Annotated in this window: 58 protein-coding genes (1 of these 58 only partly in view); 34 read left to right on the top strand and 24 right to left on the bottom strand. The window is 62.3% G+C overall.

What is annotated here, in order from left to right:
• Window positions 1-1,433, top strand: partial view of a YifB family Mg chelatase-like AAA ATPase gene (locus CWE17_RS09670; RefSeq protein WP_131456673.1) — the 3' portion only. It extends 130 nt beyond the left edge of the window; the window shows 1,433 of its 1,563 coding nt (coding positions 131-1,563); its start codon lies off the left edge, out of view; its stop codon occupies window positions 1,431-1,433.
• A gap of 346 nt (window positions 1,434-1,779) precedes the next feature.
• Here the strand turns inward: CWE17_RS09670 and rpsU are convergent, their stop codons facing one another.
• The 4 genes from rpsU to def all read right to left on the bottom strand — a co-directional run bounded on the left by rpsU (window position 1,780) and on the right by def (window position 3,467).
• Window positions 1,780-1,950 carry a 30S ribosomal protein S21 gene (gene rpsU / locus CWE17_RS09665; protein ID WP_006043142.1) on the bottom strand — a complete coding sequence of 57 codons (171 nt, stop codon included), beginning with the start codon at window positions 1,948-1,950 and terminating at the stop codon, window positions 1,780-1,782.
• A gap of 49 nt (window positions 1,951-1,999) precedes the next feature.
• A complete protein-coding gene (locus CWE17_RS09660; protein ID WP_131456671.1) occupies window positions 2,000-2,599 on the bottom strand; it encodes a DUF3747 domain-containing protein in 600 nt (199 codons plus the stop codon).
• 61 nt (window positions 2,600-2,660) lie between these two features.
• Window positions 2,661-2,858, bottom strand: a complete 198-nt coding sequence (locus CWE17_RS09655; protein ID WP_131456669.1) for a hypothetical protein — start codon at window positions 2,856-2,858, stop codon at window positions 2,661-2,663.
• A gap of 3 nt (window positions 2,859-2,861) precedes the next feature.
• Window positions 2,862-3,467, bottom strand: coding sequence for a peptide deformylase (gene def / locus CWE17_RS09650; protein ID WP_131456667.1), 606 nt, complete (start codon window positions 3,465-3,467; stop codon window positions 2,862-2,864).
• 109 nt (window positions 3,468-3,576) lie between these two features.
• Between def and CWE17_RS09645 the strand changes: the two genes are divergently transcribed.
• Window positions 3,577-5,502, top strand: a complete 1,926-nt coding sequence (locus CWE17_RS09645) for a prolyl oligopeptidase family serine peptidase (RefSeq protein WP_131456665.1) — start codon at window positions 3,577-3,579, stop codon at window positions 5,500-5,502.
• Here the strand turns inward: CWE17_RS09645 and CWE17_RS09640 are convergent.
• Window positions 5,489-6,217 (bottom strand): class II aldolase/adducin family protein, encoded by a 729-nt coding sequence (locus CWE17_RS09640; protein ID WP_255417778.1) that lies wholly within the window; start codon window positions 6,215-6,217, stop codon window positions 5,489-5,491. The genes CWE17_RS09645 and CWE17_RS09640 overlap by 14 nt on opposite strands.
• A gap of 4 nt (window positions 6,218-6,221) precedes the next feature.
• Window positions 6,222-7,334 carry an S-methyl-5-thioribose-1-phosphate isomerase gene (gene mtnA / locus CWE17_RS09635; protein ID WP_131456662.1) on the bottom strand — a complete coding sequence of 371 codons (1,113 nt, stop codon included), beginning with the start codon at window positions 7,332-7,334 and terminating at the stop codon, window positions 6,222-6,224.
• Between the two features lie 54 nt (window positions 7,335-7,388).
• On the opposite strand from mtnA, the gene CWE17_RS09630 reads away from it, so the two are divergent.
• On the top strand, window positions 7,389-8,420 hold the full coding sequence (locus tag CWE17_RS09630; RefSeq protein ID WP_131456660.1) for a metallophosphoesterase: 1,032 nt from the start codon (window positions 7,389-7,391) through the stop codon (window positions 8,418-8,420).
• 68 nt (window positions 8,421-8,488) lie between these two features.
• Here the strand turns inward: CWE17_RS09630 and CWE17_RS09625 are convergent, their stop codons facing one another.
• From CWE17_RS09625 to CWE17_RS09605, 5 genes are read right to left on the bottom strand one after another with little or no spacing between them, the layout of a single operon-like run.
• Entirely contained in the window at window positions 8,489-9,775 is a 1,287-nt protein-coding gene (locus tag CWE17_RS09625) for a SufS family cysteine desulfurase (protein WP_131456658.1), read from the bottom strand.
• Window positions 9,772-10,977 carry a SufD family Fe-S cluster assembly protein gene (locus CWE17_RS09620; RefSeq protein ID WP_131456656.1) on the bottom strand — a complete coding sequence of 402 codons (1,206 nt, stop codon included), beginning with the start codon at window positions 10,975-10,977 and terminating at the stop codon, window positions 9,772-9,774. The genes CWE17_RS09625 and CWE17_RS09620 overlap by 4 nt, the downstream gene beginning before the upstream one ends.
• Window positions 10,978-10,979: 2 nt before the next feature.
• A complete protein-coding gene (gene sufC, locus CWE17_RS09615; RefSeq protein ID WP_131457080.1) occupies window positions 10,980-11,768 on the bottom strand; it encodes a Fe-S cluster assembly ATPase SufC in 789 nt (262 codons plus the stop codon).
• Between the two features lie 52 nt (window positions 11,769-11,820).
• On the bottom strand, window positions 11,821-13,260 hold the full coding sequence (gene sufB / locus CWE17_RS09610; RefSeq protein ID WP_131456654.1) for a Fe-S cluster assembly protein SufB: 1,440 nt from the start codon (window positions 13,258-13,260) through the stop codon (window positions 11,821-11,823).
• 5 nt (window positions 13,261-13,265) lie between these two features.
• Window positions 13,266-13,625, bottom strand: coding sequence for a ferredoxin-thioredoxin reductase catalytic domain-containing protein (locus tag CWE17_RS09605; RefSeq protein ID WP_007101519.1), 360 nt, complete (start codon window positions 13,623-13,625; stop codon window positions 13,266-13,268).
• A gap of 231 nt (window positions 13,626-13,856) precedes the next feature.
• On the opposite strand from CWE17_RS09605, the gene CWE17_RS09600 reads away from it, so the two are divergent.
• From CWE17_RS09600 to CWE17_RS09555, 10 genes are all read left to right on the top strand, one after another.
• A complete protein-coding gene (locus CWE17_RS09600) occupies window positions 13,857-14,930 on the top strand; it encodes a class I fructose-bisphosphate aldolase (RefSeq protein ID WP_131456651.1) in 1,074 nt (357 codons plus the stop codon).
• A 66-nt stretch (window positions 14,931-14,996) separates the two neighbouring features.
• Window positions 14,997-15,638 carry an iron-sulfur cluster biosynthesis transcriptional regulator SufR gene (gene sufR, locus CWE17_RS09595; RefSeq protein ID WP_131456649.1) on the top strand — a complete coding sequence of 214 codons (642 nt, stop codon included), beginning with the start codon at window positions 14,997-14,999 and terminating at the stop codon, window positions 15,636-15,638.
• On the top strand, window positions 15,631-16,005 hold the full coding sequence (locus tag CWE17_RS09590) for a hypothetical protein (protein WP_131456647.1): 375 nt from the start codon (window positions 15,631-15,633) through the stop codon (window positions 16,003-16,005). The genes sufR and CWE17_RS09590 overlap by 8 nt, the downstream gene beginning before the upstream one ends.
• 31 nt (window positions 16,006-16,036) lie before the next feature.
• Window positions 16,037-16,642, top strand: a complete 606-nt coding sequence (locus CWE17_RS09585) for a phycobiliprotein lyase (protein WP_131456645.1) — start codon at window positions 16,037-16,039, stop codon at window positions 16,640-16,642.
• 104 nt (window positions 16,643-16,746) lie between these two features.
• Window positions 16,747-17,508, top strand: a complete 762-nt coding sequence (locus CWE17_RS09580) for a phycobilisome rod-core linker polypeptide (protein ID WP_131456643.1) — start codon at window positions 16,747-16,749, stop codon at window positions 17,506-17,508.
• A gap of 181 nt (window positions 17,509-17,689) precedes the next feature.
• Window positions 17,690-18,757, top strand: a complete 1,068-nt coding sequence (locus CWE17_RS09575) for a DUF4912 domain-containing protein (protein ID WP_131456641.1) — start codon at window positions 17,690-17,692, stop codon at window positions 18,755-18,757.
• Window positions 18,758-18,767: 10 nt separating this feature from the next.
• On the top strand, window positions 18,768-18,953 hold the full coding sequence (locus tag CWE17_RS09570; protein WP_131456639.1) for a hypothetical protein: 186 nt from the start codon (window positions 18,768-18,770) through the stop codon (window positions 18,951-18,953).
• A gap of 82 nt (window positions 18,954-19,035) precedes the next feature.
• Window positions 19,036-20,424 (top strand): phosphatidylserine/phosphatidylglycerophosphate/cardiolipin synthase family protein, encoded by a 1,389-nt coding sequence (locus tag CWE17_RS09565; protein ID WP_131456637.1) that lies wholly within the window; start codon window positions 19,036-19,038, stop codon window positions 20,422-20,424.
• Between the two features lie 458 nt (window positions 20,425-20,882).
• Window positions 20,883-22,703 carry a sulfotransferase gene (locus tag CWE17_RS09560; protein ID WP_161971429.1) on the top strand — a complete coding sequence of 607 codons (1,821 nt, stop codon included), beginning with the start codon at window positions 20,883-20,885 and terminating at the stop codon, window positions 22,701-22,703.
• Between the two features lie 20 nt (window positions 22,704-22,723).
• On the top strand, window positions 22,724-23,131 hold the full coding sequence (locus CWE17_RS09555; RefSeq protein ID WP_370318301.1) for a hypothetical protein: 408 nt from the start codon (window positions 22,724-22,726) through the stop codon (window positions 23,129-23,131).
• Here CWE17_RS09555 and CWE17_RS09550 read toward each other — a convergent pair.
• Entirely contained in the window at window positions 23,112-23,456 is a 345-nt protein-coding gene (locus CWE17_RS09550; protein WP_240789359.1) for a hypothetical protein, read from the bottom strand. The genes CWE17_RS09555 and CWE17_RS09550 overlap by 20 nt on opposite strands.
• Before the next feature lie 18 nt (window positions 23,457-23,474).
• On the opposite strand from CWE17_RS09550, the gene CWE17_RS09545 reads away from it, so the two are divergent.
• On the top strand, window positions 23,475-25,133 hold the full coding sequence (locus CWE17_RS09545) for an alpha-D-glucose phosphate-specific phosphoglucomutase (protein ID WP_131456631.1): 1,659 nt from the start codon (window positions 23,475-23,477) through the stop codon (window positions 25,131-25,133).
• Between the two features lie 38 nt (window positions 25,134-25,171).
• Here the strand turns inward: CWE17_RS09545 and CWE17_RS09540 are convergent, their stop codons facing one another.
• The 3 genes from CWE17_RS09540 to CWE17_RS09530 are packed head-to-tail and all read right to left on the bottom strand — an operon-like array spanning window position 25,172 to window position 29,975.
• Window positions 25,172-25,459 carry a hypothetical protein gene (locus CWE17_RS09540; RefSeq protein WP_131456629.1) on the bottom strand — a complete coding sequence of 96 codons (288 nt, stop codon included), beginning with the start codon at window positions 25,457-25,459 and terminating at the stop codon, window positions 25,172-25,174.
• Complete coding sequence (locus CWE17_RS09535) at window positions 25,456-28,875, bottom strand: efflux RND transporter permease subunit (protein WP_131456627.1); 3,420 nt, start codon at window positions 28,873-28,875, stop codon at window positions 25,456-25,458. The genes CWE17_RS09540 and CWE17_RS09535 overlap by 4 nt, the downstream gene beginning before the upstream one ends.
• An 8-nt stretch (window positions 28,876-28,883) precedes the next feature.
• The gene (locus tag CWE17_RS09530; protein ID WP_131457076.1) at window positions 28,884-29,975 is read right to left on the bottom strand and encodes an efflux RND transporter periplasmic adaptor subunit; all 1,092 of its coding nucleotides are present in this window, start codon (window positions 29,973-29,975) and stop codon (window positions 28,884-28,886) included.
• Between the two features lie 134 nt (window positions 29,976-30,109).
• On the opposite strand from CWE17_RS09530, the gene CWE17_RS09525 reads away from it, so the two are divergent.
• Window positions 30,110-32,344 (top strand): AAA family ATPase, encoded by a 2,235-nt coding sequence (locus CWE17_RS09525; RefSeq protein ID WP_131456625.1) that lies wholly within the window; start codon window positions 30,110-30,112, stop codon window positions 32,342-32,344.
• A gap of 63 nt (window positions 32,345-32,407) precedes the next feature.
• Here CWE17_RS09525 and CWE17_RS09520 read toward each other — a convergent pair whose 3' ends face one another.
• From CWE17_RS09520 to CWE17_RS09510, 3 genes are all read right to left on the bottom strand, one after another.
• Window positions 32,408-33,037 carry an alpha/beta hydrolase gene (locus tag CWE17_RS09520; protein WP_131456623.1) on the bottom strand — a complete coding sequence of 210 codons (630 nt, stop codon included), beginning with the start codon at window positions 33,035-33,037 and terminating at the stop codon, window positions 32,408-32,410.
• A 141-nt stretch (window positions 33,038-33,178) separates the two neighbouring features.
• Window positions 33,179-33,700, bottom strand: coding sequence for a thymidylate synthase (locus CWE17_RS09515; RefSeq protein WP_240789358.1), 522 nt, complete (start codon window positions 33,698-33,700; stop codon window positions 33,179-33,181).
• 22 nt (window positions 33,701-33,722) lie between these two features.
• Complete coding sequence (locus tag CWE17_RS09510) at window positions 33,723-34,391, bottom strand: 4'-phosphopantetheinyl transferase superfamily protein (RefSeq protein WP_240789357.1); 669 nt, start codon at window positions 34,389-34,391, stop codon at window positions 33,723-33,725.
• Window positions 34,392-34,408: 17 nt separating this feature from the next.
• Between CWE17_RS09510 and bcp the strand changes: the two genes are divergently transcribed.
• Window positions 34,409-34,876, top strand: coding sequence for a thioredoxin-dependent thiol peroxidase (gene bcp / locus CWE17_RS09505; RefSeq protein ID WP_131456621.1), 468 nt, complete (start codon window positions 34,409-34,411; stop codon window positions 34,874-34,876).
• Here bcp and CWE17_RS09500 read toward each other — a convergent pair.
• Window positions 34,863-35,591 carry a type III pantothenate kinase gene (locus CWE17_RS09500; RefSeq protein WP_131456619.1) on the bottom strand — a complete coding sequence of 243 codons (729 nt, stop codon included), beginning with the start codon at window positions 35,589-35,591 and terminating at the stop codon, window positions 34,863-34,865. The two genes, bcp and CWE17_RS09500, sit on opposite strands and share 14 nt — an antisense overlap.
• A gap of 2 nt (window positions 35,592-35,593) precedes the next feature.
• Complete coding sequence (locus CWE17_RS09495) at window positions 35,594-36,367, bottom strand: phosphoadenylyl-sulfate reductase (protein ID WP_131456617.1); 774 nt, start codon at window positions 36,365-36,367, stop codon at window positions 35,594-35,596.
• A 68-nt stretch (window positions 36,368-36,435) separates the two neighbouring features.
• On the opposite strand from CWE17_RS09495, the gene CWE17_RS09490 reads away from it, so the two are divergent.
• From CWE17_RS09490 to CWE17_RS09465, 6 genes are read left to right on the top strand one after another with little or no spacing between them, the layout of a single operon-like run.
• Window positions 36,436-37,623, top strand: coding sequence for an NAD(P)/FAD-dependent oxidoreductase (locus CWE17_RS09490; protein WP_131456615.1), 1,188 nt, complete (start codon window positions 36,436-36,438; stop codon window positions 37,621-37,623).
• The gene (hflX, locus tag CWE17_RS09485) at window positions 37,620-39,332 is read left to right on the top strand and encodes a GTPase HflX (protein WP_131456613.1); all 1,713 of its coding nucleotides are present in this window, start codon (window positions 37,620-37,622) and stop codon (window positions 39,330-39,332) included. The genes CWE17_RS09490 and hflX overlap by 4 nt, the downstream gene beginning before the upstream one ends.
• A complete protein-coding gene (locus CWE17_RS09480; protein ID WP_131456611.1) occupies window positions 39,320-41,167 on the top strand; it encodes an SLC13 family permease in 1,848 nt (615 codons plus the stop codon). Before hflX ends, CWE17_RS09480 begins: the two co-directional genes overlap by 13 nt.
• Before the next feature lie 2 nt (window positions 41,168-41,169).
• On the top strand, window positions 41,170-42,573 hold the full coding sequence (locus CWE17_RS09475; RefSeq protein ID WP_131456609.1) for a TrkH family potassium uptake protein: 1,404 nt from the start codon (window positions 41,170-41,172) through the stop codon (window positions 42,571-42,573).
• Window positions 42,566-43,273, top strand: coding sequence for a TrkA family potassium uptake protein (locus CWE17_RS09470; protein WP_131456607.1), 708 nt, complete (start codon window positions 42,566-42,568; stop codon window positions 43,271-43,273). The genes CWE17_RS09475 and CWE17_RS09470 overlap by 8 nt, the downstream gene beginning before the upstream one ends.
• 4 nt (window positions 43,274-43,277) lie before the next feature.
• On the top strand, window positions 43,278-44,432 hold the full coding sequence (locus CWE17_RS09465) for an anhydro-N-acetylmuramic acid kinase (RefSeq protein WP_131456605.1): 1,155 nt from the start codon (window positions 43,278-43,280) through the stop codon (window positions 44,430-44,432).
• Window positions 44,433-44,481: 49 nt separating this feature from the next.
• Here the strand turns inward: CWE17_RS09465 and CWE17_RS09460 are convergent, their stop codons facing one another.
• Complete coding sequence (locus tag CWE17_RS09460) at window positions 44,482-44,763, bottom strand: hypothetical protein (RefSeq protein WP_131456603.1); 282 nt, start codon at window positions 44,761-44,763, stop codon at window positions 44,482-44,484.
• A gap of 155 nt (window positions 44,764-44,918) precedes the next feature.
• On the opposite strand from CWE17_RS09460, the gene CWE17_RS09455 reads away from it, so the two are divergent.
• The 4 genes from CWE17_RS09455 to CWE17_RS09440 all read left to right on the top strand — a co-directional run bounded on the left by CWE17_RS09455 (window position 44,919) and on the right by CWE17_RS09440 (window position 47,784).
• Window positions 44,919-45,215 carry a hypothetical protein gene (locus CWE17_RS09455; protein ID WP_236629671.1) on the top strand — a complete coding sequence of 99 codons (297 nt, stop codon included), beginning with the start codon at window positions 44,919-44,921 and terminating at the stop codon, window positions 45,213-45,215.
• A gap of 79 nt (window positions 45,216-45,294) precedes the next feature.
• Window positions 45,295-45,522, top strand: coding sequence for a hypothetical protein (locus CWE17_RS09450; protein WP_131456601.1), 228 nt, complete (start codon window positions 45,295-45,297; stop codon window positions 45,520-45,522).
• Between the two features lie 235 nt (window positions 45,523-45,757).
• Entirely contained in the window at window positions 45,758-47,482 is a 1,725-nt protein-coding gene (locus CWE17_RS09445) for an ATP-binding cassette domain-containing protein (protein WP_131456599.1), read from the top strand.
• A 116-nt stretch (window positions 47,483-47,598) separates the two neighbouring features.
• The gene (locus CWE17_RS09440) at window positions 47,599-47,784 is read left to right on the top strand and encodes a hypothetical protein (RefSeq protein WP_131456597.1); all 186 of its coding nucleotides are present in this window, start codon (window positions 47,599-47,601) and stop codon (window positions 47,782-47,784) included.
• Here the strand turns inward: CWE17_RS09440 and CWE17_RS09435 are convergent.
• Window positions 47,781-48,890 carry a trypsin-like peptidase domain-containing protein gene (locus CWE17_RS09435; RefSeq protein WP_131456595.1) on the bottom strand — a complete coding sequence of 370 codons (1,110 nt, stop codon included), beginning with the start codon at window positions 48,888-48,890 and terminating at the stop codon, window positions 47,781-47,783. The two genes, CWE17_RS09440 and CWE17_RS09435, sit on opposite strands and share 4 nt — an antisense overlap.
• 187 nt (window positions 48,891-49,077) lie before the next feature.
• On the opposite strand from CWE17_RS09435, the gene CWE17_RS09430 reads away from it, so the two are divergent.
• The 8 genes from CWE17_RS09430 (at window position 49,078) to CWE17_RS09400 (ending at window position 54,931) form a co-directional block, all read left to right on the top strand.
• Complete coding sequence (locus CWE17_RS09430) at window positions 49,078-49,326, top strand: DUF2973 domain-containing protein (RefSeq protein WP_131456593.1); 249 nt, start codon at window positions 49,078-49,080, stop codon at window positions 49,324-49,326.
• A gap of 61 nt (window positions 49,327-49,387) precedes the next feature.
• Entirely contained in the window at window positions 49,388-49,771 is a 384-nt protein-coding gene (locus CWE17_RS09425) for a hypothetical protein (RefSeq protein ID WP_131457070.1), read from the top strand.
• Between the two features lie 212 nt (window positions 49,772-49,983).
• Window positions 49,984-52,545 carry an ATP-dependent helicase HrpB gene (gene hrpB / locus CWE17_RS09420; protein WP_131456591.1) on the top strand — a complete coding sequence of 854 codons (2,562 nt, stop codon included), beginning with the start codon at window positions 49,984-49,986 and terminating at the stop codon, window positions 52,543-52,545.
• Between the two features lie 113 nt (window positions 52,546-52,658).
• Window positions 52,659-52,805: a chlorophyll a/b-binding protein gene (locus tag CWE17_RS09415; RefSeq protein ID WP_131456589.1), complete on the top strand. Its 147-nt coding sequence runs from the start codon at window positions 52,659-52,661 to the stop codon at window positions 52,803-52,805.
• 116 nt (window positions 52,806-52,921) lie between these two features.
• On the top strand, window positions 52,922-53,098 hold the full coding sequence (locus tag CWE17_RS12255) for a hypothetical protein (RefSeq protein ID WP_164498756.1): 177 nt from the start codon (window positions 52,922-52,924) through the stop codon (window positions 53,096-53,098).
• The gene (gene xseA / locus CWE17_RS09410; protein ID WP_131456587.1) at window positions 53,088-54,242 is read left to right on the top strand and encodes an exodeoxyribonuclease VII large subunit; all 1,155 of its coding nucleotides are present in this window, start codon (window positions 53,088-53,090) and stop codon (window positions 54,240-54,242) included. Before CWE17_RS12255 ends, xseA begins: the two co-directional genes overlap by 11 nt.
• 37 nt (window positions 54,243-54,279) lie before the next feature.
• The gene (xseB, locus tag CWE17_RS09405) at window positions 54,280-54,594 is read left to right on the top strand and encodes an exodeoxyribonuclease VII small subunit (protein WP_131456585.1); all 315 of its coding nucleotides are present in this window, start codon (window positions 54,280-54,282) and stop codon (window positions 54,592-54,594) included.
• Complete coding sequence (locus tag CWE17_RS09400; RefSeq protein WP_131456583.1) at window positions 54,581-54,931, top strand: DUF2834 domain-containing protein; 351 nt, start codon at window positions 54,581-54,583, stop codon at window positions 54,929-54,931. The genes xseB and CWE17_RS09400 overlap by 14 nt, the downstream gene beginning before the upstream one ends.
• A 29-nt stretch (window positions 54,932-54,960) precedes the next feature.
• On the opposite strand, the gene CWE17_RS09395 is transcribed toward CWE17_RS09400, so the two are convergent.
• Window positions 54,961-55,290 (bottom strand): hypothetical protein, encoded by a 330-nt coding sequence (locus CWE17_RS09395; protein ID WP_131456581.1) that lies wholly within the window; start codon window positions 55,288-55,290, stop codon window positions 54,961-54,963.
• A gap of 24 nt (window positions 55,291-55,314) precedes the next feature.
• On the bottom strand, window positions 55,315-56,235 hold the full coding sequence (locus tag CWE17_RS09390) for a YihY/virulence factor BrkB family protein (protein WP_164498762.1): 921 nt from the start codon (window positions 56,233-56,235) through the stop codon (window positions 55,315-55,317).
• Window positions 56,236-56,313: the final 78 nt, after the last annotated feature.

Raw genomic sequence — 56,313 nt, 5'->3', positions numbered from 1 at the left:
CCCGGGAACGGGTGAGGGCAGCCCTTCGCAACAGCGGCTTTCGTGGTCCACTGGTGAGGGTGGTGGTGAACCTGGCCCCGGCGGATCTGCGCAAGGAAGGACCGGCCTTTGACCTGCCGATTGCCCTCGGGCTTCTGGTGTCCAGCGGCCAGCTGGATGCACCTCTGCTGAAGGATCTCTGGTGTGCCGGTGAACTGGGCCTCGATGGAAGCCTGAGGCCCTGCCGAGGCATCCTTGCTGTGGCCCGTCTGGCCGCCGCGGCAGGAGCCCGAGCGCTGGTGGTGCCTGTGGCGAATGCCGCTGAAGCCAGCCTGGTGCCCGACCTAAAGCTGCTGGCCGCCACCTCACTCCGGGAGGTCGTGCAGACGCTCCGGGGAACCCAGCCCTGGCCATGCCTTGACGTGGCGAACGCGATCACCGCGACGGCCGACGACTCCTTTGACACGAGGGATGGAGTGATCGGACAAACCGTGGCGCAACAGGCTCTGGCGCTGGCGGCTGCCGGTGGCCATCACCTCCTGATGGTTGGCCCTCCGGGCTGCGGCAAAACCCTGCTGGCCCGTCAGCTCCCGAGGCTGTTGCCCCCGCTCAGCCAGGGAGAAGCGCTGGAGATCACACAGCTGCATTCGATCGCCGGCTCTCTCCCCCAACCGGCGAGCCTGGTTCAACGCCGCCCGTTTCGATCCCCCCATCACAGTTGTTCGCCGGCAGCCCTGCTGGGGGGAGGCGCTAATCCCAGACCCGGGGAACTGAGCCTGGCCCATGGCGGAGTGCTGTTTCTTGATGAGCTAGCGGAATTTCCACGCTCCCTGCTCGACCAGTTGCGCCAACCGATCGAAGAAGGCTGCCTCTGGCTCAGTCGAGCCAAGGTCAAATGCGCCTTCCCTTGCCAGGTCACCCTGGTGGCAGCAACGAATCCCTGCCCCTGTGGTTGGTTTGGCGAGCCGGGAGGCCAATGCCGGTGCCGAGAAACGGAACGCCAGCGCTACTGGAACCGTCTGTCGGGGCCCATGCTGGATCGCCTCGATCTGCAACTCCGGCTGCACAGGCTGCCGCCGGAGCAGCTCCGCCGCAGCGTGGAGACCCCAACCCCAGAGCAGGAGCCGACACCACTGTTGTGTCCAGAACGAATCCAGCAGGCACGCCTAAGAATGGTTCGGCGCAATCCCTCGGGGTGCCTGAACAGCGCTCTCAGTGCTGCAGCCCTGGGGCGAAGCGGGAGCTTGAGTGCTCCAGCCTTAGAACGATGGGAAAGGATTGTTGAGCACCGTCAACTGAGTGCCCGCAGTGGCCTGAGGCTGCTCCGGGTTGCTCGCACCTTGGCCGACCTGGATGACCGCGAGCATGTCCTGAACACCGACCTCAGCGAAGCACTGTGCTTTCGCAGCTTCGACACCCCCCCGACCGATGGGGTGAACACACAGGAGGATTGACAGGGCTGGAAGCACAGCCCCAGCCCAATGGTCGTGTCAGTACCGGAACTTCACCCTTTCCGGTGCATCGCGATAGGGCTGTGGCCCGATCGGAGGTGGCTGGTGCAGCTTCTCCTCTCTGGGGTTCCCAAGTGCATGGGAGAGGGTGTCTCCGAACCAATGTCTGATGCTTTTAAACCTGAAATCCATCACCGACTCCCAGCTGATCTGCCATCAGTCTGGTGCTGGAATTCAGGGGTCGCCAACCAGTGCAAATACGGATTTCTAACCAGCAAAACAGGCCCTGAGTGGGAAAAGCTCTTCTCTCCCAGGGCCTTGGCAATGGATCAGAAGCCAGAGCTTCGGATCAGCGACGACGACGACGCTGCTGAGCCTTGCGCTTGTACTTCTCGATGGGTGTCTCGTGGTGACGCAGGCGCTTGAGGTCTGCAAAGATCCCGGCCTTGGAGACCTGACGCTTGAAGCGACGTAGGGCTGATTCGATGCCTTCGTTTTCTCCGACCGTGACCTGAGTCATGCAGCAAGCAAGGTTGTCCAGCCCGTCAATGTAGCAACTCGCCCGCAGCTCAAGGCTGGGTCGATGCCTCACCGGCATCAGGCCAGGACTCCCGGAAGACATACAAGTGACCGAGGGTCTTCTTGCCGTATTGACGGCGCATCAGTTGCCAGCCGGGCTCCATGACCAACTGCAGAAAGTCCTGTCCCGGCCCACCGGTACGAGCGATCAGCAGGGTGGGCTTAGAGGTATCACGGGTCGGCACCGCCAGCAGCTCCACGTCAGAACCGGTCTTCACCACAGACAGGCGGTAACGGGTGCCCAGGTCGTCAGCACCAATGCGGAGGGAATAACCATTGCCATCGATGTAGCGGTTGCAAATCCCGGTGAAATCAAAGGTGGCCAACAGAGGATTGACGACCGCTGGGGCGGAGCCCGACACGGAGTAACAGGGGCGCTTGCTGCTGCGCTGCTCGTAGATGTTGAGCTGCGCTGACTCCCCTTTACCGATCGGTGCTGCCACCAGGATGAATCGGCTCTGTTCCACCGGCGCTGCCGTGAACAGAGAACCCTGCGCCCTCAGCGGGAGAGGACTGACGGCGGCCGTGATGGCGGCCGTGGCGGCGGCCGTCAGAGCGGTCACAACGGCGAGAGGCAGGAAGCGGACCATCCGGTGGAGGGAAGGAACTAGTCCGGATCGTAAAAGTCGAAACGGGAAAGGGCGATCCGATTCAGACCGGTTTGTTGAGACGAATCGCGACCAGAAGAGTGACGACCGTGGCGGGTGCAGTGAGAGCCAGGATCCAGCCGGTGACGGTGCCACCAAGATCGGGATCGCCGTAGGCAAGCTCAAACACCGAACCGGTGGCGGCGATACCGAGCACGCAGGCCAGAGCCAGAAAGAGGCCGGCAAGAGGTTTCATCGGCATCGCTCAGACCAGGGGGCGAACATCAGCAGCCAGAAAACCATGGTCCTTGAGCTCACGGTTGCGATTGCCTTCATCACTCACCCGATCGACAAAGAGGACTCCCTTGAGGTGATCCATCTCGTGCTGGATGCAGCGGGCCATGAGCCCATCGGCCTTCATGGTGCGAGGACGTCCCATCTCGTCGCGGTAGCTGAGCTGAATCGCGCTAGGTCGCACCACATCGAGATAGACACCGGGGATGCTGAGGCAGCCCTCCTCGTAGGTGTCTAATGATCCGCTCGTGGTCGTGATCTCCGGGTTGATCAACACCAGGGGTGGAGCCGCGGCGTTCTCGATATCGAGATCGATCACGAGCAATTGCTGATGCACTCCCACCTGCGGAGCCGCGAGCCCGATCCCGCGGGCGGTGTACATGCTGCGCAACATGTCGCGGGCGAGATCCCGCACCGCTTCATCCACCCGACTGATGCGCCGTGCCTCCTGGCGCAACACCTCATTCCCCAGCGTGTGAATCTCGAGCGGGGCAACCTCCAGAGGCTCCTTCGCCACCGCCACGGCGCCGCCGCTGCGTTCGGCCGACCGTGCCAGTTGAGCGAAACTTCGAGCCAAGCGTCCTGTCTCCGCGAAGGATTGCAATGGCTTGATCTTAGGCAGCCTGACCCGCCAGCCTCCCGATCAGCACCAGCTGCCCCACCCACACGCCTCAGACCTCGTCCCCATGCACACTCCCCTGGCCGCACGGATTGCTCTCGGCCGCATGCCGACGCTGCGGGAACCGAGGTTGGTCGGCGACTCGGGCGACTGGGTTCTCTGGCTGGAACAGCGCCCCCAAGAGAAGGGACGCACCACCGCCCTGATCCGTCGCTGGGGAGCTGGGGCCACTGCGGTTCAGGAGCTGACCCCCGCTCCCATCAACCTGCGCAGCAGGGTGCACGACTACGGCGGTGGCGTGTTGGCCCAGGCCACTGACGGCCAGGAGCTGATGCTGGCCTGGATCGACGATCGCGATGGCTGCGTCTGGTTTCAGACCTGGCAAGGCCTGGACCAGAGCGAAGCAAATCCTCTGCTCGCCCATGGCCCCGCCCGCCGCCTCAGTCGGCCTGGAGCTCCCCTCGCGGACGGCCAGCTCGATCCCTTCAGGCGCCGCTGGCTCGGCGTCATGGAAGACGACGGCCGCGACTGGTTGGTGAGCCTGCAGCTGGACCAGGAGGATCAGACCCCAGACCGCTTGCATCAACCGGCTGATTTTGCTGGGTACATCGCCCTCAGTCCAAGGGGGGACAGGCTCGCCTGGGTGGAATGGCAGCAGCCGAACATGCCCTGGGACAACAGCCAGCTCTGGGGCGCTGACCTGGATTCTGAGGGGCGGATCATCACTCCAATAGCCCTGGCGGGAAGCGAGGGGACAACCGGCGCAGAGATCTCCGTGTTCCAACCCCTTTGGTTGCCAGACGGTCGCCTGGTGGTGGCCGAAGATGGCAGCGGTTGGTGGAACCTGCTGCGCAGCACAGGAGGCACCACTCTGGACAGTCTCCAGTGGGAGCGTCCTTGGCCCATGGAGGCGGAAACCGCCATGCCCCAGTGGGTGTATGGCATGCGCACCTCCGCCTGGGATGGCAGGCAGCTGTTGGCAGCCGTCTGCCGAGAGGGGTGCTGGCAACTGAACCGTCTCAGCGAGCAAGGCACGGTTCAGACGCTTGACCAACCCTTTGATGATCTAGCGGGCCTGCATGCGCAGGGGGAAAGAGCCGTGGCCATCGCGAGCAACAGCACCACTGGCCAGGGGCTGCTGGAGATCGATCTCAGCGATGGACATTGGCACCACCACCCGGCGGCCGAGCCCGCACTGAGCGCGGAGTGCATCAGCGTGGCGGAGCCCCTTTGGTTTGAGGGATCCCAGGGACGCCGCACCCATGCCTGGTACTACCCACCGAGCGCTGGCTCAGCAGAGAGGCCCCCGCTGTTGGTGAAGAGCCACAGCGGTCCCACCGCCATGGCCCGACGGGGCCTCAGCCTCGGCATCCAGTACTGGACATCCCGCGGCTGGGGCGTGGTCGATGTGAACTACGGCGGCTCCACCGGTTTCGGGCGGGCCTACAGGGAGCGGCTCAACGGGGGCTGGGGAATCGTCGACGTGGAGGACTGCGCCGCGGCCGCCCACGCCCTGATCGCAGCCGGTCGCGCCCATCCCGACCAGATCGCGATCGAAGGGGGCAGCGCCGGTGGCTTCACCACCCTGGCCTGCCTTTGCTTCACCGACACGTTCCGTGTGGGCGCCTGCCGCTACGCCGTGAGTGATCTCACCGCCATGGCCACGGACACCCACCGTTTCGAGGCCCGCTACGCGGACCGTCTTGTGGGGACATGGCCGCAGGAGCGCGAGCGCTATGAAGCGCGCTCTCCCCTGCTCCATGCCGAGCGGATCCACTGCCCGGTGATTTTCTTCCAGGGCGACAAAGACAAGGTGGTGCCACCGGAGCAGACCGAACGGATGGCGACGGCACTCAGGGCTAACGGGCTGCCAGTGGAGGTTCACAGCTTCCCGAACGAAGGCCACGGCTTCCGCGACAGCCAAGTGCAGATCAGCGTGCTTGAAGCCACCGAACGCTTCTTCCGCACACATCTGGGCCTCAACGAAGGTTGAGCTGAGAAACGGACCGCTCTTTTTGGTCCGGATCCGCCTGACCGTAATGAAGCCCACGGAACTGGGCGTGAACAGCCTCCATTTGTGCTGGCGAGAGCAGGGGCGGTTCGCCGATCTGCAGAGCCTGGAGATACATCCGTGCCAGGGTCTCCACCTCCACCGCAATCCGCAGCGCATGATCAAGATCCGATCCCAGGGTCACCAGCCCATGACGGGCCAGCAGACAAGCCTGCCGATCCCGGAGCGCTTCAACGGCATAGGCCGAGAGCTCGGCCGTTCCGAACGTTGCATAGGGCGCACAGCGAACGTCATCACCGCCGGCGACGGCCACCATGTAATGAAAGGCGGGAATCGATCGGTCATGGCAGGCCAGGGCAGTGGCATGCACCGGATGGCAATGGAGCACCGCCTGTGCTTCCGCACGCCCTGCCAGCACATCGGCATGCAAACGCCACTCCGAAGAGGGACGGCGCTGAGCCGAGCTCAAGGGGTGACCCTCCAGATCAAGCGCCACCAGATCGCCCGGCTCCATCTGCTCATAGGGCAGGGAGCTCGGGGTGACCAGCATGCCGCCAGGGATGCGCACCGACAGGTTGCCCGAGGTGCCCTGATTGAGACCCGTGCCATTCATACGCCGGGCCACCGCCACCAGCTCCTCTCGCAAACCGGGCGGTTCGGGAACCCCATGCCCGGAGAAAACTTGCTCAGACCCCACTGTTTCAGCCATTGCCGTAGAGGCCACGCAAACCGGCTTCGCTTGCCGGCGCCACACCGCGCTCGGTGATCAAACCGCTCACCAGCCGGGCGGGGGTGACATCGAAGGCAGGGTTGAAGCCAGCGCTGCCATCGGGGGTGAGCTGCACCTGAACCAGCTCCCCTGCGCTGGCGCCGCTGATCACCCGCCCCTGAATCGCCGTCACCTCATCGGCAGAGCGGGCTTCGATCGGGATTTCCGCCACTCCATCCTCGAGCGACCAGTCAATCGTCGACGCAGGAAGCGCCACATAAAAAGGAACCTGATTGTCGTGGGCAGCTAGCGCCTTGAGATAGGTGCCGATCTTGTTGCAGACGTCGCCCCGACGGGTGGTGCGATCAGTACCAACGATCACTGCATCCACTTGGCCGTGCTGCATGAGGTGCCCACCGGCGTTGTCGACAATCACCGTGTGGGGAACCCCCTCCCGTCCCAGCTCATAGGCCGTGAGGGAAGCGCCCTGATTGCGGGGGCGGGTCTCATCGACCCACACGTGGATGTTGATCCCGGCGCGGTGGGCCTTGTAGATCGGAGCCAAGGCTGTTCCCCAGTCGACGGTGGCCAACCAACCCGCATTGCAATGGGTCAGCACGCGGAAAGGCTCAGCCCGTCGCCCAGGCGGACGCGCAGCCGCCAGCTCCTGAAAAATCTTCAGCCCGTGGTCGCCAATCGCCTCACACATGGCCACATCCTCATCAGCGATCGCTGCCGCCTCCTGGCGGGCCGCTGCGGCGCGCTCGGCCTCCGGCAGGGGCCGCACCCGATCGCGGACCCGCTCGAGGGCCCAGCGCAGATTCACCGCCGTCGGCCGGGTGGCATTCAGTTGATCAAACGCGAGATCAAGGGCCCGATCACTGGCATCCACCTGGAGAGCAAGCATCAGGCCGTAGGCACCGGTGACGCCGATCAGCGGTGCTCCCCGCACCACCATCGTGCGGATCGCTTCAGCGGCCTGATCACAGCTATGAAGCGTGCGGGTGCTGAAGCGATGCGGCAGCTGGGTCTGATCGATCACCCCGACCGAGCAACCATCCAGCTCGAGCCAGATCGTGCGCCAGGCTTTGCCGTCGATGTTCATCCGCTGCGCCAGCACTGAGTTGGATCCATGCTGCCTGGTGACTGTCCCGCTCGGATGTCTCTTCGCCGTCGCCAGTTCCTGCAGCTCGCCCTCGGGACGGGCCTGAGCGCAGCTGGGCTCGACATCAGCCGTGCGGCTGGCCGAGCAGCGTCTCGCGGTGATCTACGCATCGGCCTGATCAGTGATCTCAACAGCAGCTACGGCTCAACCGCCTACATCCCCCAGGTCAGCCAGGGACTGCAGCAGCTCCTCGCTCTCAAACCAGCCCTGTTGGTGTGTGCCGGCGACATGGTGGCCGGCCAGAAACGTGACCTCACCTCCAATCAGCTGGATGCGATGTGGGAGAGCTTCGCCCGCACGGTGTTAACACCAGTACGCCGAGCCGGGCTGCCCTTCCTACCAGCTATCGGCAACCACGACGGATCACCGGGTTTTGAAGCCGATCGGGCCGCGCTGCGCCGCTTCTGGACGCCACGCCGTCAGGCCCTGGGCCTGACATTCGAGGATGCGGGCGACTTCCCCTTTCACTACAGCGTCCTGCAAAACGACGTGTTCTGGTTGGTATGGGATGCCAGCTCGAGTCGAATCCCCCCTGCCCAGATCCAGTGGGCCCGCCGGCAACTGGGCAGTGCCGCCGCGCGAAGAGCCCAGATCCGCATGGTCGTGGGCCATCTCCCCCTGTTCGGGGTCAGCCAGGGACGGGATCGACCGGGGGAGAGGCTCGAGCAGAGAGCAGCGATTCTGGCGCTCCTGGCGGAGGGCAACGTGCAGGCCTACATCAGTGGACACCAGCACGCCTGGTATCCGGCCAAGCTTGGGCCACTCGACCTAATCCAACTGGGGGCCCTTGGCAGCGGCCCGCGGCGTCTCCTCCAGGGCAAGATCTCCCCGCAGCAGACCTTCACCACGCTGGACATCGATTGGCAGAGGTCATGGCTTCGTGAGACCACCTATGCCGCTGCCACCGGCCAGGCAGTGAACTGGGAGCGGCTCCCTGCGCAGCTGAACGGTCAGGCGGGCCAGCTGCAACGCAATGTTCAGAGGCGATGGATTCGGTCACAACGCTCCCTCAAAGGCCAGCCATGAGCGAACGCACTGACCTGCGTGTCCAGTGGAGACGGCGGCCCTGCAGATCCCCTGCTGAGGCTGAGGCCTTAGCTGTTCTCGCGCAGGAAGTTGATCGTGCCCTGCAGCTCATCGGCAAAGCGGTCGATCTCCTCGAAGGTGGTGGTGAAACTGAGGCTGGCCCGGGCTGATGCCGTGACGCCGTAATGGCGATGAAGAGGCTGACAGCAGTGGTGACCACTGCGAATGCAGATCCCACTGAGATCAAGCAAAGCGGCGATGTCATTGGCATGAACCCCATCCACCAGGAACGTGGCCAGGGCGCCGCGACCCGCCTGCTGCTCTGGGGTGGGGCCGAGAATGCGCAGGCCTTCAATCCCCTGCAGGCGCAGGAAGAGATGGCGGGTGAGCTGAGCCTCCCAGGCCTGAATTTGATCAAGACCAAGGGCCTGGAGATAACGGATCGCTGCCCCCATACCGATCGCCTCGCCAATCGCCGGGGTCCCTGCCTCGAACTTGTGGGGCAGCGCCGCCCAGGTGCTGTGGTCCAGGAAAACGTCCTGGATCATCTCGCCACCGCCCAGGAACGGGGGCATCGCCTCCAGCAAAGCCTCGGGTGCCCAGAGAAAACCCATTCCGGTGGGACCACAGAGCTTGTGGGAGGAGCCCACTAAGAAATCCACACCCATGACTGACACATCAATGGGCTGGTGGGCCAGGCTCTGACAAGCATCTAGGAGCACCTTCGCGCCCTGTTCCCGTGCCGCGGCCACGACGTCCTGGACGGGATTGCAGCATCCCAGCGTGTTGCTGATGTGCACCAAAGACACAAGCTTGGTGCGGGAGCTGAGCTTGCCGCGCAGATCCTCAAGATCGAGCGTGCCCTGCTCGGTCACCTGCGCGTGACGAAGCACGCATCCGGTGCGCTGAGCCAACAACTGCCAGGGCACCAGATTGCTGTGATGCTCCATCACGGTGAGCAGCACTTCATCGCCTTCCCTGAGGTTGGCGTCTCCCCAGCTACGGGCCACGAGATTAATGGCCTCGCTGGCATTGCGGGTGAACACGATCTCGCTGGCGCTGGCGGCAGCAATGAATCGAGCGGTGGTTGCCCGGGCCCCCTCAAAGGCCTCGGTGGCGCGGGCGCTGAGCTGATGGGCACCGCGATGCACGTTGGCGTTGTCGCAGCTGTAGTAGTGCTGCAGCGCCTCGAGCACCACCTGGGGCTTCTGGCTGGTCGCCGCATGATCGAGATAGACCAACGGACTGCCGGAGGCAGAGCACTGGCTCAGAATCGGAAAGTCGGCACGAGTCCGTTCCGCGATTGACACGCCTACGTGCTGCCCTGTGGTCGGGTCCTGGGTTGCGCTGGTCATACCTCCAGTCCCTCCAGCAGTCGCGTCATGACGGGCCAGGCACTGGCTGCGCCCGGCAGGTGATCCACCACCTCCTGGCAGTACCCACGCAACAGCAGGGCGGCGGCATCGGACGCACCAATACCCCGGCTCTGGAGATAGAAGAGCTCATCCTCCTGAAGCTGAGACACCGTGGCGCCGTGGGCACAGCGCACATCGTCCGCCACGATCTCCAGCTCTGGCTTGGTGTCAATCCGGGCCCGTTCCGAGAGCAGCAGGTTGCGACTGAGCTGGGCGGCATTGGTGCGTTGAGCAAGGCGCGGCACCCGCACAGCACCATTGAAGATGGCGTGGGAACGTCCCCCAGCGAGACACTTCTGGAGCTGATCAAGCTCCCCTTCCGGCCCCTCGAATTGAACGGTGCTGTGGGTGGCGAGCTGCTGATCAGCGGCCGACACCGAAAGACCACGCATCACGGTGCTGGCCTGACCATCCACCTGCACCACCCGTGGCTCCAAACGGGCCAAGGCCCATCCCTTGGCCACAGAGGTGAGTGTGTAGGCACTGCGGGGCTCCTGCTCAACAGCGCCATGGATCAGCAGAGAGCCCTCGCCATCGGCGCAGGCGACCAAACCGTGATTGAGCCTCGCTTCCTGGCCTAGGTGAACCTCCAGCACATGGCTGTGGGCCACCGGCCCCTCGGCAAGCACGACCTGGAGCAGATCCAGCTGCGCCTTCTCCTCGAGCAGAAGCAGCACCCGGGTGGCCGTGAGACCGGTGGGGCTGGCCAGCACCAGCTCGAGGGGGGGGACCGAACCTCGCACCCGCAGCGCCAGCACCTGCTGACTGGAGGCATGGTTGAGCTCCACGGGCCAGGCGTCCGCACAACCGCAGCGATCGAGGGTGTGACCAAGGGCCTGCTCCAACTCGGAAGCACTCAAACGGGTGATCCCCTCAGGCAGCACCATCGCCGCCAAGGGATCAGCTTGTCCATCGAGGACGAGACGCAGCGTTCCCGTCGCCACCGCTGGCAAGGCTGAAGGATCCAGCGGAGCACGAGCATCAGCACTGCTCAGGGGTAGGCGCGCGATCGCCTCAAGGCGCGTCAGATCCGTGAGGCGCCACGCCTCCTGACGGCGGGTGGGCAGGCCGAGGCGCTCCAAGGCCTCCCTCCCCCGACGCTGGACAGGGTCCAAAACACTGTCGTGACTGGAGAGCTGCATCCTCAGACCCCCTCCTGGGCAGCCAGTTCCTGATCCACCCAGTCGTATCCAGTCTTCTCCAGTTCCAACGCCAGCTCACAACCACCAGTGCGCAAAATCCGCCCAGCAGCCATCACATGGACGTAGTCGGGCGTGATTTCGTCGAGGAGGCGCTGGTAGTGGGTGATCAGCAGCGTGGCGTTCTCCGAACCGGCGAGCTGATTCACACCACCGGCCACGATGCGCAAGGCATCGATATCGAGACCGGAATCTGTCTCATCCAGAATGGCCACAACCGGTTCCAGCAGGGCCATCTGCAGAATCTCGTTGCGCTTCTTCTCACCACCTGAGAAGCCCTCATTCACGCTGCGCTCAAGGAAGGCAGGATCCATTTGCACCACCTGGAGGCGCTCACGAACGTGATCCTCGAAATCAAAGGTGTCGAGTTCCTCCATCCCCTGGGTCTCGCGTCGCGCATTGGTGGCCACCCGCAGAAACTCAAGATTGCTGACCCCTGGAATCTCGACTGGATACTGAAAGCCGAGAAACACGCCAAGACGAGCGCGTTGCTCAGGCTCCAGTTCAAACAGGTCTTGACCTCGGTAACGCACAGAACCACCAGTGACCCGATACGCGGGGTGACCAGCCAACACCTTGGACAGAGTGCTTTTACCGCTGCCGTTCCGCCCCATCACGGCATGGATTTCGCCAGCACGCACCTGCAGGTTCACCCCCTTAAGGATCGGCTGATCCTCCACGGAGGCATGCAGATCGGAGATGTCGAGAAGCAGCTCGGCGTCGGGGCGGATCACGGGACGGAGAAGGAAGGGGTCAGGGAACGGATCTGGACGGGACAAGCAGGGATCAACCCACCGATCCCTCGAGCTTGAGGGCGAGCAGCTTGTCGGCCTCAGCTGCGAACTCCATCGGCAGCTGATTGAAGACATCGCGGCAGAATCCGCTCACCATCATCGACACCGCTTCTTCGAAGCCAATGCCCCGGCTCTGGAGATAAAACAGCTGGTCTTCGGAAATGCGGCAGGTGCTGGCTTCATGCTCGATCGCCGCCTGGGGCTGTTGCGAGCGGATGTAGGGATAGGTGTTCGCAGCAGCCTGATCGCCGATCAGCATCGAATCGCACTGGCTGTAATTGCGCGCCCCTTTGGCGCCAGGCCCCATCTGCACCAGACCGCGGTAGCTGTTGCTGGAGCAACCAGCGCTGATGCCCTTGCTCACAATCGTGGAGCGGGTGCGGGGGCCCACATGCACCATCTTGGTGCCGGTATCGGCCTGCTGGCGGTTATTGGTCAATGCCACGGAGTAGAACTCACCCACTGAATCAGCTCCCTGAAGCACGCAGCTGGGATACTTCCAGGTGATGGCAGAGCCGGTCTCGACCTGCGTCCAGCTGATTCGGCTGCGAGCCCCTCGGCACTGTCCCCGCTTGGTCACGAAGTTGTAGATACCGCCCACACCGTTTTCATCACCGGCATACCAGTTCTGCACGGTGGAGTATTTGATCGAGGCATCATCAAGAGCCACGAGTTCCACCACTGCAGCATGCAGCTGATTGGTGTCAAACATGGGAGCAGTACAACCCTCGAGGTAACTCACCGAAGCCCCTTCCTCGGCCACGATCAAGGTGCGCTCGAACTGACCTGTGTCGCCAGAGTTGATGCGGAAATAAGTGGACAGCTCCATCGGACACTCCACACCCTTGGGAATGAACACAAAAGAGCCGTCACTAAACACGGCGGAATTGAGGGCGGCGAAATAGTTGTCATTGCTGGCAACCACTGTTCCCAAATAACGCTCGATGAGCTCAGGGTGCTCCTTGACAGCCTCACTGAAGGAACAGAAGACGACTCCATGCTCGGCGAGCTTTTCTTTGTAAGTGGTGGCAATCGAGACGCTGTCAAATACTGCATCAACAGCCACGTTGCTCAGTCGCTTCTGCTCGCTCAGAGGAATTCCGAGTTTGTCAAACGTTTCCAGCAGTTTGGGGTCCACCTCATCGAGGCTGGACTTTTTCTCCTGCTGTTTGGGAGCCGCGTAATAAACGATGTCTTGATAATCGATCGACGGATAACCCAGCGCAGCCCAATCGGGTTCTTCCAGGGTCAACCAGTGCCGGAATGCCTTGAGCCTGAAGTTCAGGAGAAAGTCGGGCTCCTCTTTCTTGGCCGAGATCAGGCGAACGACATCCTCGCTCAGCCCCTTGGCGATCTTGTCGGTCTCAATGTCGGTAACGAAGCCGTATTTGTACGGCTGACTGACGAGATCACGGGTGGAGGCACTGGTCATGGCGATCAACCCGCAGACGCGTGGATCTCCTCGGTGCTGATGGTTTGAGCATCGCCGCGGAAGGGATTGTCCTCAGTGAGGAAAAGCATGCAGTGACACTCCTTGCGCTCGCGCATCGGAACACAGGGGCAGTTCCAGAAGGCCTGGGACACCTCAGCCTCCTTGTCTTCGTAGTGACGGCAAGGGCAGAGGGCTCCTCCGAGTTCGTCCTTGTGACGGGCGAGTCCCTTGAGCACCACGGCCGTGACCCCAGGGTCACTGCAGAAATAGGTGCCGGTGCGCTGGGCATAGGTCTCAGCGAACTTGCGGATCACCTCGAGGCTCTCGGCCGTGGGCTCCGGGTTGCCAGCGGACGGATCGGTCATGGGGCGGAGGCGGAAATGCAGAAGGCAGGTTGACGCCGGACAACGGATGAGCTGACCTGCCGGCAGGCAAATACGAAACTCCGTTGTTTCGTTTTTGAAGCCTAGGGCACAGGTCCGTCGACCGACGGGTGTGGCCATTCTCACCTGCTGCCGGCGAGGGATGTCGCCTGCGCACTGACGGAAGCGAAGCCCGTTTCTAGTTTTCGGCTTGAACGACCAAGACTTCCCTCCATGGCTATCGCTAACCGGTCCGCTGCGGAGTGGCTCGGCTCCGAGGCCGAGCTCCTGCTGCAGGGCACTCCGCGCGTCAGCAGAGAACGCCTGCACCTACCAGGCCCCGCAGTGGTCGACCGTTTCGCCCTCACCGACCGCAATCCCCAGGTGATGCGCAGCCTGCAGCAGCTCTACGGCAGCGGCCGCCTCGCCAACACCGGTTACCTATCAATCCTCCCCGTCGATCAGGGCATCGAACACTCAGCGGCCCACTCCTTTGCCCCTAATCCCGATTACTTCGACAGCGAAGCGATCGTGGAACTGGCTGTGGAAGCTGGCTGCAACGCGGTTTGCTCAACTCTGGGGGTGCTCGGCTCAGTGGCCAGGAAGTGGGCTCACCGCATTCCCTTCATGGTCAAGGTGAACCACAACCAGCTGCTCACGGCACCGAATGTGCACGAACAGATCCTGTTCGCCTCCGTTGATCAAGCGTGGGACATGGGCGCCGTGGCTGTGGGCGCGACCATCTATTTCGGCAGCGATGACTGCAACCGTGAGCTGCAACAGATCGCAGCACTCTTTGAGCATGCCCACGAGCGGGGCTTAGCCACCGTGCTCTGGTGCTACCTGCGCAATCCGATCTTCAAGCAGCCGGAGGCCGATTACCACCTGTCGGCCGACCTGACCGGCCAGGCGGTGCATCTGGGCGTCACCATCGGGGCCGACATCATCAAACAGAAACTCCCGGCCAACAATGGGGGCTATCCAGCCGTGGCGAAGGCGCTGGGTCACGCCTTCGGCATGACGGACGATCGGATCTACAGCGAGCTGGCCAGCGACAACCCCGTCGATCTCTGCCGCTACCAAGTGCTGAACTGCTACGCCGGTCGCATCGGACTAATCAACAGCGGTGGCGCCTCAGGCAGCGACGATCTGCATGAAGCCATCCGCACGGCGGTCATCAACAAGCGCGCCGGGGGCAGTGGCCTGATCATGGGCCGAAAAGCTTTCCAGAAACCCAGGCAGGAGGGGGTCGACCTCATCCAGGCCGTTCAGGACGTTTACCTCAGCCCCGAGGTCACCATCGCCTAATCCCGGCGCTGGTCAGACGCCACCTGAACGGATTGCGTGGCATCGTGTGAACATCACGACTGACCCATGGGCGCACACGCTCAGGCTCCCACCCGCGAGACCACCCTCACCCTGCTGTTGCGGCAGGGTGAGGTGAGTGCAGCGGATCTGGCTGGTCAGCTCGGCATTTCTGTTCAGGCGATGCGCCGCCACCTGCGCAGCCTGGAGGACGACGGCCTGGTGGAATCCAAGCCAATGACCGCAGGTCCTGGCCGTCCCTCCAACATCTGGCGACTGACCGCCTTGGGGCATCAGCATTTCCCGGATGGCAGTGAGAGCTTTGCCCTCGGGCTGCTCAATTCCATGGCGGCCACCCTGTCACCGGAAGCCATGGCGTCCCTCCTGAGCCAGCAGGCCCTTGAAAAAGCGAGCCGCTACCGCCAGAGAGTGGGATCCGGCCCCCTGAGGGAGCGAATCGCCACCCTCGCCGAACTACGACGTCAGGAGGGATATGTCACGGAACTGGAGCCGGATCCCGACGGCCATGGCTGGTGCCTAAGCGAATTCCACTGTTCGGTGCAGCGGATCGCAGAGGAATATCCGGTCGTTTGTGATCAGGAGCTGCAGCTCATCCGTCACACCTTTCCCGATTGCCAGGTGGAGCGTGTGCACTGGCGACTCGAGAAAGGTCATTCCTGCGGCTTCCGGATTACTCCCGACCATGCCTGAGGCGCCAACTCCAGAGGGCAGCCCCCTCAGCCTGGAGGTGATCGCGCGCATCGACGCCACCCTGCTACCGAGCCAGGAGCGCCATCACCTGCGCCTGATGGCTCACTGCCTCGCCTGTTTTCAAGACATGGCCAATGGCCGCGACCAAGGCCCTCTGCCCTCCGCTGCAGAACTGCGGAGCTGGTGCCAGCAACATCCCCAACTGCAAGACGACGCTCCCTTTGCCCTCCTGCTTCTCCAACAGTTCCAGAGTGCTGGTAGGCAGCTCGAATCCCTGGCAGCAAAGCAGCAGATCACCCCGCTGGGCCTGACCCTCGATCATCTGATCGAGGACGCCGTGAACACCCATCAGCTGCGATCATCCTGAGCAGCCCTGCACGCCTGTCAGCGAGGCCCGCATGACCCTTGCCATTCCCGATGCCCTCAGCTTCTTCCGCCTGAGCAACGGACGCTGGCGGTCGCAAAGGAGCGTCCACCACCTCCTGCATCGACGGGCGGAAGCAGGGGGCTCCCTCATCGTTGTCGAGGATTTGGATGCCCACGACCCCCGTCTTCGGGCGATGGCTGCCGAGCAGGGCCACGATCCCGACCGCCTTGTGGGGGGGAGTCAGGTGCGCTGGAGCGCTTCGATGGCCTGGGATCAAGAGGGTGCTGCCCATGACGGCGAAAGCGTGATCGGCCTCATCCCCGATGGGGCGAACGGTCGATCCGGGGTGCTGCTGCGAGACCTCGGTTATGCGGAAAAAGCACCAGCCGCCTCCCGCTTCTCCATGGATGAACAGGATGGCCTCATGCTCACCACCGAATACGAAACCATGGCGGTGTGGGAGCGATTCAGCTTCGCGGGCCCAGATGTGCGCATCCGCTCCAGCACGGTGGAAGGCCTGTCGAACAATGCCTCCTTCTGCATGGAACTTCGCCTGCCGGAGGGGGGTGATGCGGCAAGCGGAACCGCCTCGAGCAGAAGCCATCAGCAAGGGTCGCTCTCGCCTCTGGGCTGGTGAAGCCATCAGCCGCGACTATTACGGACTGTGATTGCTGAGGGCTCGAGGCAGAGCGAGCCAGAGCCCTACTTCTACGATCGCCATCGACGGATGCAGTTGCTCGCGTGGCCCTTCCCCTTCTGAAGTACGCGCCCACCACTCAGAACTCCCGAGTGGAGGCCTACCGGGTGGGTTCGGACGAAGATCCCAAAGCCGCGTCCATGGATAAAGCCATGGATCGTGAAGACCAGAACTTCGTGATCGAGGCTGCCTATCGCCAGATCTTCTTCCACGCCTTCAAGGTCGATCGGGATCGCACCCTGGAGTCCCAGCTGCGCACCGGACAAATCACCGTGCGTGATTTCATCCGCTCCCTCTGCCTGTCGGACACCTTCAACCGCAGCTTCTACAACCTCAACAGCAATTACAAGGTGGCCCGCCACCTCGTGGAAAAGCTGCTCGGGCGCACAACCCACGGCAAATCCGAAGAGATTGCCTGGTCAGCAGTGCTGATGACCCGCGGTGTGCGCGGCATGGTGGACGACATCCTCAACGGTGAGGAGTACATGGAAGCCTTCGGCTATGACACCGTGCCCTACCACCGCAACCGGGTGGTTGGTTCCCGTGACATTGGTGAAACCCCCTTCAACATCACTTCACCGCGCTACGACGCCTACTACCGCGGAATCCTTGGGTTCCCCCAGATTGTCTTTACAGGCACGGCCCGCTCTCTGCCTGCTCGCGCTGCCCAGCGTCGCGGCGGCTACCCCGAGGACTACATGTCCTGGGTGCGCTCCCTGCCTGCGATGCGCTCCAGCTCCGCTGCCGCATCCTCTGCGGGCATCGACTACATGGCCAAGGTTCCTTACCGCAGTGTCGGCCGCTGATCGGCCGACCTGAGCGAACCAGAACTAAAACGGGGGTTGAGACCCCCGCTTTTTTTTGCTTGTTCTCTGGACGCATTCGGCTGCCAATGCAGTCAGAGGATCCTGACGGCAGGCGATTTGAGCGATCAAGATCGGGTTCTTTGCCGCAAACTGATCCCAAAGAAACCTGGAGATTCTCTCCGTGACGCAAGCTCTCTCCTCTCTCGCCCGCCTCACGCTGCGTCAACTGCGCCAGATGGCCAGCGATCTTGGAGTGACCCTCTACAGCCGGAAGAGCAAGGAAGACCTCGTCAGTGCAATCGCCGAGAAGCAAGAGCGCCGCGGCGGCGACCTCAGAGCAATCGAAGCCGAACTGAATGCCCCCTCTCGCCCGGAAGCGAACACACGGGTGGTTTTCCTACCTCGCGATCCCCAGTGGGCCTACGTCTTCTGGGAAATCGCCGATCGGGATCGCAAGCGCGCTCAGGCCGATGGCGCTGGCCATCTGAGCCTGCGTCTTGCTGACGTGACCGGCATTCAAGACGGAACCTCTCATCCCCACACCCTCCAGGAAGTGCCCGTCGATAGCCACAGCACCGAGTGGTACTTGCCGGTGCCCCTCTGCGATCGCGATTACCGCGTGGAGCTCGGTTATCGCTGCGGCAGCAATTGGATCTCCCTGGCGTTCTCCTCGGTGGCCCGGGTTCCTGCCCTGCACCCCAGTGATCAGATCCTCGACCAGTTCGTGCCCTTCAGCCTGGATGCCTCCCCTGTTGCACCTGCCCCTGCAACCAACATCGAAACCAGCGACAGCGGGCTGCACGAAAGGCTTTACCAGAGCGCTACGACCCACTTCCGCAGCCGTCGCGTGGGCTCCGAAGTTCTGCATGAGCAGGATTCCATGGGTGCCGACCGTTTCGGACTCAATGATTCCGGCGCTGGCCTCTGGGCCAGCGGTCGCAACGAATCCGGTCTCGGTGGCGTCGCTCCCCGCCAGCGGTCCTTCTGGCTTGTGGCCGACGCCGAGCTGATCGTCTACGGCGCCACCGATCCCTCCGCTCGCCTCACCATCGGCGGCGAGGACGTGCCCCTCTCCAGCGACGGCACCTTCAGGATCCAGGTGCCCTTCCGCGATGGGCAGCAGGTGTATGCGATCGAAGCGACCGCTGCCGATGGTGAGCAGAAGCGCAACATCACCCTCAACTTCGAGCGCGTCACCCCTGAAGACAACAGCAATCCAGCCAGCGAAGCCAAAGCTGAGTGGTTCTGATCCTGTGGGGATGAAATCAACCCCAGCCCTGCGCTGGTTCGTGGCCATCACTCCCCTGGCGGGGGCGATGGTCTTTCCAATTGTTGTTCCCTTGACCATGGCCCGCGTTGGCATCGGCGCGGGCGTCGGGGTGGCGCTTGCCCTGAGCAGCCTCTGGTTCGTCACAATGCTGCGCACCTCCGAGATGCCCCACTGAAGCGATCCCGGCGGGGGAATCCTCCCTTCTGGGAAGTTGTTTCGTCATGAGATCCCTGGGGAGAGATCGATGCCAAGGCTGGATGAGGGGCCTGGGGATCATCTGGTTAGCTCTGGTCTCGGCCAGCTGCAGTCAACAGGGTCAATTGCTCGGCCAGGCACCAGCAGAACCGCCACTGCCGGAAGCCATCCAAGTGGCCTTCAACCATCGGGACGGCAACCGCTACCTCAGCCCGCTGACAGGCCAGTGGCGCAACGGTGACAACCTGGAGCAGCTGGTGATCGAAGCCATCGCAGCGGCCCAGGAGGAGATCCTCGTGGCCGTGCAGGAGATCTCTCTGCCGGCGATCGCCACCGCACTGTCGCAGGCCCGCGAACGTGGGGTGGTGGTGCAGGTGGTACTCGAGAACACCTACAGCACGCCATGGAGCGAGCAGCACTTAGCCGACCTGCCACCCCATGGCCGTCAGCGACTCGAACAACTGCAGGCCTTGGCCGATCGCAACGGCGATGGTCTGCTGAGCGATTCGGAGCGCCTCGATGGCGATGCCGTAGCGCTGCTCCAGCGGGCCGGTGTGCCCTTGATCGATGACACCGAAGATGGCAGCAAAGGAAGCGGCCTGATGCACCACAAGTTTGTGGTGATCGACCGGCGCCTGGTGGTAACCGGCAGTGCCAACTTCACCAGCTCTGGGATGCATGGGGATGCGGGTGCTGCAAGCAGCCGCGGCAACGTGAACCACCTCCTAACAATCGAGAGCCCTGAGCTGGCGGCAGTCTTTGCGACCGAATTCGCCCGGATGTGGGGCGATGGCCCTGGCGGTCACCAGGACAGCCGCTTTGGGCGCGGCAAAGACAGCGGTGTTGTGGAGACGGTGCAGGTGGGCGACACCCGGATCGGTGTGCTGTTTACGCCGCATTCAAAATCGGATCCCAACCACGGCCTGCGGCTGATCGGGGATCAACTGGTAACAGCACAGCGGAGCATCGATATGGCCCTGTTCGTGTTCTCCGCGCAGGAACTGGCGGATGTGCTGCGGGAACGAGTGGAGCAGGCGGTTGAAGTGCGACTGCTGGCGGATCCAGGCTTTGCCAGCCGCTCGTTTTCCGAGGTTCTGGATCTCTTGGGCGTGTCCCTGCCCGATCGGTTCTGCAAACTGGAAGCAGGAAACCGGCCGTTTGAGACAGCACTGCAGGGAGTCGGCAGCCCACGCCTCGCCCGCGGCGACAAGCTGCACCACAAGTTCGCTGTGATCGATAGCAAGACCGTGATCACAGGATCCTTCAACTGGTCACCGTCGGCTGCCCATCAGAACGACGAAACCCTGCTGGTGATTCACTCACCCGAACTGGCAGCGCATTTCACCCGAGAGATCGACCGGATGTGGCGAGGAGCAGAACTGGGCATCCCCGAACGCATGCGCCGCAAACTCGAACGGCAACGACAAAGGTGCGGGAGTGGAAATCATTGACAGCCGAAATAAAATCGATTCCCAGTTTGTGACGCAATAAGCGATACAGATTTGCTTCGGCTCCCGAATGCAAATCTGCTGTTTTGCAATGGTGCTCCGACGGGCCGCTAATGCGGGGTCATCCGTGCAGAAATGCCATGCAAATCCGATGCCGAGGTCATTTTCTGATCCTGATCTGGCGCTCTGGCGGAGAGAACAGCTGGATTCACACCCTGCTGATCGACTGGCTCCATCCACTTCGAAGCCGGCATCTGCAACTGGGCTGAACCCAAGCCCCATGCCATGAAAGAGAGCAAAATTGCGTAATGACATCGATCGCATGTGGCGGGGCGCCCAGCTGGGCATCACCGAACGCATGCGGCGCAAGCTGGAACGACAGCAAGCGCGATGCGGCAGCTGCGAGCAGCGGGAGTGAGGGGGGCTTCGGGATACTGCAGCCACCGCCTCGTGCCGTTGCCTTGACCATTCTCCAGCGCGCCAGTCAGCTCGCCCAACGTGGCGAATGGGCCCAGGCGGAGGCGCTCTGCCGTGAGGCGCTCGCCAGCGGTGCCGACACCGCCGCGGCCCTGGCCCTGCTCGGCGCCATCCAACACGCCAGCGGGCGCCACCAAGAGGCGATCACCACCCTGCAACAAGCGCTGCAGCTGAACCCCGGCAATGCCCTCGCCCTGGGGAACCTTGGCGCCGCCCAACAGGAGCTGGGCCATACCGACGCGGCGATCCACTCCTTACAGCAGGCCCTGAAGCTCCGGCCCGATTTCGCGATCGCCCACACCAACCTCGGCTTCTGCCTGCAGAGCCGCGGCGATCACGAGGCGGCGATTCCCTGCTTCGCGCGCAGCCTCCGGCTCCGGCCCGGCAATCTCCGGGTGCTGCAGGGGCTGGGTTGGTCTCAGCTGCAGGCCGGCCATCCCGATGCGGCGATCGACACGCTGCAGCAGGTGCTCGCCCAGGCGCCAGACGCTGCCGACATCCGGCTGATCCTCGCCAGCGCCCAGCGGGAAGCCCGGCACATCCAGGCCGCCGATCAGAACTTCCGGCGCTGCGCCACAGGACCCCATGCAACGGCCGCCGTTGTGGCAGCAAGCCTGGAGCATTTCACCGTGACGCGCCAATCCAACACCTTGGAGCAGCTGCTCAACAGCAGAGCTCAGGGCGTCAACGATCCAGTCGCGCAGGTGTATGCAGCAGCCCTGGCCCTGCAACGCCAGCAGTTCTCCGATGCCCGAGCCCTCAGCGAACGGCTCAACAGCGACGCGATCACCGCCCTGCCGCCCACCGCCCGGATCCGCCACTGGAGCACTCGCGCCTGGCTGGACGATCACAGCGGCCACATCGATGCCGCCATGGAGGCGTTCCTGGCGGCCCAGCAGGATCCGGCCTATGAGCCTCTCGATCCAGAAGCCCAACCCCGGCGCATCGCTGCCTACCGCCAGCTCGCCGAGCAACTCGCCCAGCGTCGCCTCCCCCCAGGCCAAGCCGCAGCCGCAATGGATCCGGGCCGGGAGTCCCAGCGCCGGCCGCCGGTGTTTCTGATGGGCTTCCCCCGCTCCGGCACCACCCTGCTCGACACCATCCTGCGCTCCCATCCCGCCATCGATGTAGCGGAGGAGAAGCCGGGGATCGCCGCTCTGGAAATCCACCTGCAGGAGACAAGGGGGTGGTCGATCGACCAATTCGCCCGTCTGAACCACCAGGACGTGCAGGAACTGCAGCAGCTCTATTGGCAATGCATGGCCCCCTTCTGGGACACCTCACAGCCGGTGCTGATCGACAAACTGCCGCTGCACATCTGCGCCGTGCCCCTGATCCAGGCCGTGTTCCCCGACGCCACCTTTCTGCTGGCGATCCGCAACCCGCGCGACACGGTGCTCTCCTGCCTGCAACAGACCTTTGCCGCCAACGACGCCATGCTGCACCTGCGATCCCTTCCCGAGGCAGCCCGCTTCTACGACCTGGTGATGGCGTCCTGGCTGCACATGCAACGTCAACTCGATCCGGCGGTGCAGGTGATCCGCTATGAGGATCTGATCGCCGACCTACCAGCGACGATCCAACCCGTTCTCGACCGCCTCAACCTGCCCTGGGACGAGCGGCTGATCGCCTTTCAACGCACCGCCAGAGAACGGGACCTGATCAACACCCCATCCGCTGCCCAGGTGGTGCAACCGCTCTACAGCAGCGCCATCAACAAATGGCGCCGTTACCGCCACCACTTGAAACCCTGTGACCGCTTCCTCGCCCCCTGGCTCGATCACTGGGGTTATGGGTTTGAATGAGGCAGATCGCAAGACACCCGTTGCAGCTGCGCGCGCCATCCCTGCTGATCGGCCTGTTGCTGGTGGCCCCCCAGGCGCTGGCGGCGATGGAGCTGGTGAAGGTGGAGTATGTGCCGTTTCCCAGCAAAGACGAACTGCGCACCATCCAGCTGAAGGCCTTCGACTGCTCCAGAGAGAACACCGCTGAGTCCTGCGAACGCACCCGCGCCCTCGCCGATCCTCTGATGGATCATCCGCGCCTTCCCGCCGCCTGCAAGGACGCGATCTGGGATCTACTCCAAACAGCGAAACCAGCTGCAAGCAACGGCTTTCAACGCCGCGACAGCATCGACAAGCCGGCCCGCCGCCTCACCGTCGTCTGCGCCGATCCAGTGAAACCCAAGCCCACGGGGCCGAAGCCTGGCAGCCTCACTCCCAGTCAAACGTGAAGCGCTGGCCAGGCAGCAACCGGCCCACCTCCTCACGAATCTCCTGCATCATCTGAACGCTGATCAGCGGATGCGCCTTCAGTTCGCGCACCATCTCCTGCACATTCTCCGGGGTGAGCCCGTGACTTGAGACCATCGAATCAAGACGCTCCCTGAACGCTTTCAGCACAAGCAACTGCTCCTCACTGAGAGGCTCTGCATTGGGGTGATCAATCTTCATGGCTCTCCCGGCAAGCAGCTCCATCCGCTGCTTGTTGAAAGGTAGCTGCGACAACTGGTTGCCCTCAACACTCTTCAGGGCCGGGATCGTGTTTACGTTCCGCATAGAGACGCCGTCCCTCCGATGACCACCTCGGCCCCCGCGGAACCAACCCAGCGCCAGGTGCGCCTCGAGACCCCCTTCAGCGACCAAAAGCCCGGAACCTCCGGCCTGCGCAAGAGCAGCCAGCAGTTTGAGCAGCCTCACTATCTGGAGAGCTTCATCGAAGCTGTGTTACGCACCCTGCCAGGCGTTCAGGGGGGAACGCTTGTTGTGGGTGGCGACGGCCGTTACGGCAATCGCCGAGCCATCGATGTGATCCTGCGCATGGGGGCCGCCCACGGCCTGAGTCGGGTGATCCTCACCACCGGGGGAATTCTTTCGACACCGGCCGCTTCCAACCTGATCCGCAAGCGCCAGGCGATCGGCGGCATCATCCTGTCGGCCAGCCACAACCCAGGCGGCCCAGATGGTGACTTCGGAGTCAAGGTGAATGGCGCGAACGGTGGTCCCACCCCCGCCTCCTTCACCGACGCGGTGTTCGAATGCAGCAAAACCCTCGAGCAGTATTCACTGGTTGATGCCCCAGCGATCCCGCTGGATGCCCCTGGGAAGCACGCGATCGGCGCCATGAACGTGGAGGTGATCGATGGCGTCGACGATTTCGTTGAGCTGATGCAGCAGCTCTTTGACTTCGATCGCATCGGTGCTCTGATCCGCAGCGATTTCCCCCTGGCCTTTGACGCGATGCACGCCGTCACTGGGCCTTACGCACAGCGTTTACTCGAAGGCTTGCTCGGAGCCCCCGCTGGGAGCGTGCGCAATGGGACTCCACTTGAGGATTTCGGGGGCGGACATCCCGACCCAAATCTCACCTACGCGCACGACTTAGCCGATCTCCTGCTCAAAGGCGACGCCTATCGCTTTGGAGCAGCCTGTGATGGAGACGGCGATCGCAACATGATCCTCGGCCAGCGCTGCTTCGTGAACCCCAGCGACAGCCTGGCAGTGCTTACAGCCAATGCAAGCGTGGCTCCCGCCTATGCGGCCGGCCTGGCCGGGGTCGCCCGTTCGATGCCCACCAGTTGCGCCGTGGATGTGGTGGCCAAGGAGCTAGGAATCGACTGCTACGAAACCCCAACAGGCTGGAAGTTCTTCGGCAATCTCCTGGATGCCGGGCGGATCACCCTCTGCGGCGAGGAAAGTTTCGGCACCGGCAGCAATCATGTGCGCGAGAAGGACGGACTCTGGGCGGTGCTCTTCTGGCTGCAGATCCTGGCGGAACGTCGTTGCAGCGTGGCCGAGATCATGGCCAGCCACTGGGGACGTTTCGGGCGTCACTACTACTCCCGCCATGACTACGAAGCCGTGGCAAGCGAGGCCGCTCACGGTCTCTATGACCGCCTCGAGGACATGCTGCCCAACCTGGCAGGTCAATCCTTCGCCGGCCGGAGCATCAGCGTCGCTGACAACTTCAGCTACACCGATCCAATCGATGGCTCGGTCACCGGAGGGCAGGGCCTGCGCATCCTTCTAGAGGACGGCAGCCGCGTCGTCGTGCGCCTCTCCGGCACTGGCACGAAAGGCGCCACCATCCGGGTCTATTTGGAAAGCTATGTACCCAGCAGCGGCGATCTACAACAGGATCCCCAGGTCGCCCTGGCCGAGATGATCAACAGCATCAATGCCCTTGCAGAGATCCAGCAGCGCACTGGCATGGATCGCCCGACAGTGATCACCTAAACAGCCTGATCACCTAAACAGCCTGATCACCTATACGACTAACGGCGCCGATTGCGGCTCTTTCGCCCATGGCGATAGAGCGGATCGGTGGCCTCTTGCTGAAGCTGTCGGGTCGTTTCAATCGCAAACCCACCCAGGCCTCCGCAGAGAACGATTATCAAATAGAAGAGCCGTAGTCGAGTGATGTCGACCTGCACAGGGGTGTTGTCGATCAACACCTTCATGAAATAGGCAATCAAAGCGCCGATGGCACAACCAATGGCGATGGCCACCAGCACACGGGCACCACTAAATGGTTGGTTGGGATCGACTTCCTGGCGCTTCATGATCCGACCTGGATCTGTGCAGGCGGCTGCTGCTTACCCTCAGCCTCACCAATGAGCGACTTCATCACCACATAAAACACGGGCACCACCAGCGTCGAGAGGAACGTGGCCACGAGCAATCCTCCGAACACGACAAGACCAAGGGACGATTGGCTCTGAGCACCAGCTCCACTGGCCAGCATGAGGGGAAGGAAGCCCGTCAGTGAAGAAATTGCTGTCATCAGAATTGGCCTGAGTCGGGATTTGGCGGCAAAGCGCGCCGCATCCATAGCCGAAGCCCCCTCGCCCATCTGCTGATTCGCAAGGTCCACGATCAGAATCGCGTTTCCGCCGGCAAGACCGATCAGCATCACGAGGCCCACCTGGGCATAGATATTGAGCACTTGCCCGGCAGCACCGAGAAAAACGAGAGCACCGAGCAAGGCGGTGGGAACGGTTAGCAAAATAATGATGGGGTCGGTATAGCTCTCGTATTGGGCCGACAGCACAAGAAACACAGCGAGGATGCCAAGGGCGAAGATCACCACCGCCAACGCGCCTGCTTTCACCTCCTCTCTGGAGATGCCGGTCCAATCGAAACCGAGGCCCTGGGCATTCTGCTCGGTGAATATTGTCTTCATCGCTGTGATCGCCTGACCGGAGCTCTTACCTTCGGCAGGCGTGCCCTCGATTTTGATCGAGCGATAAAGATTGAAGTGAGGGATCACACTCGGACCACTCGTCGGCGTGACCGTAAAGAACTCAGACAGGGAAATCTGCTCTCCCTGACTGTTGCTCACGTAGATCGACTTCAGCTGTTCGGGAGTGGCGCGATTTGCAGCCTCGGACTGCACATACACCCGACGGACGCGTCCCTCCTGGAAGGTGTCATTGACATAAGCCCCACCAAAATTGACACTGAAGGTCTGCATAGCGGAGCCGAAATCCACACCGAGTGACGCAAGCTTTTCACGATCGACCTTGATCTCGATCTGAGGAGACTCGGGGGAAAACAGCGTGTAAACGCGATTCAGAATCGGGTTGGCGTTGGCAGCCTGGATGATCCTTCCAGCAGCTCCAAAGAATTCATTGAGGGTATAGGCACCGCTGCTCTGATCAAGCAACTGGAATTCGAAGCCTCCGCCGGCCCCATAGCCCGGAATCGAAGGAGGCTCCACCACAAACACCCTTGCCCCGTCCACAGCCATGAGCAGCTTTTTGTTGAGGCGCTCAACGATGGCAGCGACGCTGTGCTCATGACCAGGACGATCATCCCAATGCTTGGTGCCAAAGAAGAACAAACCTTTATTCGGAGCGTTTCCATCCAGACTGGCGCCACTGAACAAGGCTGCAGAGGCAATGTCCTCTTCCGTACGCAGAACCGCGGCAACCTCGCGATTGATCGCCAGCGTTGTCTCATTAGAAACCCCGTCAGGAGCCTGTACAAAACCGATGGCGTAGCCCTGGTCTTCGATCGGAACAAAGCCTCCGGGGATTCGCGTGAAAGCAAATCCAGTGAGCAGAATTCCTGCGGCCAGAGCCGCCATCACCAGAGGACGCGCCTGGAGAACCTTCTCGAGGAAATCCGAATAACGGCGTTCAAATGCAGCATAAAAACGATTGAACTGGCTGAAGATCAACGGCACGAACCAGCCCACCACCACACCGATCAGAGGCCAGAACAAGACGGGAATCCAATCGGTCACCCCCACCACAACGAGTCCGACCACTGCACCGCCGATGGCCGTTGGGAGACGCAGGGGCAGGCCGGTGATTTTCATGGCAATGAAGCCAACCAGAGCACCAACGACCGTTGGAACAAGCACCATCGCCGCTCCATTGCCGGCACTAAGAAGCCCATAGACAAATCCAAGGGCAACGCCAGCGACGGCATATTGCTGACGACTTAACTCCTTGGTTTCGCGGGAGAGCAACAGGGCCGAGAGCATCGGCGAGAAGGTCAGCGCGTTGAACGTGGAGATAGCAATCGAAAAGAGAATCGTGGCCGCAAACTGCTTGTAGATCGTGCCAGTGGCACCGGGGAAAAAGAGCACCGGCAGAAATACCGCCATCTTCACCAGTGACGTGGCGATCACAGCGCCAAACAGTTCATCCATGGTCGCGATTGCGGCCTGGACAGCGGAGAGACCTTCAGCCTTCTTGGCCGATGTGTCCTCCACCACTGTGATCGCATCGTCCACCACAAGACCGGTGGCCAGCACCAGACCAAAGAGGGTGAGCTGGTTGAGCGAGAAGCCGAAGGCCAGCACCAGAGCAAAGGTGCCGATCAGAGCCACAGGGATGGCGATCGCAGGCACCAGAGTGGCCTTCCAGTTCTGCAGGAACAGGAAGAGGATTAAGACCACCAGAATCACCGCATCCCGCAGCGAGTTGGTCACACCTTTGATCGATTGATTGATGAAGTCAGTGGTGTCATAGATCTTCTGCGTCTCCATACCCACAGGGAGGGACTCTTCAAAGGCGGCAATCACGTCCTTCACGCCATTGGACACCTCAATCGCATTGCTGCCAGAGAGTTGATAAACGGCGACACCAACCGAGGGAGTGCCCTTGAGATCCATCGCATCAATGCCATAGGTCTCTCCACCAAGACTGACGCGGCCCACATCCCTCAGCTTCACGAGGCCACCGTCATCGGTGGTCTTCAGCACGATGTTTTCAAATTCACGTTCAGTGGTTAGACGCCCCTGAAGCTGCACGGTGAAAGTGAACTCCTGACCCTTCGGTGCCGGAGCACCACCAACCTTGCCGGCGGGCACAAGCCTGTTCTGACTTTGAAGCTGCCTGACGACATCTGAAGATGTCAGCCCATTGGCGGCAAGCCTGTCGGGATCAAGCCAGAGCCGGAAAGCGATCTTGCGATTACCGAAATAGGTGACCTCGCCAACACCAGGAACTCGCTTGATATTGTCAGTAAGGTTTTTATCGAGATAACCACTGATTGTTTCAACGCTGTATTCGATTTTCTGAGGGTCTGCATTAACAAAATTGTAAACAAGAAGAATCGAATTCGAAGCCTTGTTAACGGTCACGCCGGCCTTTCGAACTTCTTCAGGCAACTGGGGCTCAGCAAGTGCAACCCTGTTTTGCACATTCACCTGATTGATATTGCCGTCGGTGCCACTGTTGAACGAAACAGAGATAGAACTAACGCCATCAGAAGAGCTGTTGGAAGTGATGAAATCCATCTCCTCCACACCGTTAATCTGCTGCTCGAGAACGGTGGTGACCCCCTGCTCCACCGAAACGGCATCGGCACCCACATAGGTGGCTGAAACTTTCACCGTGGGAGGAGCAATATCCGGAAGGTTCTCGATCGGAAGAATCGGAATCGCAATCAGACCAACGATCACGATTAAGAGACTGCAAACCGTACTCAGAACCGGTCGCGTGATGAAGTTATTCGAAGCAGACATACTTCAGCTCAATTCTTAGAGGCGGGAGATTGGGGTGACTTGGCAGCACCAACCTTGACGGGCATACCGTGCTTGAGATTGAGCAGATTGGTCGTGATGACCTTCTGATTGAGGCTCAGACCCCGGCTGATCGGATAACGGTTGTTCTGCAGTTCTCCAACCGTGACAGGGGTCTGCAGAGCGAACTGAGTATTCGCAGGCAGCTTGCCCATCTCGATGCCTTTGCTGATCCTGGCGAGATCGGCCTTACCAGGATTGGCCTTGAGCTCCGAGAAGGTTCCGACCCGATACACAAAGCTCTGACCTGAGCTCTGGGTCACCGCAGCAAAGGGCACCGAAAGCTGTTGCTTCGCCTGGAGCTGCACGCGGGTTCGCAGACGTTGACCATTGCGCAGCTGGCCATCCTCATTGGGGAACACTGCAATCGCTAGCAGCGCCTGGGTCCCCGGTGTGACCTGGGGATCAATCGAATCGATCTTGCCGGTGGCGATGACCTTGCCGCTCCCCGGAGCACTCAGAAGCACGGGTTGCCCAAGGGCCAAGCGATCACCGAAGACGGCGGGAACCTCCACACGAGCCTCAAGGGTGTTGTTCTGAACAAGGCTTGTGAACACTTCCCCCTGGCGGATCACATCACCCACCTTCACGAGCACATCAGCGACCGATCCAGCCATCGGCGAGCGCAGATTGCTGTAAGAAAGGTCAGCTTCCTTGGCGATCACCGCCTCCCTGGAGGCGACATATTGGGCCTTGTATTCATCCCGCTGGAGGGCCGAGGCCGCCCCCTGAGGCACCAGAAACTCGAAGCGCTCCCAGTTGAGTTTGTCCTTCTGGGCCTGGGCCTTCAGATTGGCTAGCTCCGCCCGGATCTGAGCCTGATCAAGAACGACCAGGAGTTGACCAGGTTTGACCGTGTCACCTTGGGTGATCTTCAGCCCAAGGATGCGGCCCGAAGCCTGCGCCGCCAACTGAACGAGGTTGGAGGCTTCCAGGGTGCTGACTGTGTCGATGTCGTCGGTAAAACGCGCTTCCTGCACCGGCGCCAACTGAACCGACACCGGCGGACGCTGGGGGGCTGGCTTACCGCAGGCAGCAAGCATGAACCCCAAGGCCACCGGGGGCGCCAGTCGACGGGAAAGAATCACAGGCTGATCCGATACGGCCTGATTATGCAAGCTTTCAGATGGGTCGTTGATCCGAAAAAGGCCAGAATCACGAGATTGGGACAGGTGTGATGGTGGCCGATCTGTTCACACATCACGGCGAACAAACGCGCCAGCGCCTGGCGCCATTGGCTGATCGGCTTAGGCCACGCAGCCTCGATGAATTCGTTGGGCAGGGAGCGATCCTTGCGGAAGGTCGGCTGCTGCGTCGCGCGATCGCTGCAGACCGGGTCGGCAACCTACTGCTGCATGGCCCACCTGGAGTCGGCAAGACCACCCTGGCGCGGATCATCGCCAATCACACACGCGCCCACTTCAGCTCACTGAATGCCGTCTTGGCGGGAGTGAAAGACCTGCGCACTGAAGTCGATGCGGCACGCCAGCGACTCGAACGCCACGGCCTGAGGACGATCCTGTTCATCGATGAGGTCCACCGCTTCAACAGTGCCCAGCAGGATGCCCTGCTGCCCTGGGTAGAAAACGGCACCCTCACCCTGATTGGCGCCACCACCGAGAACCCCTATTTCGAGGTGAACAAGGCCCTGGTGAGCCGCTCGCGCTTGTTCCGGCTTCAGGCCCTGGAGCCCTCTGACCTGGAACGACTGCTGGAACGTGCCCTGACCGATCCAGAGCATGGCTATGGCAACCGCTCGGTAACGATCAGCCAGGAGGCTGCGAGCCACCTGGTGGATGTAGCGGCGGGCGATGCCCGCAGCCTGCTCAATGCATTGGAGCTGGCGGTGGAGAGCACCCCAGTCGACGACGACGGCACGGTGCGCATTGATCTGACGATCGCCGAGGAGTCAATCCAACAGCGGGCCGTGCTTTACGACAAGCAAGGGGACGCCCACTTCGACACGATCAGCGCCTTCATCAAGTCGCTGCGAGGTTCAGATGCCGATGCCGCCCTGTTCTGGCTGGCACGGATGATCGAAGCGGGAGAGAATCCCCGCTTCATTTTCCGGCGCATGCTGATTGCCGCCGGGGAAGATGTCGGTCTGGCCGACCCCCAGGCGGTCGTGGTGGTGGAAGCTTGCGCGGCAGCCTTTGAACGCATAGGCCTCCCGGAAGGGCTCTACCCACTGGCCCAGGCCGCCCTTTATCTGGCCTGCACCGACAAAAGCAACAGCACGATCGGCATCTTCGAAGCGATCAAGAGCGTGCGCAGCGCCCAAAAGCAGGAGGTCCCCAGCCATCTGCGTGACGCCAATAGGGATGGCGATGCCTTCGGCGATGGCCAGGGCTATCGCTACCCCCATGCCTTCCGTGAACACTGGGTGGCCCAGCAATATCTGCCCTCAGCCCTGCAGGGTGAAGCCTTCTGGACGCCAGGCCACCAGGGATGGGAGGGCCAGAGGCGGGAACGGATGCTCGAGCGACGTGCCGCCCAACTGGCCGCCGCGGCCGAAGCGGTCGATGACCATCCTCTGCTGGTGAGCAGTGGGCCTGAACGGCCCCAGATGGAACGCTGGCTGCAGCGCCAACTGGCCCAAGACGGCGAGCGCTTGCAAGAGCTGAGGAAACGCCTCTGGGCTGATCTGCCTTGGAAGCGCACGGACCGGGTGCTGCTGCTTGGGGGCCGATCACTGCTTTGGGCCCTTGATCCACTGGCAGCAGTGGCCGAAGGAGGTGTCACGATCCTCTGCCACTCCCGCGAGGACCAAGACCGACTCGAGGCCCAACTGCAACTGCTCGATCCGCTCCACAGACCCACCCTGCTGAGCGGGGTTGCTGAGCTGGACACCCTGGCGAACGAGCATCGCTTTGAGGTGATCGGCGGCCGGCTGAGCCAGGAGGATCTGGCGACAGCCAGCGACCTAAAACTCTGGAACAGAGTTTCCAGCCACTGCTACACCGGCAGCCGGTTGCGCCTTCTGATCAGTGCGCCTGAGCTCGGCCCTGCTGCTGCCTGCGGGGAAAGCGGTGCTGCTGATCAGCTGAGTGCATCTGATCAGCAGATTCTGCAAAGCCTGATCACCCAGGAACGGGCGTGGCTGAACCATCTCCAGAGCGGTGATCAACTCCGCCCCAGCCTCGAAAGCACCGGTTGGCAGCTCAGCCTTGAGCACTGGAGCGAAACCCTCGGTCTTCCGCTTGATCCGCCTCTGATCGAACGTTGGCTCGGGGAGGGACGCCCCTACCGGCAACGCCTGGAGACCAACCGCAACCATCCAGCCACGGATCTTCAATTGCTGCGACGCCTGCTGGAGCAGCGACGGGGCGGCACCTTGCCCCAGCGCCTGCGCCATCAACGGCTCACTGGGCACTGGCTAAGCCCGGCAGCCCTCGAATCGAGCGGACCATAAAAAAGCCCCGGCAATGCCGGGGCTTGCATCTGAGGGATCCTCTGAAGAGGACCTGTCAGTCGATCACCAGAGGCCGCGGACGGGAGCAGCAGCGCGGGGAGCAGGAGCAGCGGGGAGGATCTGGTTGGCCTGCACGCAAGCGGGCAGGAACACGTACCAGGACAGAAGGGAGGTGGCCTGAGCGCCGCTGAGACCGCTCTTACACACGTTCTGGGAGCCGTCTGAAGAGCCGTTGTCGTTCAGACGGAAGGCGACGGGCAGGTTCTTCATGATGCCGGCGGACGACAGCTTGCCGTCTTTGGAGTCGGCGATGATGGCGGAGCGCAGGGCGACCACAGCGGTCTTCTGCTTCTTCCAGTAGGGGAAGTAGCTGCGGGTTTGATCCTTCAGGAACTTCACGCCATCCTTGGAGTAAAGGAAGCGGGAAACGCCGATCAGGTCGACCTTGTAGGTCTTGGTCATGCCTTCACGGATCTCATCGGCAGTCCAACCAGAGTTGTTGATACCAGCCTGGAGAGCGCGATCGGTGATCTCACCGTTCTTGAAGAAGGTTTTGAAAGCCTTGGACTTGGTGGTCCAAACAGCACCACCAGAAACCCAGCGAACGGGTTGCTTGGTACCGGCTTCAGCGGCGACAGCCAGGGTGGAGAGAGAAGCGCCAGCGAGAAGGCCGGCAGCGAGACGGGTGAACACGGACGGCGAAAAAAGACGTCAATTCACTTTTAGCCCCGAGACAGAAAAACGCCAACACATTGGTGCGTTACAGCACCTCTGGCGCCCCATGTTCGCCCGCACGGGATCAACACAGCGAGACACAAAATTCCATTGGGTCTCCTAATTCCAGGTATTAGATATCTCCTCAGCGGCGAATTCGTTCCAGCCTGCAGGGCAGCCCAGCGATGGGCCTTGCGCTGCAGAGGAAGCATCACCTCGACATAGGCGCCGCTCGAGCCGGTCTCCCCTGAGACGAACATCGGCCAAGAAAGCCTCACCCCCCCGCCTCGGCATCAGCCAGAGACGGCTGTAACCATCACCGCGCTCCACCCGGGCCTCGAGATGCTCACCGGTCAGCAGACCCAGGTCCTCCAGCGAAGCGGCGAAATGCCCCCAGTAGTGGCGAGTCATCTGGCCACGGACGAACTGAGCCAGCAGAACCTCCGCATCACGGCGTCGCTGCAGAGCACTCTCCCGATCCTCCAGCACCTGGCTCACACCACCTGACCCATCAGCCAAGGCAGGCGGCAACAGGTCCACCAGCCCCTGCGAGGGAGAACGACGCATGCCATCAAGACCCAAAACCGCCAGGCAGACGGCAGCCAACAGGGTGGGGAGACCTCTCAGGGAGGGGGAGGCCACGGGCCTAACCATGCAATGGCATTCACGCTAGGCAGAGCATGGAGACCTGTCTGGAAGCGTCACACCCCTCCCCGTCCAGGGCATCCTGAACCATGGCCAGGGTCCAGGAACCATGGCGCCAACCCTGGACAGCCAGCTCCTGCCCCTCCCCGCAATGGACCACCGTGCGCAGGTCCTCGCGACAGCACCATTGAGGCAGATCCTTCGCGAGGGAACCTCGCTGCCACTTGATTGCCGCCTCCTTGATCACCCAACGATCAAGCACGGCCTGGCGCAGAGCCAAAGGCTCTAGCCCCCGAAGCTGCACACGCTCCTCCGGCGGAAAAAAACGACGGGCCAGAGCCTCTGCGGGCAGCATCCGATCGCGTCGCTCCAGATCAACACCGAGCTTCCTGGGCCCCCAGCCCACGAGCAAAGCATCGGGACAGTGGCTGAGACTGACGCATCCCCAGCCTGGCGCCAAGGTTGGCGGAGCTGCTGGTGGAGCATCCAGGGGAATAGCCAAGGGCTCAACGTCCATGAGCTCACCAAGGAGCCGTCTCATCCAGGCCCGAGAGCGCAGAAACTCGGAACGACGGCGCTGCGGGAGCGGCTCAGCCCAACGCCATTCACGAGCGCTAACCAGGTCTGGATCGGAGGGTCGCTGTTGCTGCAGGGGAATCAACCAGAGGACAGGTACGCTGCGCCCCAACGTCTGTTCACCGCCCCATGGCCCTTCAGATCGGTGATGCTGCACCGGATTTCACACTCCCCAACCAAAACGGTGACATGGTGCAGTTGTCCTCATTCAAAGGACGCCGGGTGGTGATCTACTTCTATCCCAAGGATGCGACCCCTGGCTGCACCAAGGAAGCCTGCAACTTCCGTGACCGATTCGCAGCCTTCGAACAGCACGACATCACGGTGCTCGGCATCAGCAAGGACAATGCTGCATCCCACCAACGCTTCATCGCCAAACAGGAGTTGCCCTTCAGCCTGCTGACGGATGAGGAGCCCTGTCCTGTGGCGGAGTCTTTCGAGAGCTACGGCCTCAAGAAATTCATGGGGCGCGAATTCATGGGAATGATGCGCCACACATTCGTGATCGATCCTGAGGGCAAACTCGAGTTGATTTACCGCAAGGTGAAAGCCGATGAGATGGCCGATCAGATTTTGAGCGATCTCAATCTGGCCTGATCGGCCTGAGGTCGTGCTCATTGCGGAGCTGAAGCAAGCCTTCCAGCACCAGGTTCGGAGCGTGATGCACAGGCACCCCCCTGGCGAGCAAGCGGGGGAGCAGCTCTGGGGCATCACCGCCGCAGAGCCAGAGGGGTGACTCGCTGATGCGCTGGGCCTCCACGATCAGACCCAGCAGGGCCTGACGAACCCCGCAGCGCATCGCTGCAGCCGTCTCGCGAGGGAACAAGCTCTGCGATTCAAACGCAAGGGAGTGCTCCTCGGTACGCAGGGGTTCTGCAGGCAAAGGGAGGGCCTCAGCACCAGCCGCCATCGCTCGCAACTGCAACGCCATTCCGGCTGCCAGCTGGCCACCTGCAAATTCCCCGGCAGGGGTGACCCGCGTGAGGCTCAACACGGTGCCTGCATCAACCACCACTACGCCACGACCGACATCGCGCAGCTGCTGCCAGGCCCGCCACCCGGCCAGGGCTCGATCGACCCCAAGCCAAGGTGGTGCCTCCCTCAGAGGCACATCACGCAGTTGCACCTGCCTTAAGCGCTGGAGGGTGGCATCGGGAGGAACGGCTCCGACAGCAGCCCAGAGATGGGGAGGACGCTGCTGCAATCGCAAGGAGTCGGGAGGAGTGTGATCGAAACTCCAGCCATCACACCGTTGCTCCGCCCAGTGCCAGCGGCTGTTGCCGATCAGCAGAGCGCGGAAGCCATCCGGCATAGCTAGATGCCATCACCCATCACGCCCGGCAGATGGATGCCGCACTCCTGTTTGAGTCCACCGAAACGGGTCTCACGTCCGGATTGCTCCGCGCCATCCGGTGCACTCGAATGCCAGTCACCAACTGTGGAATAGCCCTTCTCAAACAGTGGGTGTTGAGGCAGGTCATGCTCCTGCATGTAGTAGTAGACGTCCCTGGGTGTCCACTGGAGAAGCGGGCGAAGGGAGAGCCGCCCCCGGATCGGATCGAGGAGGGTCATGGTGCCGCGATGGTCGGTCTGACCTCGTCGCACCCCACTGGCCCAGCACTGCACGTTGAGCGACTCCATGGCCCGCTCAAGAGGCTCCACCTTGCGCAACCGCAAGTACAACTCCATGTCTTCGACACGACCGGTGCTCCAGAGCTGGCCATGGAGAGCTTCCATGCGGGCGGCGGAGAGCTCGCTCTGGGCCACATGCAACTGCAGATCAAAGCGACGGGTTAGAGCGTCGGCATAGCGGTAGGTCTCCTGGGGCAGATATCCAGTGTCAACCCAGATCACAGGCACTGAATCGCCACCAGGACAGCGACTGAGCATGTGCAGAAGCACCGCTGACTGAATTCCAAAGCTGGTGGTGAGCGCAAAGCCTGGCCCGTAGTGCTCGATGCCCCAGCACAGGCGTGCCTGAGGCTCAAGCGCGTCAAGCCGGGCGCGTGCTTCCTGCAGGAACTGATCACCTGACATCACCGCCACCCTGGCTGCCGAACCATCCGCTGCAAGCTCGCCTTGATTCATGTCTCCATCCTCCAATGCCGCCGGCACCCCGGCGCTGCCTATGGTTCAGGAACGCCATCGGGACCCGCATGTCTGCCTCAGCCGCCGATGCCCAGCCCGTGGTGATCGTTGGCGGTGGTTTTGGTGGACTGAGCGCAGCCCTGGCCCTCAGCCATCAGCAGCCCCGACCTCCGATCGTGTTGATTGAACCGAACGATCGGTTCGTGTTTCTACCGCTCCTTTATGAATTGCTGAGCGGTGAACTGCAAACGTGGGAAGTTGCCCCCCGCTACGCCCAACTCCTCGATAATCGCGGAATAGTGCGCCTTCAGGAGCGGGCCCGGCGGATCGATACCGTCACCGGCACCGTGGAAACCGACTCTGGGGTTTGCCTGGCCTATGGCCAGCTGGTGCTGGCCAGCGGCTCCGAACCCCAAGACTTCGGGATCCCTGGCGTCCGTGAGCACGCCCTGCAGTTCCACACCCTCAGTGATGTGGCTCGGCTGCGCAACCACCTACGCCAGCTTCAACGGCAGCCACGCAACAACGGGGTGGATCGCCCCGGGGTCGCCCTGGTGATCGTTGGCGCCGGTGCCACGGGTGTGGAACTGGCCTGCAAAATGGCTGATCTTCTTGAAGGCGCCGCTGAGCTGCACCTGATCGAACGCGGAGACTCGATCCTGCCTCTGGCGAAAGCTTTCAACCGCGAACAAGCCTCACTGGCGCTTCAGCGCCGGGGAGTGCACGTGCACCTCAACCAGAGCGTGCAGTCTGTCCAGGCTGATTCGGTCACACTTCAAGACCCAAACACCCCGCCCCTGAAACACAACGGTCTGATCTGGACCGCTGGAACTCGCCCACGGGTGCCGGAGCTGATCCCCAGCCCCCAATGTCGTGGGGAGCGCCTGCTCGTTGATGCAAGCCTCTGCAGCCTGACCAGTCCGAATCTTGTGGTGATTGGCGATGTAGCCGCCCACGACAACGCCGATGGCACGGCTGGCGACTGGCCCCGCACCGCTCAGGTGGCTCTGCAACAGGGGGAAGCAGCCGCCCGCACCGTGATGGCCACCCGAGCCAGGGTCCAAGCCCCTCCGTTCCAGTACAACGATCTCGGTGAAATGATGAGTCTCGGCAAGGGTGAAGCCAGCCTGACCGGCCTGGGACTGACCCTGGCCGGCCCCCTGGCCTACCGACTCCGCCGCCTCACCTATCTAGCCCGACTACCAGGCCTGTCCCTGGGTCTTCGAGCAGCCGGGGCCTGGCTTCTGGGCGGTTGAGACAAGCCCATCTGGCGGGTCGGACCCGCGGCCTGCGCCCCTCCCAGCTGAGGCAGGCCGAGAAGCTGAGCCATCGGCGCCATCCCGCCGAACACGGAGCCGACCAGCTCACACTGAACCGCCTGGCCGACATGGCCCTGGAGATGGAGCAGCCCCTGCATCTGCTCGTTGATGCCCGAGGGCTTTGCCGCCTCCTCTGGATCGGCCCCTTGACTGAATCGGGGCAATTGCAGAGTCATCTCACTGACAGCGCCAGACGGAGAACCGGCGACAGGAGCCGCTGGCGGCTGATGAGCTGTCTGCCAGGAAGCAACAGTGCGGCCCTCGTTCCAGACCCGCGCGAGGCCGTGGTGGCCCTGGATCTGCAACCGGAGCTCTGGCTCCGCTACATGGCGCGGCCTGAGCGCGGCGGTCAGCGCGCCGCCCGGGGCTGGCTGCCCAGCCCCGATGCCAGCCTCGGCTGGGCAGCTGCTGATGCTCAGGATCTTGAGAGCCTCTGCGAACAGCCCCCTTCTGCGCTGGACGACAACCGTCCGTCCATGGCCAGCCCACGGGAGGCCGAGGACCAGGAACGGGTCCTCATGCTCACCCTCAGCGGTGGAGATGCCCAGCGGGCGGAGCGCGATCTGGCCGAACTGGAAGGACTCGTACGCAGCGCGGGCGCCCAGCCCGTGATGGTTTGCAACCAGAAGCACAGCACTGGAAACCCCCAGACCCTCTGGGGAACGGGAAAGTTGCAGGAAGCGGCCATCGAGGTGCGGCGCCACAGAGCCTCTCTGGTGGTCACTGACCGGGAGCTAACACCCGTGCAAGCCAGAAATCTCGAACGGTGGCTCGACTGCCCGGTCATGGATCGCACCGAGCTCATTCTCGACATCTTTGCCCAGCGCGCCGCCAGCGCAGCGGGGCGCCTGCAGGTGGAGCTGGCCCAGCTGCGCTACCGGCTTCCGCGCCTGATCGGACGGGGCCGAAGCCTCTCCAGGCAGGGGGGCGGGATCGGCACCCGAGGGCCCGGTGAGACCCAGTTGGAGAAGGACCGTCGGACGATCAGCCGACGGATCGAAACCCTTCGCCGCGGCCTACTCCAGCTGCAAGAGCATCGAGCGCGACTACGGGATCGCCGCGAGGGGCTCCATCGCCTCGCTCTCGTCGGCTACACGAACGCCGGCAAGTCCTCGCTGCTGAACGCTCTCTGTGGGAAACGCGAAAGCCAGCGGGTGCTCGCTGAGAACAAACTCTTCGCCACCCTCGACCCCACCACGCGCCGACTTGCCTTTCCCCGAGAAGGCGCGGCTGCGGATGAGCTGTTGATCACCGACACGGTGGGCTTCATCCGCGATCTACCGGCGGCACTCAGAGAAGCGTTCCGGGCCACCCTTGAAGAGACCCTGGATGCCGACCTGCTGCTGCTGGTCGTGGATCTCGGGGATCCCGACTGGCCCGGTCAGCTGAAGGCTGTGCACGGCTTGCTGGATTCCCTCGGCTGTGGCCAACCCCGTCAGGTGGTGGCCAATCAGATCGACCGCTGCGATGCCGAAGCGATCGAACGCATCCGCCAGCTGGAAGCGGATGTCATTTATCTATCGGCCACAACAGGCACGGGGCTGCAGGGCCTGCTGAACAAACTGAGCATGCGCTTCTGGGGAGACAACAGCAGGGCAGATACGGTGGCAACAGCCAATGAAGCGCCTCCTCCATGGCAGAGCTGATTGCAGCCCTGCAACACCCCCAGGCCCTGATCACGCTCGCGGTTCTACTGCTGGCTGTCGTGCTGTTCGTTACAGGATGGCTGGCACCAGAGCTGACGGGCCTGCTCAGCGTCGCTCTGCTCGTGAGCTCGGGTGTCCTGACACCGGAGCAGGGGCTGGCGGGATTCGGCAGTCCGGCCCTGATCACCCTGATGGGTCTTTTTGCAGTGTCCGCGGCCCTCTTCCGCAGTGGCGCACTCGATCGTCTGCGGGAGCTGATCGCCTCTGAACGGATCCGCAGCTCCAGGCGGATGGTGGCCCTGCTGACGTTGGTCGTCGCACCGATTTCGGCCGTGGTGCCGAATACACCAATTGTCGCCAGTCTGCTGCCGGTCTTGGAGAGCTGGTGCCGCCGCCGCCGAATCGCCCCATCGCGGGTCCTGCTTCCCCTCTCCTTCGCGACGGTTCTCGGGGGCACACTCACCTTGTTGGGTAGCTCCGTGAACCTGCTCGCCAGTGACATCAGCCGCCAGCTTGGCCTCGGCCCGCTCGAGCTTTTCAGCATGACGGCGATCGGACTGCCGGTCTGGCTAGCGGGATCAGTCTTCATGCTCCTTGCACCGTCTGGTTTGCTGCCGAGCCGCGGTGAGGACAACAACCAACTGACCACAAGTCCCAGCCAGAGCGGCTACACAACAGAGGTCACCATCCCTTCAAACTCCAGCCTGGTGGGCCAGACCCTGCGCCACAGCCGTCTTCAGAGGCGCTTTGATGTGGATGTACTGGAACTGCAACGGGGGGCAGAACGTCTGCTCCCACCACTCGCCGATCGTCGCCTCGAAGCCGGAGACCGGCTGCTGCTGAGGGTCACCCGAGATGACCTCCTACGCCTCCAGCAGGACCACACCATCCAACTCGCCGATGCCCAGCGCCCGCCGGGCAACCCGATGGCTTTCTCCGACCTGGAAGCGACCCTGTTCTCGACGGAGGTCGATGGCGGACAACGCACGGTTGAGGTGCTGCTCCCGGCGGGATCCACCCTGGCCGGCGCCAGTCTCAGGGAGCTTCGTTTCCGCCAGCGCCACAACGCCACGGTGCTGGCCCTTCGCCGCGGCCAGCAAACCGTGCAGGAGCGACTGGGCCAGGCCGTCCTGAGGGAAGGCGACGTCTTACTGCTACAAGCTCCCCTTGATGCCATCCGCGGACTGCAAGCCAGCAACGATCTGCTGGTGCTCGATCAGCTTGAAAACGACCTGCCAACGGTTCGACGCAAACCCCTAGCCATCGGCATCGCAGTGCTGATGCTGTTGATCCCCACGCTCACCCCCATCCCGCTCGTCGCAGCGGTTCTGCTGGCCGTGGTGGCGATGGTGATCACCGGTTGTCTCCGACCTGGTGAGGTGCAGCGCTCGATCCGGCTCGATGTGATTCTGCTGCTCGGTTCCCTTTCAAGCTTCAGCGTGGCGATGCAGACCAGTGGGCTTGCCGATGGTCTGGCGGCGGACCTAGAGCGACTGCTGCAACCCTGGCCGGCCTATGCAGCCCTCGCGGCGATGTTCCTGGTCACGACACTGATCACCAATGTGATGAGCAACGCTGCTTCGGTAGCCCTGCTGGTGCCGGTAGCCACTCAACTGGCTCAGCCTCTCGGCCTTCCACCCCAGTCGCTGCTGATGCTGGTGCTGTTCGGGGCGAGCCAGTCTTTTCTGACGCCGATGGGGTATCAGACCAACCTGATGGTTTTCGGTCCGGGGCGCTATCACTTCCTCGATGTTCCGCGCTACGGCGCCGGCCTCACCGTGATCATGACGTTGCTGGTTCCTGCGTTGATCCTCCGGCAGGTTCAGGGAGGCTGACGATGCCGATCCCTGCCGCGCTCTCCCGAACTCAGGCCTGGTATCGACGCCTGACGGTCCCCCAATTCACGGTGGTCACAGGACTTCTGGTGATCCTGGCGGGCACCCTGATCCTGGCAACACCGGTCTGCTCTGGCTCGCAAGTGGGCCTCTGGGAAGCCCTGTTCACCGCCACCTCCGCCGTCACCGTGACCGGGCTGTCAGTCATCGATGTTGGTCAGGACCTCACGCCGATCGGGCAAGGGGTTCTGGCCGTGATGATCCTGGTGGGAGGCCTTGGACTGATGGCGATCACCACGTTCCTCCAGGGATTTGTGGTGCGTGGTACTGCCTTGAGGCAACGGCTTGACCGCGGTCAGACCCTCGATGAATTCGGCGTCGGGGGGGTGGGCAGCACCTTCCGCGGCATTGCCCTGACGGCAGCGGTGATGATCCTGATCGGTGCCACGGTTCTCTACAGCTTCGGCTTCACCGATCTGCCACGGGGACCTGAGCGGCTCTGGGCATCCCTGTTTCACAGCATTTCCGCTTACAACAACGCAGGCTTCGGCCTCTGGAGCGACAGCCTTGAGAACTACCGCACCAACGGCGTTGTGAACGCGGTGATCTTGGTGCTGATTGTGCTCGGCGGCCTTGGTTGGCGCGTGACCAATGACGTCTGGACCCATCGCCAGCGCCTCAATCGCCGCAATCTCAGCCTGCACACCCGGCTCGTTCTGCGCTCCAGCCTGATCCTGATCGCCATCGGCACCGGCGGTCTGCTGATCACCGAATCACTCACACATGGACAGTTCCTCAGCAGCGTGGCCTGGCCGGAACGACTGATGGCTGCACTCTTCGAATCGGTCAGTGCTCGCACAGCCGGCTTCACCACCGTGCATCTCTCCCTCCAGAGCATCTCGGATTCCGGTCTGCTGCTGATGATGACCCTGATGTTCATCGGGGCGAGCCCGGGGGGAACTGGAGGCGGCATCAAGACCACAACGGTGGTCGCCCTTGTCGCTGCGACCCGCTCCACCCTGCGGGGCCGTGAGGACGTGGTGATCCGCAACCGTCAGATCTCCGACAAGGTGGTGTTGCGAGCCGTCAGCATCACGGTGGCCTCGCTCCTGTTCGTGCTGGCGATGGCATTGCTCCTGGCCCTTAGTAGCAACCTCAGTGGTGAGGAACCCTTCACGTTTCTGGAGCTTCTGTTCACCTGCATTTCCGCCTTCGCCACCGTGGGACTGGATCTGGGGGTGACTGAGCACCTTGGACGATTCGGGCAGCTGGTGCTGGTGCTGGGCATGTTTGTGGGACGCCTGGGGATCCTGCTGCTACTGAGTGCGATCTGGGAAACCCTCAACCGGGATCTGTTCACTCGTCAGAATCGAATCGGTTTCCCCCGGGAGGATCTCTATGTCTAGGGAGTGGTGGAGCTGGGCCGCATCCGGAGACGCCCAGCTGCAAAGTTTCGGGGTTGTCGGTGTCGGACGCTTCGGCAGCGCCGTGTGCCGCGAGTTGCTTCAGAACAGCGCGGAGGTTCTGGCCGTGGACCGCTCCGCCCGGGCTATCGAGGAACTACGCCAGCAGGAACCCTCCATCGAGGCGCGGGTTGTGGACTGCACCGATGAGGAATCCCTGCGTGAGGCCGGGATTCTCGACATGGACACCGTGGTGGTCGCGATCAGCGAGCCAATCGAAGCCAGCATCACTGCAACCCTGATCGCCAAGGATGGCAAGGGCAGTCGGGTCCGGCGGGTGATTGCACGAGCCACCAGCGATCTGCACGAAAAGATGCTGATTCGCGTTGGAGCCGACAAGGTGGTGTTCCCCTCGCGCATGCAAGGTGAGCGCCTTGGGCTGGAACTCGTGCGGCCGAATCTGATGGAGCGCCTTGAGCTCGATGAACGTCACTGCATCGAGGAGATCAAGGTGCCAGGGCGTTTCGTGGGCCGTTCTCTACGGGACCTGAACCTGCGTAAAAACCATCACGTGAATGTGCTGGCAGCTGGTCCAGCAAGGGATCTCACCGTGAATCCACCGGCCTCCCACATCCTCCAAGAGGGCCACGTGCTGGTGGTGATGGGGTTAATCGACGACCTTCAGAAGCTGCCTAGAACCTGAACTCATGCGCGTCATCGGGCTGATGAGCGGCACCAGCGCCGATGGGGTCGATGCCGCGCTTGTGGACTTCAACGGCCACCCAAGCCAGCCCCATTGGCGCCTGATTCGCCAGGCATCACTGCCTTACCCAAGGGAGCTTCAGTCCAGGATCCTGGCGGTGGCGCAGGGGGAACCGACCGCAGCCGGTTCACTGCTGGCACTCTCCGAAGAGATCACCCTCCATCAGGCCGAAGCCGCTCGGGCCTGCGATCCCCTGGGCCAGGCCAGCCTGGTGGGCTGCCACGGACAAACAATCTGGCACCGTCCACCCGAGCGGAATGTCGACGGAAGCTTGCGACTGGGGGCCAGCTGGCAAATGTTGCAGGCCGAATCGCTGGCCCAGCAACTGGGCCGGGCAGTGATTCACAACTTCAGAGCAGCGGACCTTGCTCTTGGGGGCCAGGGGGCGCCGCTTGTGCCCATGGCGGATGCAGCCCTGCTTGGTCGCTGCACGGGCTGGCGCGCCCTTCTGAACTTGGGAGGAATCGCCAATCTCACCCTGATCCCTCCCCGCTGCGGGCCTGACCGTGACCAGCCGGTGCTGGGTTGGGACTGCGGACCGGCCAACAGTCTGATCGATCTGGCCATCCAGCAATTCAGCCACGGCAGGGAGACGTTTGACCGGGATGGACAACGTGCCGCAGCCGGGAAGGTGCACGAGGCCTGGATCCAGCGCTGGCTGCAGGAGCCTTACTTCCTTCAGGCTCCGCCGAAATCCACGGGCCGAGAACTCTTTGGACGCGATGACCTGCAACGACGACTCTCCGAACTGAGCAATGCCTCCAATGACGACTGCCTTGCCACCCTCACCGCTTTCACTGCCGCAGTGGTGGCAGCGGATCTCGCGCGGATCCAAGCCCAGGGCCGGCCGCTCCCCCTGGAGCTCCTGGTGGCTGGTGGCGGCGGCAGAAACCCGACCATGATGCGTGAGCTAACCCGCCGTTGCTGCGGGCTGCGTGTGCGATCGAGCGATGCGTTGGAGCTTCCCGCCGCCAGCCGGGAGGCGATTGTGTTTGCCCTGCTCGCCTGGTGGCATCAGCGGCGCCACCCCGGCAATGCGCCAGCCGTGACTGGTGCCCAGCGCGCCGTTGTGCTGGGGCAGCGAGCCGAGCCCGCCTGAGAGGCCAGGCTGTTTTCCAAACAGGCTGGCGGCTCATTGAACGAGGGGCTCAGCCAGGGCGATAGAGACGCAGGCGGCGAGGGGCCCCACGCAGGCGGCGAGGCTGCTGCGCCTCAAGCGCCGTGCGCATCCGCTCCACAGGCGCATCCGAGGCTGCGCCCTGCTCATAGCGCTGCACACCTTGCTGGATCAGCACCTTGGCCATGTTGCTCACAGTGCGCGATTCCTGCTCGGCCAGCAAGGAGAGCCTCTGGCAGAGATCTTCTGGCAGCACGACCTGAATCCGAGGGGACTTCGGCTTCCCGCTGGAGGAGGTTTGGCGGGTAGGCACGACCCAAAGGCAGGCAGAGCTACTCAAGAGTGTACAGAGGTGTGCAAGGATAGTATCCAGCACTATGCTGCAGGCAAACGAACGCTGATCGACCCCCAGAGACTCCTCGATCAACAGCCCGCTCTCGACCATCAGCCCCTCCGCCAAGGAGCCCCATGCCCAGACCCGCAAGCCTGAGCCCCGCTCGCCGGAACAGCTCCCGGTCCGCCAGCCGATCAAGGCGTCGGCAGGAAACCGATGATGTGCTGGTCTCTGCAGTGATCAGCACCTACCTGCTGACCCATCTCCACCACGTGCTCCAGCGGGCTGAATACGGAGCCATCCAGGAGGGACGTCGTTCCCAGGCCGCCAACTACGCCCAGCTCCGCAAGGTGCTCTGCATGGACGCCCGCAGCATGGAAGATGCTTCAGCCATCGGACTGCGCGACACCGATCTCGAGCAGGCCGCCTGAGCCGAAACCTCTCAGAGAGTCAAGACGCTGCCGAAGCGGCGCACCCTTCATAGCGTTGGAAGACGACACTCCCACCTCCATGAGCAACGCTGCTGAGCTGTATCGCCGGATTGAAAGTGACCGCGACCTGACCAACAGTCTGTTCAGACAAGCGCTTCAGAACCCGCAGGGAGCCATCGAGGCCATCTGCGCCATTGGAGAAAGCCTGTCGCTTCCTGTCACGCCCGATCAGGTCAGAGCGCACCTTGGCGATCTTGACGACGATCGCACCAAGCAATGGCTGATCAAGGCCCGGGGTGGACTCTGAGGGAGCGGCTCTCAGGCAGTTCCCGCAGCCCCGATGGTTTTGGCTTTAGACGCCCGTGGTCCCCACCACCGGCCCAGCTGAAAAACAGCCAATAGCTGACGATGGCCAACCCGGCCGCTACCACAAGGGCCGTCACCTGCTCCAGTCTTGCCATCGCCGGTGGTTCGGATCGCAGCATTCAGTCTGCCTTTCACCCCGCACGGGATGATGGAGAGATGCCAGCCCCTTCCATCACGTGCTGAGACTTGAGCGCGTCAGCAAGATCTACCCAACCGGGGAAGTGCTCAGGGATGTGACCTGGGAGGTGAAGGCCGGGGATCGCATCGGTCTCGTGGGCGTGAATGGTGCAGGAAAATCCACCCAGATGCGCCTGATTGCCGGCCTCGAGGAACCGAGCGGAGGTCAGATCGTCCGCCAAGGGGACCCGCGGATCGCCTATCTGCAGCAGGAATTCGATGTCGATCCCCGACGCAGCGTCCGCCAGGAACTGTTTCAAGCCTTCGGAGAAGCGGCCCAAGTGCTGAATCAGCAGCGCGAGGTTGAAGCAGCCATGGCATCGGAACGGGCGGCGGCAGATGCCGACCACCTTGACGATCTGATCCACGAGCTCGGGCGACTGCAAACGCGCTTCGAGGCACTGCACGGCTACGAACTCGATGCCCGCATCGACAAGCTTCTCCCCACCATCGGATTCAGTGCTGATGACGCGGAACGGCCGGTTGCCGACTACTCCGGCGGCTGGCAGATGCGCATCGCCCTTGGCAAGATCCTGCTCCAAGACCCTGACCTGCTTCTACTCGACGAGCCCACGAACCATCTGGACGTGGAAACGATCCAATGGCTGGAGGGCTACCTCACCGAACAGAGCGCTGCACTGGTTGTGATCAGCCATGACCGCACCTTTCTGGATCGCGTCTGCAATCAGATCGTGAGCACGGAACGCGGGATCTCGCGGAGCTACCTCGGCAACTACACCGACCACTTGGAGCAGAAAGCCCTGGAGCGGGAAGCCACCCAAGCCGCCTTTGAGCGTCAGCAGAAGGAAATCGCCACGCAACAGGCCTATATCGACCGCTTCCGCGCCAGCGCCACTCGCAGTACACAGGCCAAGAGCCGAGAGAAGCAACTCGACAAGGTGGAACGAGTCGATGCCCCGATCGAGGACGTGGGCGGACCGAGCTTCCGCTTCCCACCCGCACCGCGCTCGGGCGCTCAAGTGGCCGTGATCGATTCCATGACCCATAGCTACGGGGATCAGATCCTGTTTCTCGGTGCAGACCTTGAGGTGGAACGGGGGGATCGCATCGCATTCGTCGGACCCAATGGAGCCGGCAAATCCACGCTGTTGCGACTGCTGATGGGGCTGGAGACTCCGGACGAAGGGAGCGCGCGCCTGGGAGAACACAACATCGTGGCCAGCTACTTCGAGCAGAACCAAGCCGAAGCCTTGGATCTCGGCAAAACCGTGATCGACACCATGTTTGAAGCGGTGCCGGACTGGACGCAGACCCAGGTGCGCTCCCTGCTCGGCAACTTCTGCTTCAGCAATGAAAGCGTTTTCAAGGAAGTAGGAAAACTGAGTGGAGGCGAAAAAGCGAGACTGGCTCTGGCTCTCATGCTTCTCAGCCCCTGCAACCTTCTGGTGCTTGACGAGCCCACCAACCACCTCGATATTCCGGCGAAGCAGATGCTGGAAGACGCGCTCATTCATTACGAAGGTGCGGCACTGCTGGTCTCCCATGACCGCTATTTCATCTCAAGGGTGGCCAACCGCATCGTCGAGCTTCGTGATGGCGAACTGATCCTTTATCGAGGCGATTACAACTACTACCTCGAGAAAAAAGACGAAGAAAAACAAGCGGCAGTCGCCGCAGTAGCCGCTGCGGAGCAGGAAGCGAAGCGACGGGCGAATCGAGAAAAGCAGAAGCAACGCCAGGAGCGCAAAAAGAGCGCTGCTTAACAGTGATCGCCAGGGCTGGCAAGACGAAACTTCACAGATGGTTAGGCAGGAAGACTCATTTCTCTTTACCAGCCCAAATGGTGTGCATAGGCTGACATCACTGCTCCCGGATCGCCATGACCCACACGCCCCCGATCCATGCCGGCACTCTCAACTCCAGCGCCATGAACGCCGCAGAAACGCAGCACGAACAGACCTGGGACGCAGTGGAAACCTATTTCGAGTGCATCACCACCTGCTCCCTTGATGACGGCGAGTGCATCACCCGCTGCGTTGAACAGTTACGGGACGCTGACAGCTAGCGCGTCCGCGGCAAGTTGCTCATCTCCACAGGAGTGATCGACAAGCTCACGGCCGTCCCTCCCCGCAGCACCTTCACGCTGAGAGGACGACCGACCCCATGCCGGTCGATCGCAGTCACCACGGCGGCAGGAGTCGCCACCGGCACCCCCGCCAGCGCCACGATCACATCGTCGACCCGCAAACCGGCATTCGCAGCAGGTCCTCCGGGCACCAAAGATCGCACCACCGCTCCTGGGGGCACGGTGGCACCAGGGCGAGGCGCGGGAACCGACGACAGACCAATCCCCACCATGGGATGACTGGCCCGCCCCTGGGCCACAAGCTGACCAGCGATCGCGCGGGCTCGATTGATCGGAATCGCAAAACCCAGACCCGCACCAGGTCCAGAGCGCACCAGGGTGTTGATACCCACCACTTCCCCGGCGGCATTGAGCAACGGTCCACCGGAATTGCCCGGGTTGATTGCAGCGTCGGTCTGAATCAAGTCGAGCCTCTTTCCTGAAATTCCCAGCTGGGAGACGTTGCGGTTCAGATTGCTGACGATTCCCAGCGTCACGGTGTTCTCCAGACCGAAAGGATTGCCCACGGCAATCGCCCAGTCACCGACCTGAAGACGATCGGAATCGCCAAGGGGTGCTGTCGGCCAGGGGCCGGATTCCGCCAACCGGATCACCGCAAGATCCGTGAGGGTGTCCTGGCCCAGCACCCGACCAGCTACACGACGACCATCAGGCAGGCCGACCATGACCTGATCGGCCTTCTCCACGACATGGGCATTGGTGAGCACGAGTCCCGAGGACTCGAAGATCACACCACTGCCCTGACCGCGTTCCACCCTTGCCCTGGGCGCAGCGGGTGACTGCAGCCCGAAGAACCTCTGCAGGAAGGGATCCAGCATCAGACCACCAGGCAAGCCGGAGACGCCCGTGGAGCGCACGGTTCGCTGGGTTTCGAGGGTGACGACCGCCGGCCCGCTTCTCTGGACTGCCGAAGCAACGAACGATTGGGGAGTCAGGGCCGCTGCCGCTGCGGAAGCTGCCTGTGCCGGGGGCAGAACCTGAGGGATCAATGCCAGGGGCCCGACGACAGCCGTCGCGACGAGCATGGACGCTGTGACGGGCCTGAACATGCTCGCAGAACAGCAAAACGCAGGTCTTGACGGTACGCAGAACAAAGGGGAGCCGTCAGTCGCAATCCCCGACCAAACCATGACCGGATGCAACCCGCGGCGCCATCGGCCCTGACGGCGATGATGGGAACAAAGCTGGTCCGTACCGCTGGAGGCGAGCACCATGTTGAACAGCCTGTTCCCAATCCTCTACGGCGCAGCCTTCGTTTTTCTGCTCTGGCAGGCCTTTCGCGTGATGGGCCAGGGATTCCGAGCCGCACGTAGCCCGAGAGACCGCACCGGTCAAATCACCGTGCATCCGGAACTTCTCGATCAAGAGGGGCGCATCACAGAAGAGGACCTGCTCACCGTGCGTTTCAGTGGCGGGAGCGACCCAGAGGAGACGCCTGACGGAAGCAGGAACCACGACTGAATAAGGTTGGGTGATGGCGACCTTTGTCGGCGCCGGTCGGACTCGTAGGGGGGACTCCCAGGTGGATCAACGAACACGGATTGTGGCAGCGGTGATCAAATCCGTGAAACTGCCTCCACGCTTCCGACTGCGCCTCTTAAAGGAGGATCCGGTTCGCCTTGAGTTGAGCCTTACGCCCGCTTACGGGAAGCAACCCATCCAGGTGGGACTGGTGGAGTCTCTGGATCTGGTCGCGCGTCGTGATCGCGAAGGGAGGATCCCTAGGGATTTACAGGGCACCTGGGACTGGACAGTCCGCCACGGCGAGGTCAGCACTGGTGGTTGGAATCCCTATCTGAAAGAAGCACTGCAAACCATGTTCGAAACCGGTCTGCCCGCCATCGTTTACGAAGAGCTGACAGGCGAGGAATACCACCCTGTTGATGGGGCGAGGCATGTCCGCTGAGCCAAACGCCAGGCCCTCCTTGTAAAGGCGTACGAAGCGCTACAGCGCCTCACCTCAAGAGGGGCTAGACCGAAGGGACTACGGCCTTTAAGGTTTTCTTCATGGCCACGCTTCGCTTTTCCCTCAGTCCGCTGGTGAAACTCTTGGCAGCAATGGGAGCTCTCAGCAGCCTCCTGCTTCTGGGACTGCTCAACATCTTCGGCTAATCCTCTTTGCCCACGACCGGTTCTCCCGAGTTTCCGATCGACCCGCTGCTTCCAGAGCTCTGCAGCTCGCTGACGGAAGGATCCACCGTGCTTCTACAGGCTCCACCTGGGGCGGGAAAGACCACCCGTGTGCCCCTGGCCTTGCTTGGCGCGCTCAACGGATGCCCGCCCATGGGCAGGGGCATCCTGATGCTGGAACCACGGCGGCTTGCCACCCGTGCCGCTGCCTGCCGATTAGCTGAGGCACTCGGGGAATCCCCTGGCGAGCGAATTGGCTACGCCGTCCGTCATGAGCAGCGGTCCTCGTCAATCACCGAATGCGAGGTGGTGACCACGGGACTGTTCCTTCGACGCCTTCAAAGCGACCCGGAACTCAGTGGCATTGGCTGCGTGATTTTCGATGAATTCCACGAACGGGGCCGAGACAACGATCTAGCCCTCGCCCTCGTGCGGGATGTCCGCCATCACCTGAGGCCGGATCTGCGCCTGTTGCTGATGTCAGCCACGCTCAATCTGGAATCACTGGTGGCGGAGTTATCCGGCGCCACGGTGCTCACGAGCGCGGGGCGCTCGTATCCCGTCACCACCCATCACCTACCTCCACGGGCGGGGGAACGTCTCAGCAGCACGGTCATCCGGGCTCTGGAACAGCATGCCCTGCCCCTCGGCGCTACCGCGTTAGAGAGCCGCCACCAACCACCGACCGTGCTGGTGTTTCTGCCCGGCCTTCACGAGATCGACCAATGTGAGCGTGCGATCCAGGAATGCTCGAGCCTGGAGGGATGGCAGCTGTGCAGCCTCCATGGCCAGCAGCCCCTGGAGGTTCAGACCCGTGCTCTGACCGCTTGTAGCAGCGAATGGTACGGACGGATTGTGCTGGCCACGGCCATTGCCGAAAGCTCCCTCACCCTTCATGGGGTGAGGCTGGTGATCGACAGCGGCCTCAGTCGACGCAGTCGTTACGACCCTGAAACGGGCATGGAAGGCCTGGAAACCGTGCCGACCTGCCTGGCTAGTGCCGATCAACGGCGAGGGAGAGCAGGGCGCCAGGCTCCTGGTCAATGCGTCCGCCTCTGGTCACCAGCGGAGCAACAGCGACGCCCGGAGCACGACACACCTGAGTTGCTGCGCTGCGATCCTCAGCCTCTGGTGCTTGACCTGGCGCTCTGGGGAGCCGGTCTCGGAGAGCAGCTGCACTGGCTGGATCCTCCGCCCCGGCCCTCCCTCCAGGAGGGATTGCACCATCTCGTCGGGCTGGGGGCCTTGACCCCAGCCGGCCTTCCAAGCGATGCCGGTCGGCAACTGGCAGGCATCGGGACCCATCCCCGTCTGGGGATGCTCTTACTCCATGCCCGCGAGTGGAAGCGCTCTCGACTGGGGGCCGACCTTGCCGCTCTGCTGAGCGAGCGGGACCCCCTCAATTCCAACGAGCATGGCTGCGACCTTGGGGCCAGGCTGCAGCTGCTGAAGAAGGGCCGGAACGATCGGATCCACAGCATCCGACAACTCAGCCGGCAGCTCTATCAACAACTGGAAGCGCTGCCAGCCCTGCGGGCACAGGCGCTCCCCCATGCTGGACAGCCACCCGCGGCTGATTGCAGTGATGAGCTGGTGGCGGCCTTACTACTGGCAACGGCATTCCCGGAGTGGGTGGCTTTACAGCGCGCTGAACGATCGAGCAGCTATCAGCTGCGCCAGGGCCGGGGGGCAGTGCTGACAGCGGAGGACCCCCTGCAGGCGTCAGCGGCCCTCGCAGTAGCGCGTCTCGACCTCGGGCGGGTCAATGCCCGGATCCGGCTCGCCCTGCCCCTCCCCATCTCCTGGCTTGAAGACCTGGCCAGGCGCGAGGGTGAATGGCAGGAAACGGTGGCTCTGGATGAGGGACGGGTCCGATCGCGGCGGAACCTTCAACTGGGAGCCCTCACCCTCCAGTCTTTGCCCCAACAGAGGCCCGATCCTGAACTGGCGTGCTCTCTGCTCCTTGATCATTTGGGCCATGCGGGCCTGGAGACGCTCCCCTGGGGCCCGCGCAGCCAACAGCTGCGGGAACGACTCGCGCTTCTGCATCAGCACAAAGGACTCCCCTGGCCCGCACGCGACTGGGAGTCTTTGGCCAGGGACCTGCCGGAGTGGCTCGGCCCTTCGTTACTGGGCTGCACAGGCTTGGGCGACTTCAGCGAAGACCAGCTGATCGAGGCTCTCTGGGGAGAGGTGTCCTGGCAGCAACGCCAGTCACTGAACCAACTATTGCCGGAGTCGCTTCTGATCCCGTCCGGCCGTCAGGCCAGGCTCGACTACCGAGACGGAGAGGTCTGCCTTGCCGTCAAGCTGCAGGAGATGTTTGGCTGCCTGGAGACCCCCAGGGTGCTGGAGGGACGTCTCCCTGTGACGCTCGAGCTGCTCTCGCCAGCGGGTCGCCCCTTACAGAGAACCCAGGATCTGGAGGGCTTCTGGAGGGGCAGCTACCACGATGTTCGCCGGGACATGCGTGGCCGTTACCCCAAACATCCCTGGCCAGATGACCCCGCCACCGCGATCGCAACCGCTAGGACGAACAAGCGCCGTTAACCGCGAAGCAAGAGGGGAGATCCGCACCAAAAGCGGGCCCGATGTGCCGCCCAAGACAGTCAACAAAACTCAAACCTTTGTTACATTGATTGGGCAGGTCCTTTTTCTTCGCCATGTCTGACAACGCACAAGCCCGCTTCGGTTTCGTCAACTTCGCTGAGACCTGGAACGGACGTCTCGCCATGCTCGGCTTCGTGATCGGCCTCGGCACCGAACTGCTGACCGGCCAGGGCATCCTCACCCAGATCGGCCTGGGCTGATCGAACCCAGACGCTGCATGCGTCGTTAAAGGCCCCGCCACGGCGGGGCCTTTTTTCATGTCACAGCGCATCCCAACCGGTGCTGCGAGAGAGTATCTGGATTGCTTCGATCGTTTGTGCCGCGTCTTTTCGCCAGCAACCGCCGGGACGGAGCCCGGCTGTTGAGTAGCGCCCTCGTGCTTCTCGCCATTTGCGCCACCCAAATCCAAAGCCCCTGGGGCCTCACCCTGACCCTCGTTTTCAGCGCCCTCTGTCTCTACTGGGGCATGGCCTATCGGCACCTTGACCACTGACGCTCCCCCCACCTATTCGGTTGCTGAACTCAATGCCGCGATCGGCAGCTTGCTGGAACGGGGGTTCGCCCCGCGGTTTCTCGTTCAAGCGACGGCATCAAGGCCCCAGATCAAAAAAGGTCATCTCTGGCTGACTCTCACGGACGGAAACGCCAGCATCACAGCTGTGGTTTGGGCCTCCAAGCTTCAGCAACTCAACTTCGTTCCAGGCGACGGCGATGGCGTTCTGGTGGTGGGCAAGCTCAACTTCTGGGCCGCTCGGGCGAGCTTGACGGTGCAGGTGCTCGACCTGAGGCCCAGTCTCACCACCGTGATGCGCCGTTTTGAGGAAGTGCGCGAGCAATTGCTGCAAGAAGGCCTGATCGATCCGAGTCGGCAACGGCCTCTTCCCCGCTACCCCCGGCGTGTCGCGATGCTCACGAGCAGTCCCAGTTCAGCACTCGCAGACATGCTGCGAACCGCGAGGGAGCGCTGGCCCTTGACCAGTCTGCTGCTCCTACCGATCCCGGTGCAGGGTGATGTAGCGCAGCAGATCGTGCAGCGATTGCAACGCCTGAGCGAGGCCCAGCCAAGACTGGCTCTCGATGCCATCGTGCTGGCTCGGGGCGGTGGCAGCCGTGAAGATCTGATGGTTTTCGATGATGCCGACGTCTGTCGACAGCTCGCCATGAGCCCAGTGCCTCTGATCACTGGAATCGGCCACGAAGACGACCTCACCGTCGCCGACCTCGTGGCCGATCACCGAGCCGCGACGCCCACGGCAGCAATCGTTCAGCTGCTTCCGTCAAGAGAGCACGCCCTCGCAGACGTGCATCAGCGCCAACGCCACTGGCGAGATCAACAGGCATGGGCTCTGAAGCGAGAACGCCAGAAACTGAACCAGCGCTTTGAAAACTGGTCGCTGCACCACCCCCGTCGACTGCTTGAACGCATGAGGGTGCAGCTCAATCAACGGATGAAGCTCCTCTCTGCGCTCGCTCCAGAACGTTGGTTGGCCCGCGGCTTTGCCATTCTTGAAACGGCCGATGGGCGCCCCTTGCGCAGCATCACGGAGGTTCAGCCCCCTCAAGACCTTCTGGTCAGGCTCAGCGACGGCCAAGTTGTGGTCGAAGCCAAAGCCGTGAAACCAGGATCACAACGCTGAACTCTCCAAACCGCACTGTCCCCTCTCCGCGCACACCATGGCTGCAAAAAGCAAAGCAAGCCGAGCCAGCAACGGCGGCATCGATCCCCAGCAGGAGGAGGAGACTTGGCGGAAGGATGCCGCACACCTGAGCTACGAAGAAGCTCTGCAGGCCGCCGATCTCCTCCTCAGCCACCTTCAGAACGACACCCTGCCTCTGTCTGAACTGGAACGAGCACATCGACGGGGCCAGATCTATCTCGAACATTGCCAGACACTGCTGGCACAGGTGGAACAATCCGTCCAGGAGCTAGATCCGGAGACGATGATGCCTCAAACACACGACAAGAAAGCAGCTGATGCATCGCCCTGAACTTCTGCGCTGGATCTATCTGCTGCTGGCTATTGCTGGAGCGATCCTTCCCTGGCAAGCGAATCTGGAATTCATGCAGGCCAACGGCGACCCTTTGGCCTTAATGCAATTCATTCAAGATGCCAACGCCAACGCCGCCGCCCGCTCCCTCAGCCGGGATCTGCTGATCGGGGCCAGTGCCATCACCATCTGGATCGCGGTGGAAGGGCGTCGCTTGCAGATGAAGGGCTGGTGGATCACGTTGATTGCCTGCGTCATGATCTCCTTTGCCTGCGGTGCGCCCCTGTTTCTCCATCTGCGCGAGCGACGTCTTGCGGAACTGGCAGCCGCTGAGTAGTCCTGAGACTGATCAACACTCAGGCCTAATCAGGAATCCACATCCTGGGCTTGCACATCAATGGTCATTGCACTGGCCGGCGCCGAATCAGTGCTCGGATCAGCAGCGGTTAGCGGAGATCCGCAAACCGAACAACGCTCTCCGCTCGAAAGATTCATCGCCCCGCAGGCTGGGCAGGCCTGCATCCGACTCTGAAGGAATCGCCAGCCCAACCAGCCAGCTCCACCCAGAATCAACGGGAGGGCCAGCAGCACCAACAACAGTCCCCCTGCCACATCGAGCAGCACCCGACCTGCTGCAGTTGGCAGCAGGATCAGTAGCAGCAGTCCGATCCAAAGCAGGGAGGAAGAACGGGGCACAGGCCAAACAAGGAAGACCGGATCTCAGTGTCGCTGATCCACACCGAGGCTGAGGCGTCGTTTCGCCAGGACCACACTCCAACACTGGCCGAAATAGATCACAACACCAACCATCCACACCCAGAGAGTGAGCACCAGCACGCTGCCAATCACTCCATAGGCCTGGAAACGAACGCCGAGGGAGAGGATGCTGCGACTCACGGCAAGATTGAGAATGGTGAGCAGCACACCGATCAAAACGGCCCCTGGAATGAGGGGACGCAGAGGGACGCGCCGGCTGGGCAGCAGGAACTGAAGCAGAAGGGCCATGCCGGCAAAACCAAGACATGGAATCAAATAACGACCGAACGTCAGCACGGGAATATGCGCCAAAAAAGACTGAAGCCAAGGCAACGAGCGCAACGAATCATCGAGTGCCGCTGCATGAATCATGCGTAGATTGGCGCTGATTTGATCAAGAACAATCAGAAGCCCAACAAAGATCACCACAAAGAAAGCTTCAAGCCGGACCCGGAGAAACTGAACAACTTGCTGATACCAGTTCGCATCAGCAGGTGGATCTGGGAAATAGTCAAACCAAATGCGATCAGCACCTCGCTGCAAGGTCAAATAGACATTCCCTGCGGTGACAAGCAGGACACCTGCACCAAGCAGGCCAGCACCAAAGCCTTGCCGCACAAGCTTTTCAAGAGTGACTTGAACAAGCGCTACAGCGGAAGGGGGAAGGACTCCGGCGGTGTAATCAATGATCTGCTGATCCAGCCCTTCTTGGCGTCCAAGAAACCAAGAAGCAACCGAAAGAGCAATCAGCAACAAAGGGAAAATGGATTGAAGCGTGTAATAGGCAAAGGCAGCACTGAGATCAACACAGTCACAGCGCGACCAACGCGCATAGGCCTGCCATAGGCTTCGGATCAAGCGCTTCCAGGCCAACCAACGCCTCATCCAAGCCATAGGTCCAATGACTAAACGGTAGCGCGTGGAGGAGTCTGCCAACAAAAAAGCCACCCTTACGGGTGGCTT

The sequence above is a fragment of the Synechococcus sp. BS56D genome (genome assembly GCF_004332405.1).
Classification (GTDB): domain Bacteria; phylum Cyanobacteriota; class Cyanobacteriia; order PCC-6307; family Cyanobiaceae; genus Synechococcus_C.
Note: the sequence above shows the minus strand (reverse complement) of the source record. Positions and strands in the feature narration are given on the sequence as shown.

Coding starts and splice junctions, on each gene's coding strand:
- sufR (WP_131456649.1), top strand. CDS start 14,997: ATGGGCGCACACGCTCAGGCTCCCACCCGCGAGACCACCCTCACCCTG.
- CWE17_RS09585 (WP_131456645.1), top strand. CDS start 16,037: ATGACCCTTGCCATTCCCGATGCCCTCAGCTTCTTCCGCCTGAGCAAC.
- CWE17_RS09530 (WP_131457076.1), bottom strand. CDS start 29,975: ATGCTTGCTGCCTGCGGTAAGCCAGCCCCCCAGCGTCCGCCGGTGTCG.
- CWE17_RS09415 (WP_131456589.1), top strand. CDS start 52,659: ATGTCTGACAACGCACAAGCCCGCTTCGGTTTCGTCAACTTCGCTGAG.
- CWE17_RS09630 (WP_131456660.1), top strand. CDS start 7,389: ATGTCTCTTCGCCGTCGCCAGTTCCTGCAGCTCGCCCTCGGGACGGGC.
- bcp (WP_131456621.1), top strand. CDS start 34,409: ATGGCCCTTCAGATCGGTGATGCTGCACCGGATTTCACACTCCCCAAC.
- CWE17_RS09655 (WP_131456669.1), bottom strand. CDS start 2,858: ATGCCGATGAAACCTCTTGCCGGCCTCTTTCTGGCTCTGGCCTGCGTG.
- CWE17_RS09625 (WP_131456658.1), bottom strand. CDS start 9,775: ATGACCAGCGCAACCCAGGACCCGACCACAGGGCAGCACGTAGGCGTG.
- CWE17_RS09400 (WP_131456583.1), top strand. CDS start 54,581: ATGCATCGCCCTGAACTTCTGCGCTGGATCTATCTGCTGCTGGCTATT.
- CWE17_RS09390 (WP_164498762.1), bottom strand. CDS start 56,235: ATGAGGCGTTGGTTGGCCTGGAAGCGCTTGATCCGAAGCCTATGGCAG.
- CWE17_RS09645 (WP_131456665.1), top strand. CDS start 3,577: ATGCACACTCCCCTGGCCGCACGGATTGCTCTCGGCCGCATGCCGACG.
- CWE17_RS09500 (WP_131456619.1), bottom strand. CDS start 35,591: ATGCCGGATGGCTTCCGCGCTCTGCTGATCGGCAACAGCCGCTGGCAC.
- CWE17_RS09430 (WP_131456593.1), top strand. CDS start 49,078: ATGTTGAACAGCCTGTTCCCAATCCTCTACGGCGCAGCCTTCGTTTTT.
- CWE17_RS09455 (WP_236629671.1), top strand. CDS start 44,919: ATGCCCAGACCCGCAAGCCTGAGCCCCGCTCGCCGGAACAGCTCCCGG.
- CWE17_RS09590 (WP_131456647.1), top strand. CDS start 15,631: ATGCCTGAGGCGCCAACTCCAGAGGGCAGCCCCCTCAGCCTGGAGGTG.
- xseB (WP_131456585.1), top strand. CDS start 54,280: ATGGCTGCAAAAAGCAAAGCAAGCCGAGCCAGCAACGGCGGCATCGAT.
- CWE17_RS09600 (WP_131456651.1), top strand. CDS start 13,857: ATGGCTATCGCTAACCGGTCCGCTGCGGAGTGGCTCGGCTCCGAGGCC.
- sufB (WP_131456654.1), bottom strand. CDS start 13,260: ATGACCAGTGCCTCCACCCGTGATCTCGTCAGTCAGCCGTACAAATAC.
- CWE17_RS09525 (WP_131456625.1), top strand. CDS start 30,110: ATGGTGGCCGATCTGTTCACACATCACGGCGAACAAACGCGCCAGCGC.
- CWE17_RS09565 (WP_131456637.1), top strand. CDS start 19,036: ATGAGGGGCCTGGGGATCATCTGGTTAGCTCTGGTCTCGGCCAGCTGC.
- CWE17_RS09490 (WP_131456615.1), top strand. CDS start 36,436: ATGTCTGCCTCAGCCGCCGATGCCCAGCCCGTGGTGATCGTTGGCGGT.
- CWE17_RS09540 (WP_131456629.1), bottom strand. CDS start 25,459: ATGAAGCGCCAGGAAGTCGATCCCAACCAACCATTTAGTGGTGCCCGT.
- CWE17_RS09480 (WP_131456611.1), top strand. CDS start 39,320: ATGGCAGAGCTGATTGCAGCCCTGCAACACCCCCAGGCCCTGATCACG.
- CWE17_RS09450 (WP_131456601.1), top strand. CDS start 45,295: ATGAGCAACGCTGCTGAGCTGTATCGCCGGATTGAAAGTGACCGCGAC.
- CWE17_RS09620 (WP_131456656.1), bottom strand. CDS start 10,977: ATGCAGCTCTCCAGTCACGACAGTGTTTTGGACCCTGTCCAGCGTCGG.
- mtnA (WP_131456662.1), bottom strand. CDS start 7,334: ATGAACATCGACGGCAAAGCCTGGCGCACGATCTGGCTCGAGCTGGAT.
- CWE17_RS09435 (WP_131456595.1), bottom strand. CDS start 48,890: ATGCTCGTCGCGACGGCTGTCGTCGGGCCCCTGGCATTGATCCCTCAG.
- CWE17_RS09535 (WP_131456627.1), bottom strand. CDS start 28,875: ATGTCTGCTTCGAATAACTTCATCACGCGACCGGTTCTGAGTACGGTT.
- CWE17_RS09550 (WP_240789359.1), bottom strand. CDS start 23,456: ATGCGGAACGTAAACACGATCCCGGCCCTGAAGAGTGTTGAGGGCAAC.
- CWE17_RS09495 (WP_131456617.1), bottom strand. CDS start 36,367: ATGAATCAAGGCGAGCTTGCAGCGGATGGTTCGGCAGCCAGGGTGGCG.
- rpsU (WP_006043142.1), bottom strand. CDS start 1,950: ATGACTCAGGTCACGGTCGGAGAAAACGAAGGCATCGAATCAGCCCTA.
- CWE17_RS09440 (WP_131456597.1), top strand. CDS start 47,599: ATGACCCACACGCCCCCGATCCATGCCGGCACTCTCAACTCCAGCGCC.
- CWE17_RS09570 (WP_131456639.1), top strand. CDS start 18,768: ATGAAATCAACCCCAGCCCTGCGCTGGTTCGTGGCCATCACTCCCCTG.
- CWE17_RS09605 (WP_007101519.1), bottom strand. CDS start 13,625: ATGACCGATCCGTCCGCTGGCAACCCGGAGCCCACGGCCGAGAGCCTC.
- CWE17_RS09470 (WP_131456607.1), top strand. CDS start 42,566: ATGTCTAGGGAGTGGTGGAGCTGGGCCGCATCCGGAGACGCCCAGCTG.
- CWE17_RS09660 (WP_131456671.1), bottom strand. CDS start 2,599: ATGGTCCGCTTCCTGCCTCTCGCCGTTGTGACCGCTCTGACGGCCGCC.
- CWE17_RS09475 (WP_131456609.1), top strand. CDS start 41,170: ATGCCGATCCCTGCCGCGCTCTCCCGAACTCAGGCCTGGTATCGACGC.
- CWE17_RS09465 (WP_131456605.1), top strand. CDS start 43,278: ATGCGCGTCATCGGGCTGATGAGCGGCACCAGCGCCGATGGGGTCGAT.
- CWE17_RS09545 (WP_131456631.1), top strand. CDS start 23,475: ATGACCACCTCGGCCCCCGCGGAACCAACCCAGCGCCAGGTGCGCCTC.